The organism is uncultured Pontibacter sp. (genome assembly GCF_947492645.1).
In the GTDB taxonomy this organism is placed as follows: Bacteria; Bacteroidota; Bacteroidia; order Cytophagales; family Hymenobacteraceae; genus Pontibacter.
Window position 1 is genome coordinate 403,701 of record NZ_CANLMZ010000001.1, and the last position, 57,671, is coordinate 461,371.

Consider the following 57,671-nt stretch of genomic DNA (forward strand, 5'->3'; position numbering starts at 1 on the left):
TCAGCGTTTGCTAATTTGTTTTCAAACTCGCGTACACCACCCATCATCAGATGATTGCTTTCGGCAACTAAACGCCCACGCATGCTATCAAGTATAGAACGTGGCTGCTCGTATATCTCTTTCAGCATGAAGTGCTCGTAACCGCCTTTTTCGATAGACTCAAGTTCCATCTCCAGGCGGTGCACATAAGGCGTCTGTATTACGTCTTCTTTAGTTCTAATCTCCAGCTCACCATCCTTAATTATTACCAGCTCATAATCATTAACATAGATTACGTCGCTTGTATACTCAATAATAGGAGTGGCATCAGAAGCTAAAAAGTACTCGCCTTTACCTACACCAACTACTAATGGGCTACCTTTACGGGCAGCTATAAGCTGGTTTTGATCATCTTTAGAAAGTACAACAATTGCATAAGCACCAACTACTTCATGCATAGCCAGGCGTACCGCCTCAGGCATAGAGCAGTTGTTGTTCACTCTAATGTCTTCTATTAAGTTGATGAAAACCTCAGAGTCTGTATCAGATTTAAATGTGTGGCCTTTTTCCTGTAGCAGGGTTTTAAGCGCGGCATAGTTCTCTATAATCCCGTTGTGGATGATCGCTATATTTCCAGAACTAGAATAATGGGGGTGTGCGTTTCTATCATTTGGCTCACCGTGTGTGGCCCAGCGTGTGTGGCCCATGCCAATATGGCCATGTGTATCCTGGTCGGCAATAAACGCCTCCAAATCTGCTACTTTGCCTTTTTTCTTGAAGATATTAAGGCTGCCGTTCATTAAAGCTACACCGGCACTATCGTAGCCGCGATATTCTAATCTTTTTAGTCCCTTAATTATAACGGGGCAAGCCTCTCTATGGCCTACGTATGCTACAATTCCACACATAATCTTTTTTCTATAAAAAAATAAAATAGGTACCCACAAAGGTACCTATTAATATCAAACTAAATGTAAAGTTCTCTAGTTCAGTTTTGAGTAGTATACTACTAACTGTACTTTATTATTGTCTGTGTTGCTGATGATTGCTCTATATGGCCTGTTTTCTGGTAAAATAGAGTAAGCACCGCTCTGGGTGGCAACTACTGTTGCAGGAGCAAGCAGCAAACCTGTATTCGGTTTCTTATCCAGTAACATTGCCTGGAAGTATGCGGTGATATTCAGAGCGTACCGGTTACGCTTGCTGTCATACACAAGAGCAGCCGGGAACGAATTTCCGTCTACCTGGCCGATGCCATTTTGCTGAACAGCTATCGCATTGCCGCTGGCATCCTTAAGTACTTGGTTGCTACTGTTTGTTTGGTATACTACAAGCTGTGGCGGCGCCGTAAATGCAGTTGTAGAAGCTGCTTTAACAGGAACAATCAGCTCAGCACGGTTAATGATAACAGCACCGGCAGCCTCCTTAAATTTCTGTAAGTAGGGCAGCGTTAATTTAGTAATAAGCTGCGTATTATTCTGAACAAAGCTTTCGTTACCAGTTTGTGAGGCAGGTATAAAATCGTTGCTTTGCTTTAAATCTGCTACAACTGTACCGGCGCGGCTCCCTTCAAAATTAGTGAAATAGCTAACTAAAGAACTTTGTGTAAAACGGAAAGTATGTTTCTTTTTATCAGCTCCGTTTCTGTAATGCATCACAATCTTCGAACTGTCTGCAGCTAAGTTAAGGGCAAGTAAATTACTAGGATCACCCTCTGAGGCAATTGCTAAACCCTTAAAGAAAGCCTCAAAGCTTTCCTGGCTCTTAAGCGGGTCTTTACCAGACTGCGCCACAAATTCGCTGATCAGGCTTTGCGGTAGCTTGATTTTTATAAGGCGTTTTGCGGCAGTAGAATCTACATCAAACTGCTTCTTCTTTTCTAAAAGCAAAGGTATAAGCGTGGTAGAGGCAAGGGGCGCCTGTTCTTTTGCCAGCGTTGTGTTTGTAAAGTATGAAGCCTTTTCCTGGAAGCCTTCCGTTAAACGGAAAACATTTACCGTAAGTGGCAGAGACTTGTTACCATAAATGTGGCTATAGTCCAGCGTTAATACCATAGAGTCAACCTGTGGGTTTTCACCAAAAGTTACACTCGTGCCTCCCAAAGCTACTTCGGTATAGGTTGTAGCCTTTAAAGTGCCTAGTACAGGGTCCGCTATGTAGCCTACTTGTGCAGGAGCAACTTTAAACGACAAAATAGAGTCGCTTAAAAGTACCGTACCTGTATTTATCGTGATTGTGTCTGTAAAATCTGTGCCTATCTGATTCTCATCCTGCAGGTCAATTCCAATGTCTGTAGGATCGTCGCAGGATGCAAGGGTGGCGATAGAAAAGAAGAATAATAGAAATCTCCTAACGGCTAAGTTCATTATACAGGTTATAGTAAGAGTCTAAAAGGGTGTCATCGGCGCTAACGGTGCTAATGCTTTTTGTCTGCATGTAGTCGTTGAACAGCGCGTTAATATTCTCGCTAAAGTTTTCGTTTGTCTTGATCACAGAGTCAGCGTACTCCATACCAATTTTAATGAAGCTATCCAGGTCTGCTGTCTTCAGGTGCTCCAACATGTTGTCGTCAATATCCAACATTTTCACTTTCTCCAGCAAGTCGCCATCAAACTTGTGCTTGTAATTGTGGTTATAAACCGTAAACATCGACTTAGAATCCTTAAAAATAGGATCTTTTTTGTAAGTTGACTTCAGGTACATTGGTATTAAGCCAGTCATCCAGTCGTTGCAATGTACAATGTCTGGTGCCCAACCAAGTTTCTTTACTGTCTCAAGCACGCCCTTGCAAAAGAAGATGGCACGCTCATCGTTATCCTGGTGGAATTTGTTGTTCTTGTCAACGAAAACGGATTTTCTGTGAAAATAGTCTTCGTTATCAATAAAATAAACCTGCAGTTTTGCATTAGGTATAGACGCCACTTTAATTACCAGCGGTTTCTCATCGTCTCCAACTGCGATATTGATACCAGAAAGGCGAACCACTTCGTGCAAACGGTTTTTACGCTCATTTATTAGGCCAAAACGCGGAACAAAAATTCGGATCTCCATCCCTCGCTCTTGCATTCCCTGTGGCAACGTCTGTAAAAACTCAGCTACTTTAGTGGTTTGTAAGAAGGGATTGATTTCGGTGGCGGCGTACAGAATTCGCAATTTTGACATGAATAGTAAGTTAAAAATTAATAAGCAACAGTAATGGGACGTGCAAAATTAGTATTTTTTATTCTAATTTTCAATTTTATGCGTTATAACTTACATTTGCCGGCCTTAAGCAAACACAAAAGCACACCAACTAAATGGAAGTTATAAAGCAGGTTAACATCATCCGCGAAAAAATGCAGGCTCTTAGGTGTAGCGGCAAACGCATTGGCTTTGTCGCCACCATGGGAGCATTGCACGAAGGGCACCTACAACTGCTTCGCGCTTCTGCCAAAGAAAACGACATAACGGTCTGCAGTATTTTTGTTAACCCCACCCAATTTAATAACCCGGAAGATTATAAACTGTACCCTCGGACATCAGAGCAGGACATAGCGCTGTTAAAAACAGTTAACTGCGATTATCTTTTTGAACCTGATGCCTCGGAGATATACACACAACAGACGCTGCTGCAGTTTAGTTTCGGAGCGCTGGAGGCGGTTATGGAAGGCGAGCACCGGCCCGGCCACTTTAACGGGGTGGCAACTATTGTAAGCAAACTGTTTCATTACATAACACCGCACCGCGCATACTTTGGTCAAAAAGATTTGCAGCAGGTGGCGGTGGTGCGGCAACTGGTGCAGGCGCTGAGCTTTGACCTGGAATTGATCTGCTTCCCTACAGTTCGTGAGCAGAACGGCCTGGCCATGTCGTCGCGGAACAAGCGCCTGACAGAGGAGCAGCGGCAGGTTGCCACAAACCTGTATAAAGTATTGCAACTGGCGGCAGGGAAGCTGCGAGAGAATTCTGTGCAAAGTATAAAACAAGAGGTCGCCGCATTCCTGCAGGATACAGGCCAAATAAAATTAGAGTATTTTGAGGTAGCACACCCCGATACGTTACAGCCCGTGCAAAACGTGCAGGAGGTAAAGGAGGTAAAGGAGGTGGCGCTATGCATTGCAGCCCACGTTGGCGAGGTGCGCCTGATAGACAATATGCTGGTGAATTTAAATGATGCCTGATTTGTTTGGCAAAAGTATAGGCTACACTACTTCATGTTTGGTAGTTAATCTGCAGGCAATTATCTAACTTTGCGCTTTATTACAAAATACACCATGTATATTGAGGTTTTAAAATCAAAAATCCACCGTTGTAAGGTAACACAGGCCGAACTGCATTATGTTGGCAGCATAACTATCGATGAAGACCTGATGGATGCGGCAAATGTTGTGGAAAATGAAAAAGTACAGATCGTAAATATCAATAACGGCGAGCGTTTTGAGACTTACGTGATCAAGGGCGAGCGCGGAACAGGTACGGTTTGCCTTAATGGCCCTGCGGCCCGCAAAGTACAGGTGGGCGATATTGTGATCGTTATATCATACTGCAGCATAAAATTTGAAGACGCAAAAAATCATACGCCGACACTTGTTTTCCCTGATCAGCATAACCGCCTGGTATAAATCCCGCGCATGAAAAAGCTGCTCTCCCTTCTGAAATACATACTACTTCTGGGCGTATCTGCATTGTTAATGTGGTATGCACTTAAAGAGCTTGATTTTCAGAAAATGTGGGACGAGCTAAAGAATACCAATTATTCCTGGATTGGCTTGTCGCTGATGATGGGTGTGGCTGCTTATGTAAGTCGTGCTTACCGCTGGCAGATGCAGATAAAGCCTACAGGCCACAATCCTTCGTTGTTGCGTACATACCGCGCCATGATGATTGGCTACCTGGCTAACCTGGTGCTGCCACGCATGGGCGAGGTGGTGCGGTGCACACTTTTAAAGCGATCTGATAATGTGCCTGTAAATACAGGTTTCGGAACGGTGATAGCCGAGCGTTTTATAGATATGGTTATGCTTTTAGCAGCTATCGGATTAACATTTCTGGTAGAGTTTAACCGTATCCGCGATTTCTTCCTAAATCTTTTCTCAGATAAGTATACCGGCCTGGAGCAGACCATGAATTCTCTGTATTGGGTATTCTGGGTAATGTTGGGCGCTGCTGTGGTAATGCTTTTTATAATCCTAAAATACCTTAGCCGCCTGCGGCAGAACACATACTTCCAGAAGGCAGTAAGCTTTGTAAAAGGTATGCTGCAAGGTGTTTTCAGTATAACTAAGCTTGATAACCAACCAGCCTTCTGGGGGCATACTATCTTTGTATGGCTAATGTATTATGCCATGAGTACGGTAGTGTTTTTCGCTATTCCGGCCACTAGTGAGCTAGGTTGGGGGGCTGGCCTTTCTGTGTTAGTGATAGGTAGTTTAGGAATGGCTGCGCCTGTACAGGGTGGGGTAGGAGTATACCATCTGCTCGTGCAGGCTACTTTACTATTATATGGCGTCCCTAAAGAGGCTGGAATGGCTTATGCTTTGTTGGCGCATACTTCGCAAACACTTTTAGTCGTTGTGATGGGAGTTATCAGCTTTATCTCTAGTATGGTGTACCGCCCTGAAACTTTAGCTGTAGAAGAAACCAGATCGATCCATGAACTCAAGTAACAAGATATATACGCTTCCGCAGCTGCAGGAACGTTTACAGGAATGGCGCGCACAAGGCCAGAAAATTGTTTTCACCAATGGTTGCTTCGACCTGCTGCATCTGGGCCATGTGGATTACCTTGAAAAAGCACGACAACTTGGCGATAAACTGGTACTTGGGCTTAATACTGATGCGTCAATTAGCCGTATAAAAGGGCCAACCCGTCCGCTTCAGGACGAAATGTCACGTGCGCGTATAATGGCATCGCTTTTGTTTATAGATGCAGTAGTGCTTTTTAACGATGAAACTCCGCTCGAATTAATCAAAGCTGTACAGCCAGATGTACTGGTGAAAGGCGACGATTATGCGGTGGAGCAGATTGTGGGGCACGAGGTAGTGCAAGCCAATGGCGGAAAGGTAGAAACAGTTCCGCTTGTTAAAGGTTATTCTACTACCAATATTGTAAACAAAATAGAAAAGCAGTTAAACTCTAAATAGAACACAAGTATAGCTATGGCTGGAATATATTTAATAGGTATTTTATTTATGCTGATAAGCTGGCTGGTTAGTGCCCGCTTAAAGAGCAAATTCAAAGAGTACTCTCAAACACCTTTAAGCTCGGGCCTGAGTGGCCGCGAAGTAGCCGAAATGATGCTCCGTGATAATGGAATCACAGATGTAAAAGTAATGTCGGTTGCAGGCCGTTTAACAGACCATTATAACCCTGCAGATAAAACGGTAAACCTAAGCGAGTATGTATATGAGGCACGAAGTGCTGCCGCTGCTGCAGTAGCAGCACACGAATGTGGTCACGCGGTGCAGCACGCACAGGCTTATACTTTCCTTAAGTTCCGTTCTGCTATGGTGCCTGCATTAAGTATAGCCTCCCGTTATATGCAATGGATTATACTTATCGGTATCCTGATGCTGCAGACCACGGCATTGCCACTTACAATAGGTGTTGTACTGTTCGCTTTAACCACAGTTTTTAGCTTTGTGACGCTGCCGGTAGAGTTTGATGCCAGTAAGCGTGCTTTAGCCTGGATAGACCAAAGAGGAATTGTTACAAGGCAAGAGCATGGCATGGCAAAAGATGCACTTAAGTGGGCGGCCTTAACGTATGTGGTTGCAGCGCTTGGTTCTTTAGCAACGCTATTGTATTACATATCACTATTAATGGGCCGACGCGACTAGATTGAATGCTCATGCAAAGCTATAATAGATACAAACGCCGCCTGTATGTAAGTACAGACGGCGTTTGTATTTAAGGATGTTGGTGTTTAGTAACCAGAGATATCAAAATCAAAGTATAATTATTCGGCTCGCATAACATAATTCCTGTTTCGCTTATATAATTGTACTATATTTTATAATTTTGTACCCGTAAAATATTATTTCAACAGATTCATTTATATATACAAGTATGAATTTTCAATTAACAGAAGAGCATCTGGCAGTACAGGCTGCTGCACGTGAATTTGCACAAACAGAGTTATTGCCTGGCGTTATAGAGCGCGACGAACTTCAGAAGTTTCCGGCTGAGCAGATCAAGAAAATGGGCGAGCTTGGCTTTATGGGGATGATGGTTGATCCGAAGTATAATGGCGGCGGTATGGACACTATCTCTTACGTGCTGGCCATGGAAGAGATCTCTAAAGTAGATGCTTCTGCTTCTGTTGTAATGTCTGTAAACAACTCGCTTGTATGCTGGGGCCTTGAGAAGTATGGTAACGAAGAGCAAAAACAGAAATACTTAACAAAATTAGCTACAGGCGAAATTATCGGTGCATTCTGCTTATCTGAGCCAGAGGCAGGTTCTGATGCCACTTCGCAGCGCACAACTGCCGAAGACAAAGGTGATTATTACCTGCTGAACGGTACAAAAAACTGGATCACCAACGGTAGTACAGCTTCTGTATACATCGTGATTGCACAAACAGATGTGGCCAAAGGTCACCGTGGCATTAATGCACTTATTGTAGAGCGTGGCATGGAAGGCTTTGAGATCGGACCTAAAGAAAATAAGTTGGGTATCCGTGGTTCTGACACACACTCGCTAATGTTTACCGATGTTAAGGTGCCAAAAGAGAACCGCATCGGAGAAGACGGCTTTGGCTTTAAATTTGCCATGTCTACGTTGGCGGGTGGCCGTATTGGTATTGCTTCGCAGGCATTGGGTATAGCTTCTGGCGCTTACGAGCTGGCAGTTAAATATTCTAAAGAGCGCAAGGCGTTTGGTGTGGAGATCGCAAAGCATCAGGCTATCCAGTTTAAGCTGGCTGATATGGCGACAAACATTGAGGCTGCTCGCTTGTTGTGCCTCCAGGCTGCACACGATAAAGACACGCATGCAGACTATGGCAAATCAGGTGCAATGGCGAAGCTTTTTGCATCAAAAGTAGCAATGGAAACAACTGTAGAGGCGGTACAAGTTCATGGCGGTTACGGTTTCGTGAAAGAATACCATGTAGAGCGTTTAATGCGTGATGCAAAAATTACACAAATTTACGAGGGTACTTCTGAGATACAGAAAATAGTAATTTCAAGAGAACTGCTTAAATAAATATAGCCTTAAAACATTGTTTCCATGCTGTTTAAGCTAAGAATAGGGTTTCCTGAATTAAAATTAAATTTTTAAATATAATTTGAATTTTATAAAGATTAATCTTAGCTTTAGGCCATAATTAAAGGGTTTATAGTATAAAAGTTAGTTGGTAACACACATGGAAGATTACAATAAAATTATTGAATCGCTTGGGGTGCGGTTCATTAAAGCTAAGAATCTGGTGTTGCAGCAACCATTTACGGTTCGCAACGCCTACGATGTAGGCAATAACTTAATCCTGCTTCATAAAGGTAGCATCTTCTTTGGGGATGAAGAGCAAATGGTTGAAGAGGGAGAGTTGTTGTTTATACCTGGTGGCCGCAGCACGAAAGTGACTTACGGTCCTGCAGGAGAAGGAAAGACAATCTCTAACGATGATCTGATCACCAATAAAGAGAAGTTCTTTAAAAACAACAACGATCTTGATTTGATCGGCGATGCAGAAGAGAGCCACAGCTTTGTGAGCTTTGAGGCAAAAGTTTTTGACTCGGTTAACTTCTTCGCATCTCTAGATTTGCCAGCGTTCCTTATCTCAAACAACAACAAGTTAGCTAACCTGGTTATCAAAGTTGTAGAAGAGAGCATGCAGGAGCTGCCAGGTAAAGAGCGTTTGATTAACATTTACACAGAGAACATTGTAGTAGAGATTGTTCGCCATATTCTGCGCAACAGAATGTTTGTGGAGCAGTTGGCTACAAACAGTACATACTTCAAGGACCCTCGCCTTATCGACCTGTTCAACTACATTAAGGAGAATCTGGGCGGCGACTTGTCCAACAAAGTGCTTTCAAACGTGGCAAACGTATCTGAGGATTATGTAGGCCAGTACTTTAAAATGCTGACGGGCATCAACCCACAGGATTACATTGAGTACCAGCGTATGGAGCGTGCGGTGTTCCTGCTTAGAACAACTAAGAAAAGCATCCGTGAGATTGGTAAAGAAGTTGGTTATAAAGATACCGCTTACTTCTGCCGTCGCTTTAAGATGATGTTTGGTATACCTGCCGGTAAAATGCGTCGTCGCGAATCAGCGATGAACATCTAAGGCAACGTTATACGAAGCGATAAGATTAGAAACCTCGGCCAAAAAGCCGGGGTTTTTTTCTATATGGTTACCTACCACAATTACGTCTGCACCTGCATCTAAAGCTGCTTTTGCTTTTTGACTGGTGTTGATACCACCTCCCACAATAACAGGCGCATCAACGGCCTCGCGTACAGCCGCTATCATCTCAGACGAAACAGGCTCTTTTGCTCCGCTGCCACCATCCAGGTACATATACTTTAAACCAAGCATCTCGCCGGCCATGGCGGTGCAAGCGGCTATCGCTGGTTTATCATGGGGGATGGGGGTGGTGCCGCTCATGTATGATGCAGTTGTTTGTCGGCCGGTATCCACGAGCATATAACCGGTAGGATAAATATTTAACTGGCTGGCTTTAAGTATGGGCGCTGAAATAACATGTTGCCCGATTAAAAACTCTGGGTTACGGCCAGAAATGAGGGATAGAAGCAGGATGCCGTCAGCTTGGTTATCAATGTGCAGGCTGCTGCTCGGGAAAAGTATAACTGGAATATCGCTGTTCTCTTTTATGAGTTGGATAATGGCAGCTTGGTTTTTGGATGTGATCAGGCTGCCTCCTACAAAAAAGAAATCAACCTGATGTGTTTCGCTTAAAGAGAGCAGATTCAGGCAGGAAGCCTCATTGAGGTTGTCTGGGTCTAGCAGTACGGCAAAGTGTTTCCTGCCTGATATATGCTTTTTTGGGCGAAGGTTTTTAAATGGCATCCTCTTTTGGAACAATAATCTCAGTTGTCTCTACTACAGTTACCTCTTCTACAGGTCTTGCTGCAATATCGTCATTTTCGGAGATACTATTCAGATGGTCGCTAACCTTTTTCGTGATGTACATCATTAGCAAAGCTGCTGCCTGAGAGGTAATAACCTTCACCACACTTGAGCTGAGCATGCCTTTCGATTCATTTTCAGCTTCATGAGTGTTATGCTGGGCATGTGGCATGCGCTCAGAAGATAAGGTATATTCATCTTCATGCTCATGCACAAGAGAGTTGTAATCGCTTACGCCTGCCATTACGGGAACGCCGGCAGCATCATGGGATCTTGTTTTCTTCTTTGGCTTTTTAGCTTTTTTTTTGCTGCTGCCCCCGATCATGCGCTTTAACAGATAGCCTGCCAGCAATACGCCGCCTGCCATGGCTACTTTTTTACCAATCTCCTGGCTTTGGGCCTTAATGTTGTCCACGTCTCCCATCAGCGCATTTCTGTACTCGTCTTTTTGCCGCTCCAAGAAATCCCGCTCGTTATCAAACAACGGGTTCGATAGTTCACTCATATGCTTTTCTCTCTTTTATCAGATTTATAAATCGTATTATTCAAAGATTTGTCAGCGATGTCGCTAAATACTTTTTTATCAAGGCCAACTATTAGCACTACCAATAATATTACGTAGAATAGTGCTACAATGCCAAAACCCCAGAAGGAGCTATCCAGAAGGTGGTTTAACAGCAGTCCTAAAAAAATACTAACGAATATTAAACACATAAACCCAACTAATCCAAGCAAAACAGCATGTATCGTATTTACTAGCGCAGCTTTTAGTTTTTCTTGTATTTCTAATCGTATGATATCTATACGGGTATCAATGTAACCCATAAGATTCTCCATAATATTAGTGCTTTTTTCGCGTGTACCGTTATCAGGAATAGTCATAGTTTTTATAGCTTTTTTTGTTGCTTTTACTGTATACGTGGGTAGGTGTAAAAATTTACGCTAAGTATGGCAGAATGTAAGTGTAGTACGGTATTTGGTGTATATTGTCTGTTTCTAGGTTAATTTAGCAACAATATTTTTTAAGATTCTGGTTTTTTGGATCGTAACTACTATAGCGTTTTAGGCATAAGCCCAACAGCCACTACACAGGAGGTAAAGGCTGCTTACAAGCGCCTTGCCATAAAATACCACCCGGATAAAAACCAGGGAAATGTGCTGGCAGAGGAAATGTTCAAGCAGATCAACACCGCTTATCAAACACTTGCTAACCCAAACAAGCGTGCACGCTACGACTTGCGCCTGCAGTACCAGCGGGAGCGACAGCGCGTGCTCCGGCAGCAGCCAGTTTACCAACAGGACCCACGATATTCTCAGACGCGACACCCGGCTGGGGTAAATGAAAGGCATTACCGCACTATAAAACGCGAAAATTACCGTTTCTCACGCAAAGACTGGTATATAACGATTGCTTTTGTGGCGGGCTTGTTCACTTTTAGTTTATTGCTAAAACTCGTAATGGATCATGTAACAGGCGAAGACAAGTATAAAACTGCTTTAACTTATATAGCAGACGGCAAGTATAGCAGCGCTCATCGGCTTTTGTCGGATGCTATACATTTTATGCCTGAAAATGCCGATGCCTACGAAGCCCGCGCAATGATAGAGCTGGATGTGTATGAAAATTACCCGGCTGCGCTTGATGATTTAAATAAAGTTCTGAAGCTGCGACAGAGCCCGTCAGCACAGATATATTTTATGCGGGGCCGTAGCTTTCAGCAAATGGAGCAATACCAGCAGGCAGAAACGGATTTGACGCAAGCCCTTAAGCTAAACAAGAACCTTTGGAGTGCCTACCTGGCGCGTGGCGAGATACGCCTTTTCTTTTTGGGCAAGTATGAAGAAGCAATTTCTGACCTGACAGTATACCTTAAAAATACCAGGCCAGGCAGTAAGGATTGGGTGGCTGCGTTAACTTACAGAGGGTTTGGATACTCTAAGCGAAAAGATTTTTATTCGGCGGAGCAGGATTACAGAATGGCATTTGATGTGGACAAGCAGAATGGCCGGATTTTATACTTGCTGGGCCGTAACGAAATAGAGCAGTTTAAATCTGACTCAGCGTGTGCTCACTTTCATCAGGCTTACCAATTAGGTTACTCCGCAGCGCTTTTTGAGTTAAGGACCAATTGCCCGGAATAATTTGATTGCTGCGATACAACGTAGCAGGATGTTTGCTAAACAAAAGACTTTATAATAGCCGTTGGCAACTAGTTACCAAGCTAAGATTGACCTGGTATCTGGTAAGGTTGTTAGGTCAGGGGCCAGATTTATACTTTGGCTAATGGGTAAAATGCTGCTTCCGGATTGCAGCTATAAAGAGCAAGCGAGAACTTAGCAAAGAAAATCAAGTATAGAAGAGAGCTTAGAACGGGTGGAAGCTAAAAACAAAAAACCCTTGCCATTTCTGACAAGGGTTTTCGTGGTGATGATTGGAATCGAACCAACGACACAAGGATTTTCAGTCCTTTGCTCTACCAACTGAGCTACATCACCAGCTCTTGTTGTGTCCCCCTTTTCCGTAAGGGTATGCAAAAGTAGCAACTAACTTTTAAGTAGCAAACAATCTTGAGAAAAATATTTTAAAAAATTACCTGTACATACGTTTTTCTCATTATTCTGCTATCTTTATATACTAAATAGTATGTATAACGAATAATTTGCCGTGATAGGAATAGAGAACATTATCTTTCTAATTGTAGCAGCCATAGGTATTGGCCTGTTTGTGTGGCAGATCAGCAAGATCCGCAAAAATGTATTGCTAGGCCGCGATGTCGATCTTGCCGATAACCCTTCGGAGCGAATCAATAAAACCTTGTTGGTAGCCTTTGGTCAGCAGAAGATGTTTAAGCGCATGCTGCCGGCTGTGCTGCACCTTTTCGTGTATGTTGGCTTTATCGTAATTAACATTGAGGTGTTGGAAATACTGATAGACGGCATATTTGGTACGCACCGTGTGTTAGGCTTTGTTGGCCCACTATACAGCGGCCTGATGGCACTTAACGAGATACTGGCAGCCCTGGTGATTATTGCCTGTGTTATGTTTTTATGGCGACGCAACGTAACAAAAGTGCCTCGCCTGGCTACAGGTGTAGAGATGCGCGCATGGCCTAAAATGGATGCAAATTTTATCCTGATTACGGAAATTGTGCTGATGCTGGCGCTGTTCGTGTTCAATATTGCAGATATGAAGCGTGTGCAACTGGCTGGCGAAGAAGTGGTGGGAGCATACCCAATCAGCAGCATGTTTGTTAATGTTTTTGGCGATAACCCGGAGCAACTATACATAATAGCCAAAGTAGGTTGGTGGTTCCACATACTGGGTATACTTGCCTTTATGAACTACCTGCCAAGCTCAAAGCACTTCCATATCATTATGGCTTTCCCGAACGTGTACTACTCTAAGCTGCTGCCAAAAGGTAAGTTCACAACCAATCCAGCCATTACCCACGAGATTAAAGCCATGTTAGACCCAAGCTACCAGCCGCCTGCCCCTGAGGTAGATGCCGAAGGTAACCCGGTACTACAGCGCTTTGGAGCTAAAGACGTGGAAGATTTGACCTGGAAGCAGTTGATGGATTCTTATACTTGCACGGAGTGCGGACGATGTACGTCTGTGTGTCCTGCAAATATTACAGGTAAACTGTTGTCGCCGCGCAAGATTGTAATGGATACCCGCGACAGGATGGAGGAGAAAGGAGAGCATCCAGCTATCTTCAGGCCTAATCATTACAAAGCTTTAGGCGAAGAAAGAGTAGAAACAACAGACGAGAAAACGTTGCTGCGTGGTTACATCACCCCAGAAGAACTTTGGGCTTGTACGTCGTGTAACGCTTGTGTGGAGTCTTGCCCGGTAAACATCGACCAGCTTTCCACAATCATGGACCTGCGCCGTTACCTGGTGCTGGAGGAGTCTGCTGCGCCGGCCTCGATCAATGCCATGTTCACAAACATCGAAAACAATGGTGCGCCGTGGGCATTCCCGGCATCGGATCGCTTTAACTGGGCCGATGAACTATATGTGCCTTCTAAAAACTAGACAAAAGAATTTTTAGACAAAGGACAAAAGTCATTGGATGTAGGAGTTGATTATTGATTCCTTTATCTTTTGTCAATTAGTCCTTTGTCGTTTACAAATAATCAGATGGAAGAGAATAAAAGATTAGTAAAAGTGCCTACCATGGCCCAGATGGCTGCTAATGGAGAAGAGCCTGAAGTATTATTTTGGGTAGGCTGTGCCGGCGCTTTCGATGACCGCTATAAAAGAGTAACACGTGCCTTTGTGCAGATACTGGAGCATGTAGGCGTAAAATATGCTGTACTTGGCACAGAAGAAAGCTGCACCGGCGATCCGGCCAAGCGTGCAGGTAACGAATTCCTGTTTCAGATGCAGGCGCTTACCAACATAGAGGTGCTTAATGCTTACAACGTTAAGAAAATAGTAACCGCATGCCCGCATTGCTTTAATACCATCAAAAACGAATACCCAGACCTTGGCGGCAACTACGAAGTAATTCACCACTCTACGTTTCTGCAGCAACTGATAAACGAGGGGCGTGTAAAAGTACAGGGTGGCGAAGCGTTCAAAGGCAAGCGCATCACTTTCCACGACTCTTGCTACCTGGGCCGTGCAAACGATATTTACGAAGCACCGCGCGAAGTACTGGCAGCCTTGGATGCCGACCTTGTGGAGATGAAGCGTAGCCGTGCCAATGGCCTTTGCTGTGGTGCCGGTGGAGCGCAAATGTTTAAAGAGCCTGAGCCAGGAACAAAAGACATCAACATTGAAAGAACAGAAGAGGCACTAGCCATATTAGGAGCAGGTAACGGAGTAATCGCCACAGCTTGTCCTTTCTGTATGGTGATGATGAATGACGGTGTAAAGAACAAGGAGCAGGAAGAAAGCGTAAAAGTTTTCGATATAGCCGAACTGATTGCTCAGGCTGAAGGACTAACAAAGTAAGTTATTGATTGCTGCACGTACGTTGCGCTAGAGATTATACTTTATAATGCAATTCACGAAAGGCAATCAACAGCTAACAATTAACAATTACCATGTATATTCCGTTTGACGAATTGCCGCCACATGCGCGCCTGTGGATTTACCAAGCCAGCAGGCCTTTTACAGAGGCAGAGCAGACTGAAATAAAACCGATTTTACAACGTTTTGCTACTGAGTGGAGCAGCCACGGGAAAGGCTTGCAGGCATCTGCGAGTTTGTTACACGATCGGTTTTTGGTGCTGGCCAACAATGAGACAGCAACAGCAGCTAGTGGCTGCTCCATCGATGCTTCTGTGCGCTTTGTACGGGAGTTGGAGGAGCAGTTCGGTGTTTCATTCTTTGACCGCTCTCAGCTTGCTTTCTTTAACCAGGGAGAGGTAGAAACAGTACCGATGGGCGAGTTAAAAAGTAAAGTAGCGGCCGGCGATATTAGTAAAGATACTTTATACTTTGATACGTTAGTAAATAACTACGGAGAGCTGCAGCAAGCATGGCCTAAGCCTGCCGGCAACAGTTGGCTCTCCCGGTATTTTTGATCAGGCAAAACCTAACCATACTTGTTCATGCATCAAATGCTACAACCCAAACCTCTGGCGGCACAGCTAAAATCAATTAGTTTGTTCCTGCTGTTTGTGATGCTTCTCAGCTCCTGCGGCTCGGGCAGGTACTTAAGCAGAGGCGATAAAAAGTTTGGGGAAGAGGAGTATGAACGTGCAATCGAGTATTACAAGCAAGGCTTGGGTAAAGCGAATAACCCTGGCGAGATAAATTATAAGATAGCAGAGGCTTACCGCCTGTCTAACCGCTTGGCGCAGGCAGAACCATACTATAAAGCAGCCTTGGATGGCAATTTCAAGAAGGAAGACGGCTTCTTTTACTACGGACTTGCGCTTAAAGCAAACGGCAATTACGAGGAGGCGCTTAACCAGTTCGAAGACTATCTTAGATTAGGGGCTAACCCGCAGCTGAAATCGAAGGCTGCCCGTGAGGTGGAAAACTTCAGTACGCTAAGCAGCATACTACGTAAAGCACCTCGCTACGAAATACAGAACCTGGAAGCCCTGAATACGGATGCCTCGGAGTTTGGGCCCTATGTGTTGAACGATGACCTGGTATTTTCATCTACGCGTGGCCCCGGTAAAGCATACATGGGCAACGGCGAAGGTTTTATAGATGTGTTTGCAACCACGCTTACCGACTCGGCTGCGGCCCTTGGTGGTGCAGTTAGAAAATTTGAAGGTATAAACCTGGAGGGGATGCACGATGCACTAGCCACCTTCTCGAACGAAGGCCGCACAATGGTTTTTGCACGCAGCAACGAGGGTACCAAGAAAGGCCGCCAAAACGTGGACCTTTACATCTCGCACTTCCGTTCCGGTGCCTGGAGCGAACCTGAACTGCTTAAAATTAACGACCCACGTGCCTGGGATTCTTCTCCGGCTTTCTCGCCTGACGGTAAAACGCTTTATTTCTCTTCTGATAGAAAAGGAGGCTTAGGAGGTAACGACATCTACAAATCAACAATAGATGGCAGCGGCCGCTTCTCTACACCAGAAAACTTAGGACCAAGTATAAACACGCCAGGCAACGAGACATTTGTTTCTGTTGGTCCGGATGGCACGCTGTACATTGCTTCTGATGGTTTGCCAGGTCTGGGTAATCTGGATTTGTTCCGCGTGGAAAACGGTGTTCCGGTAAACATGGGCCAACCGGTAAACTCTCCCGGCGATGACTTCGGTATTTTCCTGCAGAACGAAAACACAGGCTTCTTCTCTTCTAACCGCGATGGCGGCAAAGGCGGTGACGATTTATACTTTATTGGCAGAACCAAGCGCAAGCAAGTTAATTTCTTTGTGGATGGCTCTTTGTTTCAATTACGAGACGGTGCCCGCCAGCGTACCTTGGTAGCCGACCATACTGTTGTATTACAAGATGAGAAAGGTACTCGCCTGAGCGATATAAAAACGGATACGAAGGGGCAGTTTACCTTCGCTCTGGACACAGCCTCTACCTATTTCCTTATTGCTGAGAAACCCGGCTTCTTTACAGCCCGCCAGCGCATAACCACAGTAGGTAAAATGCCCTCTCAAGACCAGCTTACAGATGATGAGACAGAGGTTCGCTTAACAGCTACTTTAGTGCTTAACGAAATTGTAAAGGAGAAAGCCATTGTGCTTGAAAACATCTTCTACGACTTCGATAAAGCCAACATTAGGCCGGATGCAGCCGAAGAACTAGATAAACTGGTGCAGGTACTGAACGATAATCCAAGTATATCCATAGAGCTAAGCTCACACACAGACGTTAGAGGTAGCGATGTGTACAACCAGGACCTGTCGCAGCGCCGTGCCGAATCAGCGGTAGAGTACATTATATCCAAAGGTATAGACCGCTCGCGCATTACAGAAAAAGGTTACGGCGAGAGCAGATTAGTAGTTAAAAATGCTAAAACGGACGAAGAACACCAGCGCAACCGCCGTACAGAATTCAAAGTAGTGCGTATACAAGAGTAATCAGTGTAGCGCTACATAAAAAAGCCGCACAAGTTTATACTTGTGCGGCTTTTTTGATAAGAGTTGTAAGCTTGGCAAGATTACCTTCCGTACCGGGGCTGATTACCCCAATCCCTACTTAACCAAGGAGGGCAGTTAGACCAAGTATAGTAAAATCATACTTTTCTTTGCAGCCAATACTGCTTATCACGGCAGCTTTGTTAAATTTGTAAGCAAATCATCCCCAACTATGGAAGAAAATAGATATTTGCGCCGCGGCGTTTCTGCCTCCAAGGAAGACGTGCACAACGCCATTAAAAACCTCGATAAAGGATTATTTCCAAAAGCTTTCTGCAAAATTATTCCTGATATACTTACCGGCGACCCCGAATACTGTGCCCTGATGCATGCTGATGGAGCCGGCACCAAATCTGCGCTGGCCTACATGTACTGGAAAGAAACCGGTGATATGAGTGTATGGAAAGGCATTGCGCAGGATGCTGTGGTAATGAATACAGATGACCTGCTTTGCGTGGGAGCAACCGATAATATCCTACTTTCCTCTACCATTGGCCGTAATAAGAACCTGATACCAGGCGAGGTGATTGCAGCTATCATTAATGGTACAGAAGAAGTACTGCAAATGCTCCGCGACAACGGTGTGGGCATTTACAGCACAGGTGGCGAGACAGCCGACGTAGGTGACTTGGTTAGAACCATTATCGTTGATAGTACAGTAACTGCACGCATGCGCCGCGATGAGGTAATCTCTGACGATAACATACAACCTGGCGATGTGATTGTAGGCTTCTCTTCTTCAGGCCAGGCAAAGTATGAAACGGAATATAACGGCGGTATGGGCAGCAACGGCCTTACCTCTGCACGTCACGATGTGTTCCATAAATACCTGGCGGCCTCTTACCCTGAAAGTTATGACCCAGAGTTGCCTGCGGACCTTGTTTACGCTGGTAACTATCGGCTAACTGATATAGACAAGGAAACAGGTATGGAAGTGGGCAAGCTGGTGCTGTCGCCAACCCGTACCTACGCGCCAATTGCAATAGAAATACTGAAGCAGCACCGCCAGCACATACACGGCATGGTACATTGCAGCGGAGGTGCGCAAACTAAAGTGCTACACTTTACTGAAAAGGTGCACATCATTAAGGATAACCTGTTCCCGGTGCCGCCGCTGTTCCGCATCATACAAGAGCAAAGCCACACCGACTGGAAAGAGATGTACAAGGTATTTAACATGGGCCACCGCCTGGAAATTTATCTGCCAGAGCAGTACGCACAGAGCCTGATCGACATCTCGAAATCTTTTGGGGTGGATGCGCAGATCATTGGCCGTGTAGAGGCAAGCGAGCACAACGAACTTACCATCAAAAGCGACAAAGGCGAATTTTATTACGAAGGATAACCAAGTATAAACCTATATTTTAAGTAGCCACAGGTGCATAGCCTGTGGCTATTTTTTTATAGGGCCAACCAGCACTATGCATAGCTCCAAAATTTGGCACAATAATTGGCTTAGCGGAAGTATAAGGAAAAACCTATACTAACATGAAAAAGCTTCTACTTCCGTTCTTGTTTGTGCTGCTAGCTTTGCCGGTGTTTGCGCAAACTGCCGTGCTTACCTTTACCGCTGAGCGTGGCGAGGTGTTCCAAATAAAATTAGATGACAGAACCATAAACCACGCGGCTTCTAACTTTGTACAGATCGCGCCGCTAAGGCCCGGCAAGCATTATGTGGAGGTGAAAGTGAGAACACGCCAGGGAGTGTACCAAATGGGGCAGCGCATTGTAGTGCCAGCCGGAGTAGAAGCAAACTATGGTGTGCGCACCATGGGCAGAAGCGGCAAAGCGTACCTGCGCCTGATCAGCGAAGTGCCTTTAGCGCCACCTGTAGTAGTTAGGCCGTTGCCTCGCTACCCAGACCGCTACGACGATTACGACCGCTATGAGCCAACACCGCCACGTTACGATGATCGTTACAAAGGCGATTGCCGCAACCTGATGACTGGCCACGAAGTAGACCGCCTGATACAGACCATGCACAGCCGCGACTTCGAGAGCACCAAGCTAAGTATAGCCCGTGATGCCGTGCGCAACGGAAGTATACTTGCCGAAGACCTGAAGCGTGTACTGCAGCAATTCGATTATGAAAGCACTCGTGTAGAGTTTGCAAAGTATGCCTACGATTACGTCTGCGATAAAGAGCATTTCTACTACATCTACGACCTGTTCAAGTTTGATAGCAGCGTGCAGGAACTGGAGCGGCATACTGGCAGGAGGTAAATGATTGATAAGTACAAGAATGATCAACAAATATAACTTTCATGTCATCTCTCGCAGACGTTCGAAATGACATAAGCTTTAGTCCCATACTTCAATAGTGTAAAAAGCAGAAGCCGCTTCAGGGTATACTCCGAAGCGGCTTCTCTATTTTATCAGTACTAAAGTAGCTCATTCATTCAAATTATCTCAGCCTGTCTACAGACCTTACCAAATCCTCGTCGCGTTTGATAAAGCGATTAGCCAATGCATTCAGCAGCAAGCCTAGCATCGGGAAGTAAAAGCCAGCTTCGTAGGCGCCATTGTTGTCTGCTTTTACCAGTTCTGCACCCACATAAGCCGCATAATAAAACGAAGTGCCCAGCAGCGCAGCCAATACAAGCGTGTTCAGCAGGCCCAGTTTCATTTGGTTCAGGCGGTTTTTAAACTGGAAAATCTCATACAAAGCAATAGCAGCAGCGGCAATAGCCAACATGCCAATAGCGATGGCGCTTTTTACAGGAGTGCCCTCAGCGGCATTTGCCGGCATGTAAGAGTTTATATTCCAGGCAGTAAGCACCACCTCTTCGCCGGTTGTAGCATCAGTCTTAGACCAAAGCGGTAAAAATAGCATGGCTAGCATCGATAGTGCCAGCAGCAACAGAAATACGGATTGAATTCTTTGTATCATAAAGGGGTTAATTTAACTTGCATTGAGATACAAAATTAGACAAAGACCGGTAAAACCAAAACATAGATGAACACAGCATACATAGTTGATATACTTCGCACCCCAGTTGGCAAATTTGCAGGCACGCTTAGCAGCGTTCGTCCTGATGATATGGCGGCGCTGGTAATGAAAGAAATTGTAGCTCGCAACCCAAATCTGGATCCTGCTTTGATCGAAGATGTAGTGATGGGTGCGGCTAACCAGGCTGGCGAAGATAACCGAAACGTAGCGCGTATGGCATTGCTTTTGGCAGGCTTGCCTATGGAGATTGGTGGCGTTACTGTTAACCGCCTTTGCGCTTCTGGTTTGCAGGCTATCATGGATGCATCAAGAGCTATAACCTGCGGCGACGGAGAAGTATACCTGGCTGGTGGCGTGGAAAGTATGACACGTGCCCCGTTTGTAATGGCTAAGGCCGAAACAGCTTATTCGCGCACTCCTGAAATTTATGATACTACTATTGGCTGGCGCTTCACAAATCCGGCCTTATCTAAGCTGCATTACCCGTTTGGCATGGGCGAGACAGCCGAGAATGTGGCAGAGCGTTACGGTATTTCACGTGAAACCCAGGACGAGTTCGCTTATCAGTCGCAGGTAAAGTATAAAGCAGCTGCAGAGGCAGGTAAGTTTAAAGATGAGATTGTGCCGGTGCACATTCCGCAACGCAAGGGCGATGCCATAGTTTTTGACACAGACGAACATCCACGCTTGTCTTCAATACAAAAACTGGGAGAGTTAAAGCCGGCCTTCCGGAAAGACGGCACCGTAACAGCTGGTAACTCATCGGGCATCAACGACGGTGCAGCCGTTTCTATCATTGTAAGTGAAGAGATACTGAAGCGCTACAACCTAAAGCCAATGGCCCGTGTGGTTTCAGCGGCTGTAGCAGGCGTAGACCCGGCACACATGGGTATGGGCCCGGTACCGGCCACACAAAAGGCCTTAAAGCGTGCAGGTATAAGTATAAACGATATCGGCTTAGCCGAAATAAACGAAGCTTTTGCAGCGCAGGCTGTGCCATGTGTGCAGCAGCTGGGCATTAACCCGGATATTGTAAACGTAAACGGAGGCTCCATTGCTATCGGCCACCCACTTGGGGCCAGCGGCACACGTATCTCTGCAACTTTGCTTCACGAAATGAAGCGCCGCAGCGATGTAAAGTATGGCCTGGCTACTATGTGTGTAGGAGTAGGGCAGGGGGCAGCTATCATTTACGAGAAACTTTAGAAGCTTTTCATATACTCCCCAAAGCAGAAGGCTTGTGCACTATCCGCACAGGCCTTCTGCTTTTTTAAGGGCACAACTAATCTCTGTTTAAGGGAGTGTTGTTGAACTAACAGTAGCCAAAAAAGCTTTTCAAGGTAAGCAAGGTTGTTTTGAAGCTACCTGCTCCTATATAAGATAAGAAACGTGAGAGAAAGAGAGATAAAGAATACTTTTACCGGGGTAAACCTGATACCAAGCAATGAGGAAGAGAGACTACAAAAACTAAAAGAATACGAGATACTGGATACGCCGCAAGAGGGCGCTTTTAATCACCTGGCAGCAATGGCGATACATATGTTTAAAGTGCCAATCGCCCTGATATCGTTTGTAGATGCAGACCGCGTATGGTTCAAGGCTAATGTGGGCATGGAGGGTGTTGAGAATGTGCCTCGTGGAGAGAGCTTATGTTCTTTAGCGATTCTAAACGACGATCTGGTAATTTTTCAGGATGCCATGAATGAGCCATGTTTGCTGGCCAACCCGCTTGTGTCGGGCAACTTTGGATTACGCTTTTACGCAGGTGCACCGTTAACTACCTCAGATGGTTTAAACATAGGAACGTTTTGCCTGGTAGATAAACAACCCCGAGAGTTTACAGAAGACGATCAGAAAATGTTGGTGCAGCTTGCCGCCATTGTGATGGGCGAAATAGAAAGTCGCTACCTGAGGCGCAAAACCTCTGTAAAAAGTCAGTAACCGAAAAGCAGAGTATAAGTTAGAGAAATGACAGACCCGCCAGCACCATGTGCTGGCGGGTTTTATTTTATATATTTGCCATATGCGGTATTTTTTAGAGATAGCCTATGATGGAGGGCGTTTTCATGGGTGGCAGGTGCAGCCAAATGCGCTGTCGGTGCAGGAGGTGTTGGAAGATAGCCTAAGCAAGATATTACGTGAGAAAATAAGTACCACCGGCAGCGGCCGAACCGATACCGGTGTGCACGCCAGCCAGCAGTTCGTACACTTCGACACAGCACAGCAACTAGACCTAAAGCACATCGTGTACCGCCTCAACCGTATACTTCCGGATGACATCTCAGCCATAAAATTATACTTGGTGACAGATGAGGCGCATGCCCGCTACGATGCCTTTGCCCGTACGTACCACTACCATGTTACATTGCATAAAAACCCATTTAAGCGCCACTTTGCGTGGTACCATAGCAAGCCGTTGGATGTGCCTAAGATGAACGAAGCAGCTGCTATACTTTTAAAGTATGAGGATTTTACTACATTTAGTAAAGTAAAAGGCGATACCAAACATTACCGTTGCAACATGTACAAAGCGCATTGGCAACAGGAAGGGGAGGAACTGGTGTTCACAATCAGAGCTAACCGTTTTTTACGTGGGATGGTGCGCCTGGTAGTGGGAGCTTTGGTAGATGTAGGGCGTGGAAAGTTAACAGCAGAGGCCTTTGAGCAGGTAATCGCCAGCCAGGACCGCAGCAAAGCCAGCGGGGCCGCACCGGCAGAAGGCTTATACTTAGCCAAAGTAGAGTATCCTGAGAATATTTTTGAAACATCACTCTAAAAGATAAAATCTATGCAACTGGAAGAAGACCATCTGGGGCCGCATTTAAATGGTAAACACCTGCGGCCAGAAAGCTTAATGATGAGTTACGGGTATAACCCCGAATGGTCGGAAATGGCCGTAAAAGCACCAATTTACCAAACCTCTACATTCATTTTCAAAAACGCTGAAGAGGGTAAGGCATTTTTTGAGCTGGCTTATGGCTTACGCGAGAAAAACGCTGAAGAGCAATTGGGCCTTATTTACAGCCGCCTTAACAACCCCGACCTGGAAATACTGGAGAACCGCCTCCGCCTCTGGGATGGTGCCGAAGACGCAGCTGTTTTTGCCAGCGGCATGGCCGCCATCAGTACAACCTTGCTGGCCCTGCTAAAGCCCGGCGACGTTATACTGCACAGCGAACCCATTTACGGCGGTTCTGATTATTACATCAAAAACATCCTTCCAAAGTTTGGCATCCAAAGTATAGGCTTTCAGGCAAGTGCCACCGCCCAAGAGGTTTCTCAATTACTGGATGAGTCTGGGGTAGCCGATAAACTGGCGATGGTTTACGTAGAAACACCAGCTAACCCAACCAACCACCTGGTAGATATCGAAGCCTGCGCACTATTGGCTAAAAAGCATTCTACTGCTGATAAGAAGGTGGTAGTAGCAGTAGATAACACGTTTCTGGGGCCTGTTTTTTCGCACCCGTTAAAGCACGGCGCTGATTTAGTTTTATACTCAGCTACAAAATACATTGGCGGCCACTCAGATTTAATAGCAGGAGCCTGTGCAGGTTCTGCAGCGTTGATGAAGGCTGTAAAAGGCATGCGTACATTTGCCGGCTCTATGGCTAGCCCCTGGACAGGTTGGATGCTGATGCGAAGCCTTGAAACGCTTAAAATTAGAATGGAAGCGCAAAGCAGAGGTGCAGAAACTGTAGCAGCATACTTAAAGCAGCACCCGAAAGTGGAGAAGATCTACTATCTGGGCGATCTAGAGGGTAACCCACAGCAACAGGCTATCTACGAAAAGCAATGCACCGCAGCAGGCTCTATGATAGCGTTTGATATCAAAGGAGGCGAGAAAGAAGCTTTTACTTTCCTTAACAACCTGAAGCTGATAAAGCTGGCAGTAAGTTTAGGTGGCACAGAGTCGCTTGCCGAACACCCGGCCTCTATGACACACTCAGACATCTGTCTTGCCGACCGTGCTAAAATGGGCATAGGTGAGGGCATGGTAAGAATATCTGTTGGCGTAGAGCATCCCGGGGACATTATCTCTGACATTGAACAAGCTTTAGCCAAAGTAGAGATAGCCGTAGAAGCAGAGGTATAAAGTATAAAATTTGAAGTACGGGAAAGGCTGGAGCTGTTATGGTTTCAGCCTTTATGTTTTTGAGCACACCAAAGCCAGAAGTGAAAGTGTAGGCAAATAAAACTGATGAACACCAGCAGCTAGATAAGCAGAAGTAAGGTATAAATCAGCGCCAACAGTAGCTCTAAAGTATAAATCACTTTTACCCACATCATAAATCCTAAAAAACCTCCTCCGAAACCATTAACTTTGCAACCGGTTAAAAGTAAAGGCACGTACAGAAGAAACTGTGCGTTCACTCATTAACCTTAAAGGCTGAAGACTCACTTTGGAAGATAAACCCAAAAATACCGGTAAAGTATTCGACTCGGATATACTGAAGCGGCTGTTCACGTTTGTGAAGCCCTATATCGGTATTTTCTACTTTATCGTTTTCCTTACATTTGCCTCGGCTATACTGGCTGCGGTGCGGCCCTTCCTGATACAGTATACTGTAGATAATGAAATTCTGCAGAACGACTGGGAGGGACTGAACAAAATGTTCGTGATACTGGCGGTGCTGTTGGTAGTGCATGCTATTGTGCAGTACCTGCATACTTATTTTGCAGGGTGGCTGGGGCAGCACGTAGTGCGCGATATACGCATTAAACTCTACCGCCACGTACTGGACCTGCGCCTCAAATTCTTCGACCGCACACCAATTGGCACACTTGTAACCCGCAATGTATCTGACGTGGAAACGCTGTCGGATGTGTTAAGCGAGGGCCTGGCTGCCATGATAGGCGATATTCTGCAGTTGGTGTTTATCGTTGGCTTTATGTTCTACATTGATTGGGAACTTACGCTGGTAAGCTTGTCCACCTTCCCGATCATGCTCATCAGTACCTACATCTTTAAAGAGAAAATAAAAGATACTTTCCAAGAGGTGCGTACGGCTGTGGCAAGGCTAAACTCTTTTGTGCAGGAGCATATCACCGGCATGAGCATCGTGCAAATCTTCAACAACGAAGACCGCGAGATGGACAAGTTCAAGGAGATTAACAAAGAGCATACCCGCGCCAACATCCGATCTGTTTTATACTACTCAGTATACTTTCCGGTGGCAGAGATTATCGGTGCGGCTGGTTTAGGTTTGCTGGTGTGGTACGGTGCCCATGGCGTGATTGAGGACGAAACATCGCTGGGTACACTAATGGCTTTTATACTTTACATCCAGATGTTCTTCCGGCCAATACGCATGATCGCCGACCGTTTTAACACGCTGCAGCTGGGTGTTGTAAGCACAGAGCGTTTGATGAAGCTGTTGGATAGCAAAGAAATGATTCCGGATAACGGCAATTATGCTCCTGAGAAGATTAAAGGTAACATCCGGTTTGAGAACGTATGGTTTGCCTACAACGACGAGGAGTGGGTGCTGCGCGATATTTCGTTTGATGTAAAAGCCGGCGAAACCATTGCATTTGTGGGCGCGACAGGTGCAGGAAAAACATCTATCATCAACCTGCTAAACCGTTTTTACGAGATAAACAAAGGACATATCATCATTGATGGCCACGACCTGCAGGAGTATGACCTGAGCGTGCTGCGCCATCATATTGGTGTTGTGCTGCAGGATGTGTTTCTGTTTTCCGGCACCATTGCCGATAACATCAGCCTGGGCAACAAAGCCATCACAGAAGAGCAGATGTGGCAAGCCGCTGACTTAGTGGGAGCCCGAAAATTTATAGAACGGCTGCCCGGTGGCCTGCACTACAAGGTAATGGAACGTGGGGCAACTCTATCGGTAGGGCAGCGCCAGCTCATATCCTTTGTAAGAGCCATGGTTTACAACCCGGAGGTCATCATCCTTGATGAGGCCACCTCCAGCGTGGACTCCGAAACCGAAGAACTGATACAGTACGCGATAGATAAACTGATGCACGGGCGTACCTCTATTGTAATTGCCCACCGCCTCAGCACCATCCAAAAAGCAGATAAAATAATTGTGCTGGACAGGGGAGAGCTGAAGGAAATGGGCAACCACGAAGAACTGCTGCAGCAGAACGGTTATTACGCGCAGCTGCACCAGATGCAATACAAGAACATGATTGATTTATGAGAAAACTCTTCTACGTGTTGGCCGGCCTGGCCATTATTCTGTTAGTGCTTTATACTTACATGGGCGGTTTTACGAAGCCAGATGTGACACTTGCTACCTCCAAAACCATTTATGTGGCGGGGCAGCCTTTCGAAGGATCAGTAAAAGACGAAACTTTGGGCAATGCTTTTCAGAGGGCAGCAAAGCTGGTAGAAAGTAAAGAACTAGAAGGTGTGCTGGGTAATATTTATTATAACGACCCTGACAAAAGCGGCGACAGCCTAAAAGCTTTTGTAGGCGTAATAGTGCCTAATGCCGATGTGAAACTGCCCGAAGGCTATACTATGCGCACAGTAGAGGGAGGTAAAAAAGTTGTAAGAGCCGAGGTGAATGCCAGCATCATGTTATCGCCTAAAAAGCTTTATGGTGCCGTGTATGATTATGCCGAAGAAGAGAAGCTGAAACTGGAGGACTTCTACGTGGAGTGGTTTCCGGAGCAGGATAGAGGTATAGTAGAAATACCGGTAAAGCAGTAGGCATTTAGTTTATACTTGCAAGTATAAATTTAAGCTTTAACTTTGGTTCCGGGGCTGCACTACTCACCTGCCCTTATACAACAGCAGACAACCTTGGGTAAAAAAGCAGAGGCGAAAAAAGAGCTGATACTGGAAGCAGCAAAATCGGTGTTTGGCAGGCTGGGTTACAGCAAAGCTACCCTCGATGACATTGCACATGCCATTGGCCTGAAAAAGCCTACGCTTTACTATTACTACAAAAGCAAAGAGGTTCTGTTTATTGAGGCATTCTCTCAGGAGTGGAAAGATAGTCTGTCGCATTTAAAGCGCATCGCCGAAGAAGAGCGAAACCCGCACGAGCGTATGCTGCTGTACATCCGTTCCTCGCTGCGTTATTACCAGGAAATTGTAACGCAGCACACCATTTCTATCAGAGTTCTTATCGAAACGCGAACGCTCTTCCAGGAGCTTTTTAGAGAGTCGCGGGCAAAGGAGGCAAATTACTATGCTGCCGTAATTAAAGAGGGTATAGCCAACGGTACTTACATACCCTGCGAAGCCGAACGGGTAGGGTACTCCATTATGGTGGTAAAAGACCTTATTCAGTTTGAAGAATTCCAGCGCGCCGAATTTCACAAATTGGATTCCATTGACTTCGCAAAGATTGAGCGCGATGTGCTGTTTACGGTAAGCCTTATACTTAACGGCATTACTCACTAACGGGGCTGCTCTTGCTTAAAGTATAAAACAAAACGCCCCGACCACACACATGTATAGCAGGAGCGTTATATGACTTATAGTTAAGCCAGTTTCTTGAATTTATACTTACAGGCAGCTTTAATGCGTAGCTCTGTATTGGTCAAGTTTGGCCCTTAATGCCTCTACATTTGGATGATGCCCTTTAGCAACTTCTGCGGCATCCAGTTCTATCAGCATATCCTTCATCTGCTTTAGGTATGCGGCCTTGTCTTTTTTAAGGCAACCTTTCTGGTGATCGGGGCAGGTACCGTCGGCATTCATAGGTTTAAACATGCTACCCTCGCCATAAATTAGCCACTGCGGGTTCAGGTCTTTAAAATTTTTAACGATTGCAACCAAGTCGTCGAGTAGGTAGTTCTGGCCCGAGATGATATTGGAAAGGGTGGTTTCGTCGCTGCCGGTCATGGATTTAAGCTGATCCATTTCCAACTCTTTAAGGTTTGTGTAAAACCTGAATCTTTTACCTATTTGTTGTAAGTCGATGGCCATAAACGCAGATTTTTAATTTGATTTAAATTGCTATACGTTGGTATAACAGAATCTGTACAAAAAAAATCCCGCAATCTTAAAATGCCTGTAAATGTAACGCTATCGGCAGCGAGAGGCAGCAAGTAAAAAGTAAGCTTACTCTAAATCCTCAGACTGCAGCTGGCGCTCGTACAATACTTTGTACAAACCATCCTGGCCAATAAGCTCTTCGTGCGTGCCATGCTGTACTATCTCTCCGTCATCGAGCACCAAAATTCTATCAGCCAGTTTTACAGATGATACCCTGTGAGAAATGATGATGGAAGTACGGTTGGCCATGATGCGGCGCAGGCTGTTAAGTATGGCATTCTCGGTTTTGGTATCAACTGCCGAAAGCGAATCGTCGAGGATAAGTATACTTGGCTCGCGCACCAAGGCACGGGCAATAGATACACGCTGCTTTTGTCCACCTGATAATGTAATGCCACGCTCACCTAATTTAGTCTCAAATTTTTCCGGGAAGCGCATAATGTTTTCAAACACATCGGCATCTTTAGTAGACTGCACCATTTGCTCCTCGGTTATACTTGGCAAGCCAAACCCAATGTTGTTGCTGATGCTATCGGAGAAGAGGAACACATCCTGCGGTACGTAACCTATTTGGCTGCGCAGGCTTTTCAGGTTATAGTCGCGCACGTCAACACCGTCTATTAAAATGCGGCCCCCGGTGGCATCGTACATGCGCGGCAGCAGGTTGGCAATGGTGCTTTTTCCTGAGCCGGTGTTACCGATAACTGCCAGCGTTTCGCCGTGGTTAATGTTGAAGGATACGTTCTTTAGCGCATGAATATTCGTGTCGGGGTAAACAAAGTCCACATTCTCGAAGCGGATGTCGCCTATAATCTCTTTGCTCACGTTTTCACGGGAAACAATATCATTTTTGGTGTGTAGAAACTCGTTAATGCGCGCCTGTGATGCGGCGGCACGCTGTACCAGGCTGGCTGTCCAGCCAAGAGAGGTTACCGGCCAGGTAAGCATGTTTACGTAAATGATAAACTCTGCAATGTTGCCGGTGGTTATACTTCCGTTAATCACCTCCTGGCCGCCTATGTAAATTGTGATGATCGTGCTCAGGCCAACCAGGAACAGCACCAGCGGGAAAAACAGCGAGTTAACGAAGTTTAGCTCCAGCGACTTGTCCTTGTAAGTATTGCTGGCATTGGTAAAGTTGTTATGAGAGTCATCTTCCCGCACAAAAGATTTTAAGACGCGAATACCTGAAAAAGCCTCCTGCACAAAAGTGGTTATACCCGAAAGGCTTTTCTGAATCTCGTCAGACTTGCGCTCTATAATATTGTTTACATAATAGATGCTGATAGCAAGTATAGGCAGCGGGATCAAGGTATACATGGTCAGTTTCACGTTAACTGAAAGCATGTAAGGGATAACCATCAGGAACAGCACCACCAGGTTAATGCCATACATGATAGCCGGACCTACGTACATGCGCACACGGCTTACATCTTCTGAGATGCGCGCCATTAGATCGCCGGTGTTGTTTTTGCGGTAAAAGCTCAGGGGCAGGCTTTGGTAGTGCTCGTAAATATCGTTCTTCAGGTCGTTCTCAATCAGGCGGCTCATCACAATAATGGTTTGGCGCACAAAAAACAGGAACACGCCCCGTAGCAGCGCCATTACCAAAATAACAACACCGTAAACCAGTATGCTTCTGGCAAATACATCGTAAATGGTACTTTGCTGGTCCAGGCCCTCGTAAAGCCCGTGCAGGTTAATGCCCTCTTTTATCAGGTTAAAAGCATGGCGCACCACCTGGGCAGGCAAAATCTGGAAGAAGTTAGAGATGATTGTAAACACAAGGCCCCACAGGAGCCTGTATTTATACTTCAGTAGATATTTATTTAAGTAGCGTAATGATTTCACAGCGAAAGTTTAAGCTCTAGGGCTTTTACGTAGAGAGTCAAAGTTCAAATTGAATTAATCAAAAAAAGAATTAATTTTGCAGCATGAAACGGGAAGGGGTAACCCGTCTCATTCACACAAAGATAGAAGAACCCTTAATCAATTACATAAATGGTCGAAATTAAAGAAGTAGAACTGAAAGACGAGTCAGTCTTTGGTCAAATTTCAGAGTACAATCACGAGAAGGTTGTTTTCTGCCATGACCACGAAACAGGCTTGAAAGCTATCATCGGCATCCACAACACAGTATTAGGCCCTGCATTGGGTGGTACGCGTATGTGGTCTTATGCTTCTGAGGCGGAAGCGTTGGATGATGTGTTGCGTCTTTCTAGAGGTATGACCTACAAGGCTGCTATTTCAGGCCTTAACCTGGGTGGCGGTAAAGCTGTTATTATTGGCGATGCCAAAAAAGATAAATCAGAGGCATTAATGCGCCGTTATGGCCGTTTCGTGAAGAACCTGAACGGTGCTTACATTACTGCCGAAGACGTAGGGACGACTACAAAGGATATGGAGTACATCAAGATGGAAACAGATCACGTAGCCGGCTTGCCTGAGTCTATGGGCGGTAGCGGAGATCCTTCTCCGGTAACTGCTTACGGTACCTACATGGGTATGAAAGCCGCTGCTAAGAAAGCTTATGGCTCTGACTCATTAGAAGGCAAGAAGATATCTGTACAAGGTGTTGGCCACGTTGGTGGTTACCTGGTAGAGCTGCTTGCAAAGGAAAATGCGCAGGTTTTCATTACCGATATTTATGAAGACCGCTTACGCGAGATCTCTAGCAAGTATGGCTCTAAGATAGTAAGCATGGATGAGATCTACGACCTGGATGTGGATATCTACGCTCCATGTGCGCTAGGCGGAACGATTAACGACGCAACTATTGAGCGTTTAAAGTGCCAGATTATTGCTGGTAGCGCAAACAACCAGCTGCGTAACGAAGATGTGCACGGACCTGCTCTGATAGAGAAAGGCATTATTTACGCACCAGACTTCCTGATTAACGCAGGTGGTTTGATCAATGTATACTCTGAGCTGCAGGGTTATAACCGCGAGAGTGCTTACGCACAGACAGAGCGTATCTACGGTTATACGTTGGATATTTTCGAGCTTGCTGAGAAAGAAGGCATCCACAACCAGGTTGCTGCAATGAAAATGGCTGAGAAGCGTATTCAGAGCATCGGCAAGGTTCACTCTACTTACTAAGCAACGATACAACATTAGTGATACCGTTGAAAACAAAAGTGCTGCACTAACCTGTGGCACTTTTGCTTTACACGGCTAAGATAAAAAAGGAACTATAAGCAGACTGCATTGCATTTAAGTTTATAGTATAAATTGCCGGGCAGGCAGTCTGGTTAAAGTATAAGGTGCCAAGGCACCAACCAATTAGAATAACATTAATCAAATACGCTCTTTAAAATAAGAATATGCTCAACCGCAGAACACTACGAATCAAGGCGATGCAAGCCATTTATGCCTATCAGCAGGCCGAAGGTTCAGATTATCTGCTGGCGCTGGACCAGATAAGCGAGGAGTTTGCCCCAGACCTGAACTCAATGGAAGTGCAGGACAAAAAACTGCTCGAAGGCAAAAAGCAAATCGCTCAACTACTTTTTAAAGAGTGGTACGAAACACACCAGCTTGAATCCGAAGAAACTGACCAGGAGATAACAAGTGCGGTGAACAGAGCTATTGCTTACTACAACAATCTCAAAAACAAAGACTACAAGTACTACGGCAACCAAATGCTAAGTGCAGTAGAGCGTATTTACGACCACTACGTTGGCACACTTCAGATACTGGAGATTATCAACAGCCTGATAGAGGAAGAAGAAGAGAAAAAAGCAAACCGCTATACTGCTGCCACCGGCCCTGATACAAAAGCTTTCCTTAACAACCGAGTAGCGCAGCGCCTGCTCCAGAACGAGTCTTACAAGCAAGCCATTATTCGCCGGAACATAAGCTGGGGCTCTGATATTAGTGAGATACGCTCGGTTTACAAGAACCTGCTGAAGCAAGACGAAGCGTTTTTAGCATACATAGCTTTGCCCGCTCCAACCCTGGAAGAGGACGGAGATATAGTGAAACATATTTTCAAAAACATTATCTTTAAAGAAAAAAACTTACAATCTTTGTTTGAAGAGCAGGATTTGAACTGGGTAGAAAACAAAGCAATTGTAAAAAGCCTGGTAAACAAAACCCTGAAGATGTTTAGCGAGGAGGCCGAAGAAGAACCAGTTCTTTTAAACCTGTCTGCCAACTGGGAAGACGATAAAGCATTTTTTGAAGAGCTATACTTCCAGACTATACAAGAAGATGAGAAGTATGAAGAAATGGTAGCAACCAGCGTTAAAAACTGGGATGTAGAACGTGTTGCCCTGCTGGATAAGATCATACTAAAGATGGCGCTTTGCGAAATGCACATCTTCCGAAGCATACCTGTAAAAGTTACCATCAACGAGTACATCGAAATCTCTAAGCTTTACAGCACGCCAAAAAGCAAGCAGTTTATTAACGGTGTATTGGATAAGATGGCGCAGGAGCTTGCAACCAAAGGCGAAATTCGTAAGTCAGGTCGTGGCTTGATAGATAATAAATAAGCTGTAGAAATTGGGCTGGCCGGCAGAGTGAAATCGCCGTAAAAGGAAAAAATTGTACCCGTTTATATAGATATAAAAACATGAGTAAGAAGACAAGCAACTTACTAGCCTTTGTGTCTGGCGCTGCCGTTGGTGCTGCAGCCGGCATTTTGTTCGCCCCTGAAAAAGGTAGAGAAACGCGTAGCTGGCTTAGCTACCGCCTGGAAAGATACCGCGACACCCTATCTGATTTATTGGAGCAGCTGATTGCAAGAGAAGACAGCCTGCCATCAAGCGCAAAGTTTGAGGGGCAACGGGTAATACAAGATGCAAAAGACAAAGCCGAGAAATTACTGGGCGATGTAGACTCATTGATAAACGAAATAAATAGCCGCAAAGAATTATAAACATGAGACAAGTTACCCTTATTCCTGGCGACGGGATAGGACCTGAGATCACAGAGGCTGTAAAAGCTATTTTTGATGCTGCCAACGTTCCTGTGCAGTGGGAAGAAGAGAACGCCGGACAGACAACATTTGATGCTATTGGCGAGCTGATACCAGCTACGCTGATTACTTCTCTTAACAAAAACCGCGTTGCTTTAAAAGGCCCGATAACCACACCGGTTGGCAAAGGCTTTAAAAGTATAAATGTGCAGCTGCGCCAGATGTTTGACTTATACTCGAACGTAAGGCCTGCAAAGACTACCAAAGGTATTCAAACACGCTTCGAGAATGTAAACTCCGTGTTGTTCCGCGAGAACACCGAAGGTTTGTACTCTGGTCTGGAAATGTTTGATGAGCGCCTGCAGATATCTGATTCTGTAGCCCGTTTAACACGTGTAGGATGCCGTAAAATTGTACGTGCCGCATTTGAGTACGCCAACAAGCACCAATGCAAAAAAGTGACGGCTGTTCATAAGGCAAATATCCTGAAAAGTGCCGGCGCTTTGTTCCTGGACGAGTTTAACACCATCGCAAAAGAATATCCGCACATACAGGCAGACGATAAAATCATCGACAACATGTGCATGCAGCTGGTAGCAAAGCCAGAGCAGTTTGACGTAATCGTAACAACAAACCTTTTCGGCGATATACTGTCTGACCTTTGCGCTGGCCTGGTAGGCGGCCTTGGAGTTGTGGCAGGTGCTAACATTGGTGATGAGATGGCCATTTTTGAAGCTGTGCATGGCTCAGCTCCGGATATTGCTGGCAAGGGAATTGCTAACCCTACAGCGTTGCTTCGTTCTGCTATCATGATGCTGCACCACCTTGACCTGAAGGATGAGGGGAATCGCATTGAGGCAGCACTAGAGGCAACACTTGCAAACCCTCAGGAGTGCACCGGAGATCTTGGAGGCAAAGCTTCAACAATGGAGTTTGCGCAAAATATTATTTCAAAACTCTAAATTCATAATTCCTTTTGATATGAAGAAGAACCTGATTTTAGCAGCAAGCTTTGCTGTGGCAATTTTTGCTGCAGGCTGCGATAGTAACACCGGCAACGACAACGTTACCGGAGCTGAAGCGACAGTAACAGAAACGCCTGCAACTGCACCAGTTGTAGAGAACCCGAATGTAGCCGGAGCTGAAGGTGTGGTTGCGCCAGAAAACGCACCAGTAATTTCTTTCGCTGAAACATCTTATGATTTCGGAACAGTAAAGCAGGGTGAAGTAGTAGAGCATACCTTTAAATTTACTAACACAGGTAAATCACCGCTTGTGATCGAAAGTGCTACCGCTACTTGTGGCTGTACTGTTCCAGATAAACCAGACAAGCCAATTGCTCCAGGTGAGACAGGGGAGATAAAGGTTAACTTTAACAGCACAGGCAAAGCTGGTATGCAGGCTCCTGTTATTACGGTACGCGCCAACACAGTTCCTAATATTACGCAAGTAACATTAAAGGGTACTGTAGAGGCCAATAACATCCCGACAGCAGGTGCTGACGGACCTGTAAAAAGAAACTAAGCTTAAGAGCTGACAAGAGAATACATAAACATGCAAACTATATTTCTACAAGCCGCACCAGACGGAGGCATGCTGCCTCAGTTACTGATGTTTGGCGCCATTATACTTGTTTTCTACTTTTTCATGATCAGGCCACAGCAAAAGAAAGTGCGTGACCAGAAGAAATTCCGTGAAGAACTAACGAAAGGCATGACGGTTATCACCATTGGTGGACTGCATGGCAAATTAGTTAGCGTAGAAGACGATACAGTAATAGTTGAAGTTGATAAAGGCATCAAGCTGACATTCGACAAAACTGCGATCTCGATGGACGCTACTGCCAAGGCTCAAAAAGTTTAGAAGCATTGCCAGTTGAGAAAGTCAAAAATATAGTTCTATGGTTTGCGAAGCCATTCAGGCCACAAACAAAGCAATACTGGAGAGTAGTATTGCTTTGCTTTGTGGCGGCTTCTACCTTTTGGCTGCTTAACGCACTAAATAAAAGCTACTCTACACAAACAACCTACCCCTTAAAGTTCGTTTACAACGAGCAGGAACTTGTTCCTGTAAAGGCGCTGCCAGAAGAGGTGACGATCAATGTTACCGGCAAAGGATGGAAGCTGCTGCGCAAATCGTTGCGCGTAGAAATACAGCCTGCTGAGATTTACATTCGCAGCCTGCCCCGTAACAATTACATACTTGGCTCAGCGTTGCGCCCAGCCCTTGTTAATGCCTTAGATGGCCTTGAGCTTAACTTTGTAGTTACAGATACTTTATACTTTAACTTTAATGCTAAAGTCTCCCGTACGGTAGCACTACAGCTAGACCCGGCCCAAAAAATTACCGGAGACCGTTATGCTGTCTTGGGCCCTGTGGTAATCAGCCCTGATTCTGTTACGTTTGTTGGGCCATCATCAATGGTAGATGAGTTGCCAAGCCCCTTACTGGTGCGCCTGCCCGATGGGCAGCAGTTAACAGAGGCTACTAAAATTAAAGTACCTATAAACTACGATAACAAGTCGCTGGTAAAAGCCAATGCCACTACTGCAGAAGTAACAGTAAATGTGCGGGGATTGGTGCAGGAAGAGCGCCAGATTGTACCCGAAATTGTAAATGCCCCTGCAGGTAAAGAAATATCGTTACGCCCACCCTATGTGCTGGTCCGCTACCAATTACTCGACGACTCAGCAGCCTACCTTAACAGAGATAATTTCAAAGCGATATTAGATTTTAAGCGCTATTCCCGAAGAGATTCTACTTTGGTGCCAGAACTGGTTCAGAAGCCGACAGGCGTACGAAATGTAACGTTATGGCCGGAGCGTGTAAAAGCAATTATAGAAGATTAAGATACTTATGCTAAAAATAGGTATAACCGGAGGCATAGGTGTTGGCAAAACTATCGTAAGCCGTGTGTTCGAATTGCTCGGTATTCCAGTTTATGATTCGGATGGAAGAGCAAAATGGGTAATGCACCACGATGAAGCTCTGAGAGCAGACTTGGTTGCAGCTTACGGAGAGCAGGCTTTTACGCTTGATGGCGATCTTGATAGAAAATACATAGCCTCCGTTGTTTTTAGTGATCCGGAGAAACTGCAGCGCCATAATAACCTGGTGCACCCGCACGTACGCAACGATTTTGCCGCATGGCTTCAGCAGCATGCAGACAAGCCCTACATAATCAAAGAAGCTGCTTTAATGTATGAATCCGGGGCTTGGAAACAGGTAGATAAGATGATTGCAGTATATGCCCCCCTGCAGGTGCGGGTAAACCGGTTGCTCCTGCGCGATGCTCACCGTACCGAGGCAGACATAAAGGCCATTATAGGCAAGCAACTAAGCGAAGAAGAAAAAATGCGCAGGGCCGATTACGTTATCACCAATGATGATCAACAAATGATTGTGCCGCAGGTACTGGCGCTACACCAGCACATACTAGAGCTATCCAAAGCTTACTAAATACTCCACTACTTTCCGTTATTATACTTTCTGCTCTGTTAAGCAGCGGCTATACTATTGCCTGGCCTTTAGCGTTCAGTAAATAGAAATAACCTAGGAATGAGGGGATTAGAGAGGAAGTAAAGGCAGGTTTAGAAAAGTATAGACATAAAAAAAGGACAACTTTTAAGTTGTCCTTTGGTGGGGCGTACTGGATTCGAACCAGTGACCCCCTGCTTGTAAGGCAGGTGCTCTGAACCAGCTGAGCTAACACCCCATTTTTATCTTTTTGAGACCTTTTGTCCCTGTTTGATGATGCAAATATGGGGGTTATTTTTGATACTGCAAAACATTTGAAAAAAAATTCTTAAAATTTTTTTTCAACCATGCGCCGCTATTGTGCGCGTGTTATTCGTGCAGTACCTTTAAGTTTTATAAGGTGCTAAAAATCTGAGCTTTTGCCTGGTGAAGAAACGAGTTGTTAAAAAAATGCTATTTTATACTACTGTTGCTTTTATAGCAACGGCAAGTATAGCATTCGGGTTAGTGTATGCTTATCAGGATAAAATAATTGAGTTGTTTGTGGCTGAGGCTAATAAGCACATCAATACAAAAGTAGAAGTGAGGCAGATTTCCCTGTCCCTGTTTGATAAATTTCCGCAGGTGGCAGTTACCCTGGATGAGGTTAACATACATGAAGGGTTGCCAGAGAGCGAAGAATCGCTGGCTCATGCTAAAAAACTATACTTTACATTCAGTATCTGGGACGTGCTGCGGGGTAAGTATAACATCAGGCAACTGTACATGGAGCAGGGAGAGATCTATGTAAAAGTAATGCCAGATGGCAGCGTCAATTACCTCGTTATTGCTCCTGACTCTACAAACACCGGAAATGAGGACTTTGCTTTTGACCTGGAGCAAATAAACCTACAGGAGGTTACGGTGCATTACATTGACCAGCAGTTAAAGCAATCTTACGAGGTAAGTGCCCACCAACTAGTAGCCGCCTTAGGCATAACCAACGAGTCTATTGCCATTGAAGCTAATGGCAATGCCACCATTCATACAATTATAGTAGGGACAGGCGAATATTTTAAAGGAAAAACCATAACCCTGGCTTCTGCTTTGGATATCAACAGGGCAGCACGTTCAATTCAGTTGCACCCGTCCACAGTAAAAATAGGTGCCGCCGCTTACGAGGTAGGAGGTGCAATTGGCTATGGCGGCCCCACCCAACTCGACCTTAAGCTTGAAGGCCAGAATACAGATGTGCAATCGTTATTGTCCTTGCTACCGCAAAGTATAGCCCAGGAGCTGAACCAATACAGAAGCGAAGGCGAAGTATACTTTAACGGTACTGTAAAAGGAGAGGTGTCTGGTAAAGAGAACCCTGCCATTGCGTTTAATTTTGGCGCACGCAATGCCTCGTTCTACCACCCTGAAGTAAAGCAGCGCATTGATAAAATTAATCTGAAGGGTAGCTTTTCTAACGGAAGCAAACACAACGCGTCTAGCTCAGTTTTGGAGTTGAAGGATCTGTCTGGGGTATTAAACGGACACCGCTTTACAGGTAATTTAAAGTATAGCAATTTCAATAACCCTTCTATTGCCTTTGATATCAAAGGGAAGCTGGATGTGGGTTATGTGCTGGGGCTGGCTAAAATAGAAGAAGTAAGAAGTGGAAGCGGTCTGGCAGATGTACGCATTGCCTTTGCAGGTAATTTAAATGAATTTAAAGCCCGCCCCGGCAACAGCACTTTGAGCACATCCGGAGATATTACCTTGCACAATGTGTCGCTGGCGCTACAGGAGTTGCCCCTGCCATTGCAGCACCTTAACGGGAATTTTATTTTCAAGCACAACGATGTAGCCGTTTCAGACTTTAAAGGCAAGCTAGGCGACTCTGACTTCGTGATAAACGGGATGTTTAAAAACGTAATGGCGTGGCTGCTGCTCGAAAAGCAGCGTTTGCTGGTAGAGGCAGATTTTAGCAGTAATCATATCAACTGCGATCAATTGCTCAGCGAACAGCTTAACACCCCTCAGGAGGCACGTAAAGGCGATCAGAACGATTATAAGTTCATGCTATCCCCAAACATCGCCTTTGACCTGAGCGCTTCTATCAGCAGCGTTAAATTCCGCCGGTTTAAGGCAAAGAATATAAAAGGAGAAGTAAAGCTTCGTAACCAAGTGGTATCGTCGCCTAATATCTCTTTTAATGCGGTGGGTGGTAGCTTTGCTGTACGAGGCAACTTAGATGCCCGCACACGGGAGCATATTAAAGTGAGCACCGCTACTAAGCTGCAAAACATGAGTGTGGACAGCCTGTTCTATGTGTTCGAAAACTTCCAGCAGCATTTTATCATGGATAGCCATTTGCGCGGACAGCTTACAGCAGATATTGTTTCTGATTTATACTTTGATAGCCAGCTAAATGCCAAGACAGACCTGCTGCAGGCCGAAATTGTTGCTACTGTGCGTAACGGCCAGCTCATCAACTTTGCGCCAATGCAAAAGATGTCTGCCTTCGTAAAACGTACTGAACTGGCTAACATGCGTTTTGCAGAGCTGCACAACAGCTTCTGGATACAGCAACGCACTATCTACATTCCAGAAATGGATATTCGGTCTAGCCTTTCGGCAGTACCTACAGTTTCGATATCAGGGCAGCACACATTTGACCAGCAGATGGACTACAAGATTAAACTGCCTCTCTTTAGTGGCCAACGGCCTGATAAAGATGCAGCGTTCGGGGTTGTAGCCTCAGACCCGGGGTCAGGCAATAGCAGTTTGTTCTTAACACTTAAAGGCAAGGAAAGCGATTTTAAAATTGCTTACGACGATGAGCGTGTGCGGCAGAAGATAAAGGCAGACCTGAAGCAGGAAGGGCAGGAACTTAAGGATTTGCTGCGAGGAAAGAAAACACAGGATAAAGAGAAAAAAGTAGAGTTGCAGGAAGGGGAGTATTTCGATTTTGACTAACGATTTTTATGCTTCAGTAGCTTTAGTAGAAGCCAGTACCAGATAGTATAAATAAAAAGCAGACCTTTTTTTGCCTTTATATACTAAAAGTTATATTTTACGTTTGCACGGTTTTAGCGTACGTTCACAAGAGAAACATGGCTATAAAACGGAAAAGTTATAGAAATGTAGCAACTATAGCTGCGAGGGCGCGTTAAACAAACCAAAACTACAAAAAAAATATAAGTGGTTTTTAGGATTTAAGGTTTATGATAATTAAAAGATTGCAATTAGTGCTTTAACGGAAAAGAAGGTAACTAATTGAATTTAAAGAAATAAGGGTGAAAAAAAAGCAGGAGCTTCTCCTGCTTTTTTGTTTATAGCTACTTTAGATCAGTATTAGTTCTATAGTATGGCGCAGCCTGTTGTGCTGAACTCTGATCAAGGCTTGCCGGCTTCTGCAAGTATAACGTTTGTGTTGGGTGTGCAAACACGCCGCCGTGCTTCTCAACTACTTCAACTATTTTGTAAGCCACCTCCTCCTTAATAGTCACATACTCTGCCCAGTCCATGGACTCCACAAAGTATAAAACCATTATACTTTTAGCGCTATCAGCAAGTGTCTGAAACCGCACAATGCCATCCTGGTTTGTGTTAGGATGGTTGTTGATAAACTGTTGTAAATCGGTTGTAATGGCTCTTATTTGTTCAGAGGTTGTGCTGTAGGTCAAGTTTATGTCAAAGTTCACTCTCCTGAAGGTGCGCAGCGTCAGGTTGTTTAGCGGCTTATCAATCATAAACTTATTCGGCAGCGTTAAAAACGATTTTTCGAGGGTACGAATACGGGTACTCCTAAAGCCTATCTTCTCAATAGTGCCTGTAATGCCGCCTACCTCAACCAAATCGCCAACTACAAATGGATGATCAAGGAAAATTGTAAATGATGCCAGGAGGTTTTCAAGGCTTTCTTTAGCTGCAAAGGCCAAAGCCAGGCCGCCCACTCCCAGGCCTGCCACCAAACCAGCAACATTCACATTAAACACAGCCCCAAGCATTACCAGAAAGGCAAATATCACGACCATTACCTTTGTGAAATCCACAAAGAACGGCACCAGTTGGTCGTCTAGTTTAGAAGCTGTTTTTTCAGCGCGATACCTGAAGATAAGGCCAATGAAATCAACAAAACGCATAAGCACCCATGCCAGCGCCACAATTACAAAAACCTGGTAAGTGCGGAACAGGAATGTTTTCAGGAAAGGATCGTCTTTCCTTAGCTCGCTGGGCTCTACAGGGTAATCTAGTACCTGGAATGCAAGGTATAAAAACACCAGAAAAAGCAGTACCTCAATAGGCTGCAGCAACAGGCGCCTAAATTCAGGTTGATAGTCTTCTGTAGAGACGCGCCTTACCAGTTTGTAAATAATGCTGGAAAGCAACTTGGACAGCACAGTTTTAAACACAAAGCCAAAAAGCATAATGCCTAGTGCCAACAGGTATTCAGAGACCGTATTGCCCAGAAACTCGTACGCCAGTAGCTCTCTCCAGTTTGTCATAAGCTATAGTTCTGATTTAAAGTAGTTGGCTAAGTGCAATCTCAAAGCTAGTCTTCGCGATTTCTGTTCTCTGGCTGTGCTTAGCATGCGTTTTTTCTAGTGCTGTGCGAATAGTTGCTGATATATCCGAGAATATTGCCTCGTCAGTTATTTCTACCTCGTTCTCCATCAAGTAAGCAAACACACGCGCCATGCCGCAGTTCGCTATAAAGTCAGGTATAACAGAAAGGTTGCGATCTGCAAATTCACCTGTTGGGCCAAAGAAAATCTCCGGGTCCTGGAACGGAACATTTGCTCCACTCGATATCACTTCCATGCCGCTGGCTATCATTTGCTCTACCTGCTCCCTGGTCACAAGCCTGGAGGCTGCTGCAGGTATAAATATTTCGGCAGGTGTAGACCAGATGCGGCTGTTTACTTCTTCATAAGACAGCAAATTCTCTGGATTAAGCGCATTGCCCTGGCGGCTAAGGAACAGCTCTGTTATCTCTTTAAACGTAAAGCCGTTTTCGTTGATGAGGCCGCCTGCTCTGTCTATTATTCCAACTACCCTGGCACCCTTAGAGGCTAAGTAATATGCTGCGGCTGCTCCTACGTTTCCCCAGCCTTGTATAATGGCACGCTTGCCTTCAAACTGGCCACCCCATATATCATAATAGTGACGCACAGCTTCGGCTACTCCAAAGCCTGTTATCATATCGGCCACAGTATACTTATGTGCTGTAGACGGAGAATAGTGGGTATCCTCGATTACTTTAATGACGCCTTGGCGTAACTGGCCGATCTTGTTTATCTTCTGCGGTTCTGTGGCGTTAAAATGCCCATTCACTACGCCCTCCTGTGGGTGCCACAAACCGTAGTCTTCTGTAATCGGAATTACTTCGTGTATCTCATCCACGTTCAGGTCGCCGCCGGTGCCATAGTAGTTCTTCAGCAGCGGAATAACAGCCTTGTACCAGCGTTCCAGCACGCCGCGCTTTCGCGGGTCGGCAGGGTCGAAGTTGATACCAGACTTTGCGCCTCCAATGGCCGGGCCAGAAACCGTGAATTTTACCTCCATAGTTTTGGCAAGCGACTCAACTTCACGTTTATCAAGCCCCTTGCGCATGCGTGTGCCTCCGCCAGCTGCGCCACCTCGCAGCGAGTTTATCACTACCCAGCCTTCAGCCTCTGTCTCGGCATCTTTCCATTCAAATACTATTTCAGGTCTTTTATTTTCAAATTTCTCTAGCAGGTCTTTCATACTACAAGTTGTCGTTTTATGGTGGGGCAAAGGTACAAAAAATGAGTTGAGGATATACAGCCAATGCGCCTGCAAAGGTGTAAGATAAGCTTATCATCAACGTTATTGTATTGCCATGCCTTAACAGGCACAAGTATAAGTGTACCCTTTATGTAAAGGGGCGCTCTTGGTAGCAGCAACAAAATCAGATCGTTTGCGTGTTGTTACCTAGCCGCCGCACCACTTGCGGTTAAATTGGGGCGCAGCATGGCGTAGTACAATAAGTGATGATTTGAGGTGACGTTTGTTTCGCGGAGAGAGCCAATATAAGTATGGCTATATGTTAATGTATTAGTATTTAGTATATCATATATCCAATTTTTATTTTTTTACGTAAATCAACAATGTGCAATGTCTGTGTTCTTGTTTAGTAACCACAGGTGCGTGCCGCACATGATAAGTAGCGATATACGAAATTGTTAATTTGTATTAACGGCACTAAGCAAAATACTATGAACACCGTATATATCTTATTGTGAATAAGATCGAAATGTATGTAGAAACTGTTAGGTATAATATTTAATTATGAAAAGTTTGTTATCAAGAGTTGAATCAAAGAAGATAGATAAGGCAGCTGCCATGTTAAAGGTGTTAGCGCACCCAAAAAGGCTGGCTATAGTTGATTTGTTGGGTAAAGAAGACAAAATGACTGTTACAGAGATATATAAACACCTGGACTTACCCCAGGCTATTGCTTCTCAGCACCTTATCACTTTAAAGGACAAGGGAGTTTTGTCCTCTTTTAAAGTGGGTACCAAAATATACTACTCACTAGCCATCCCTAAACTAATTGATGTTATAGATTGCCTGGAAGAATGTTGTATCGACATCTAAAAGTGGTGCAGTCAGAAGTGGCTGACCACGCAATTTATGAAAGTAGATAAGCCTAAGATCCTCGGAATTACTTCTGTTTAGAAGCTTGCGAAGATCTTAGGCTTATTTATTCACTAAGAAAAATATACTGTTTACTTAATTTTAGTGATTTACTTCTTCAGACTGTTTTTCAAGATCGAAAAGGTCATTAAGTAAATCTATCAGCGTTTCAGCTTCTCCTCTTTTACAGGCAGCTTTCAGTTGTAGTACCGGAAGCTTAATGATCTTCTGCATCATCGATTTCGTGATGCTATCGAGGCGCTTTGTTTCCTCAGGGCTCATCTTCTTCAGGTAGCGCGCCATCTCTTCCTGGCGGATAGCCTCTAGCGCATTCTTTAGCCGGTTAATTGTAGGTGATACAATCATCTCTTTAGACCAGTCGTTAAACTGTACTATGGACTCTTCGATGATCTCCTTAACCTTTGGTACAGAGTTTATGCGGCGTTGTAAAGCTTCTGAAGCTTTGTTCTGAATAGTGTCGATGTTGTAAACCAACACACCCGGTATACTTTCCAGGTCGGCTTCTACGCTGCGTGGTACGGCAAGGTCTATAAAGAACTTAAACGTGAGCACGTCTAGTCGCTTTACCATTTCTTTTGTAAAGAAAGGGGTTTCCCGCGCCACCGATGATATAATTACATCGGCCTCTTTCAGGCCCTGCACAATATTCTCAAAAGGAATCACTTCCAGACCGCACTCCTCGGCTAAGGCCAAGGCTTTGGCTGATGTACGGTTGGTGATTTTAATATTTTTGTAGCCAGCATCTTTTAAATTGCGGCACACATCGGCCCCAATCTCTCCAAGGCCAACCACAAGTATACTTGGTTCAATAATATCGGCCGTGAGTTCTTCTATCAGCTCTATGGCTGCATAAGAAGTAGAGGCAGCCCCATCGCGGAAAGAAGTCTCCTGAACAACGCGTTTATTGGTAAAGAAAATAGTGTGCATCAGGCGGTGCAGAAACGGCCCGGCCGTGTCGTTGTCGGCAGACCATTGGTAAGCCAGCTTCACCTGATTCGATATCTGCATATCACCTACTACCTGAGACTCAAGCCCCATCGATACATCAAACAGGTGCTGAACTGCATCGTTGTGCTCGTTTAGTACGGTGAAATAATCAAGATATTTAGAGATATTATCAATGCCTTTGGTGATTCCGAGCAGCTTCACAATTTCGGTGCTGTAGTCGGTGTCGGCGTTGTAGTATACTTCGGTGCGGTTACAGGTAGAAAGGACCAGCACATCAGAAGCCTGAATAAAGCTTTTCAGCGTCTGGAGAAACTGCCTGCATGAAGTCTCGTCTAAGGCGATCAGTTCCCTGATATCCAGCGGTGCTTTTTTGTAAGACAGGCTGATCGCTTTAAAGTTCTGAAGCATAATAACGTGTGTTCTACTAAAGTGCAAATTTACGTTTCAATTTTTTAAAATGAAACTTACTTGCCCTTAATGTTTAATTTATACTAATTTCAAATAATTTACGTGTAAACTGCATGATACCCATTTACTCTCAGAAGAACAGAATAAAGCTTGTTGTTGTTATTGTAGCCCTTATAATAGGTGCTGCTACAATAACTTATACTAACGTACTAGTCAGCAAATTGTCTGAAAGAGAGCAAGAGTTAGTTCATCTTTATGCCAAAGGGCTTCGGTACATGATCAATGCCCCAAGCGATGACAACATCGTTTTTATAGAGGAGGAAATCCTCTCTTCCAATAATACGGTGCCGGTTATACTTACAGATGAACATGAAAATATCCTCGATTCAAAGAACATAGATTTACCCAAAAACATTTCAGAGGAACGCAAAACAGAGCTGCTGCAGCACGAAATAGAAAAGATGCGGGCACAACATGCGCCTATCATAGTGCCATGGGCCGAAGGATCTGAAAATTATGTGTTTTATAAAGACTCAGCCTTGTTGTCGCAGTTGCGCTACTATCCTTATGTGCAGCTTATAGTAATTGCCTGTTTTGCGTTGATGGCATACTTTGCCTTTAGCTACTCACGCCGTGCAGAGCAAAACAGGGTATGGGTTGGCTTGGCAAAGGAAACCGCCCACCAACTGGGTACGCCGCTTTCGTCGCTGATGGCCTGGTATGAGTATATTAAAGCTAGCCCTAAATTTGAGAACGAACCCATTGTAGAAGAGCTTGGCAAAGATGTGCGGCGTTTAGAGATCATTACGGAGCGTTTTTCCAATGTGGGATCCGTGCCGCTGCTCCGCGACGAAAACATACTTCTGGTAACTCAAAACGCTATCAATTATTTGCAAAACCGCATTTCGCGTAAAGTTGAGTTTAGCATACAATCCACTTTCTCCCCGGAAATCACAGCCAAAGTTAACGTGTCGCTTTACGACTGGGTGATTGAGAACATCTGCAAAAACGCTGTGGACGCCATGGAAGGCCGCGGTAAGATAACGATAAACATGGTGCTGCTGGGCAAAAGCAGTATCGCTGTAGATATAACTGATACGGGTAAAGGAATTCCCAAAAGTAAAATAGCTTCTGTTTTTCTGCCAGGTTATACTACAAAAAGGCGTGGGTGGGGCCTTGGCTTAGCCCTGGCAAAACGCATCATCGATAATTACCATAGGGGCAAGCTGTTTGTAAAGTGGTCAGAGGTAGGCAAGGGTACAACCTTCCGGATAGTGCTTAACAGGTAAGTTGTTGTTTAGAAGAGCGCAATAGGTAGCAGATCAAACCATGTATTTATACTTTGTGTGTAGTCTTTTGTTGGAAAAATGATTGAGGTTGTAAAGTATACTTTAGCGTATAAAGCCGTTTGGGATGCTTTTGTGGCAGGGGCTAAAAACGCCACTTTTCTTTTTTGCCGCGATTACATGGAATACCATGCCGATAGATTTGTGGACCACTCGCTGCTGTTTTACAGCAAAAACGAACTTATTGCGATGTTGCCTGCCTGTGAGCAAGGCGCCGCTATTAGCTCACATAGCGGGTTAACCTACGGAGGGGTTATCTCTTGCCCAAGTATGAAAACGGAGCGAATGCTACAGGTTTTCCAGGCAATGATAGCTTATTGCCAACAACATGGCTTTACAAGTATAAGGTATAAAACGGTTCCGCACATTTATCATCAGGTACCAGCCGAGGAAGACTTGTATGCGCTTTTTAAAAGCGGTGGCAGGCTTTACCGGCGCGATGTTTTATCGGTTATAGAACAGGCAAACCCTGTGAAGTATAGCAAAACCAGAAGGTGGGAGGTTAAGAAAGCGCATGAGCAGGGGTGGAGCCTTGGCCGATCTCAGAAATTTGAAGCCTTTATGCAATTAGAGGCGCAACTCTTAAAAGAAAAGTATGATACCAGCCCTGTTCATACTTGGCAGGAAATGTTATACCTGGTAAAGCTGTTCCCGGACAATATCAAGTTATATACCGCTGAAAAATCCGGAGAGTTAAGTGCAGGAGTTATTATTTATGAGACTGCTAAAGTAGCACATTGCCAGTACATTGCATCAACAGAGGAGGGACGCAGACAAGGTGCCATACCTGCGCTACTAAACTACCTGATAACTCATGCCTATGCCTCTAAAAAGTTTTTCGACTTCGGCACTTCTTCAGATACACTATATGAGAGCGGGCTAAACGGCACTTTGCTGGCAAACAAGGAAAGCTACGGAGCCCGAGCAGTAGTACACGATTTTTATACTTTGGATATTTAAAAGCAGAGGGTTTTGCTAAGTATAATAGGACCCTCTGCTTTAGTAAAAGTGAAATGCAGTATTTTATGCAGTTTGGTGATGTACCGTTTCTGATTCTGTGCCGGTCAGGTTCTTCTTTCCGATTAACCTGATGATGCCCCAAAGTATGGCAACACCTATAATATACACCAGCATCCAGTGCACGCCCCAACTGGAAAGATTTGTGCAGACAAGGTTTGCGACCAAGGCTACTGTAATGGCATAAGGCAGCTGTGTTTTTACGTGGTCTATGTGGTTGCAGCCAGAGGCAAGAGAACTAAGTATGGTCGTGTCTGAGATGGGCGAGCAATGGTCCCCGAATACCGCACCGGCCAGCACAACCGAAATTACATTGTACATAATAGGCATAGTTTCTTCCACGCTCAGCCCCTGGCCCTGGCTTACATACCAGGCTGCCGGCATCATGAGCGGGTAAAGTATAGCCATGGTACCCCAGCTAGACCCGGTAGAGAATGCAATAATAGCAGCCAGGAAGAAGGTTATCTCCGGCAAAAAATAAGGTGATATGTTTCCTGAGAAAAGCGATGTAAGGTATTCGGCAGTATAAAGGTCTTTTGTGACCGCGGCCAACGACCACGCCAGCACCAGTATAAGTATGGCTGGCAACATTGTCTTAAAACCTACCAGCAAAGACTCCATTGTTTCGGAAAGGCTCATGATGCGCTGCCCAATGGTAAGTATAACTGCTGTAAGCACGCCACTAAGCGATGCCCAGATAAGCGCTGTGTAAGAGTTGGAATCGCCGATAGTGATGGACAGCTTCCGCATAAATCCAAGGCCAGCATCAGCCCACACTTCCGGGTTATAACCAGTATACAGCAAGCCAGCAAGAGTGCCTAAGATAACAACGGCTACAGGCAGCAAAGCATTGATGGAGCGGGTGCGGGATTCATCAATTGGCTCGAACTCGCTCATTTCCTGCTGCTGCTTTTCCTGGCCTTTGCGGTCCAGGCTTGCAGCAGTTACTGCTCCTGTTTCTCTGGCCCTGGTCTCAGCGTGATGCATGCTTCCGAAATCACGGTTCATCAATATCAGCATCAGCATAAAAACCAGCGTAAGCACGGGGTAGTAAGCATACTCCAGCGAGTGGAAAAAGAGGGAGTAAGCGCCTTCCTGTATACCAAGCAGAATGGCAGCATCTTTTATATAGCCTAGTTCCGCCCCGATCCAGGTTGTTACAAAGGCAATGGCCGCTACAGGCGCGGCGGTGCTATCAACTAAATAAGCAAGTTTCTCACGCGATATACGGTGCTTATCAGTTACGGGGCGCATGGTATTGCCTACAATAAGCGTATTGGCATAATCATCAAAGAAAATTGCGATGCCTAAAAACCAGGTAACCAACTGCGAACTCTTAGCTGACTTAGCATACCTTGATAGTACATTTACGACACCTGCCATGCCCCCGTTTTTAGATATAACCGCTACCATCCCTCCAATTAACATCGAGAATATAACAACAGACACATGGTCGCTATCGGTAAGCGCCTGCATCAGGTACGTATCGCCAACGGCTAGCAAACCCGTAAACATAGATTTCAGCGATAGGCCATACACTACAAAGCCTCCTATCCAGATACCCGCAAAAAGAGCCAGCAGCACTTCTCTAAAAATAAGGGCCAGCACAATCGCTATGAGTGGGGGAAGTATAGAAAGCCACATCGGGATTTCAGTCATTCCCTGAGTTGCATCATCGCCGGTGCGGTACAGGCGCGCAATAGTGTGGGTGCCAAGGTTAGCGGAAACCTGCACTAATTTAGATTGCTTGGCTAATGAGAATTTGGCTTCTCCCTCGGTAAAGCTTACCTCCTGCAGGTTTCCATTAATTCTTAACGATAACGGCCCGCTGTACTTTACAAGGTTTCCTGTTTCGTTTGTGGTGCTGAGGGTAAAGGCGGTATCGTTAACTGCTTGCAGCTTAAGTTCTTCGATGGCAGCTTTGCCGTTTGGTATTTCCTGTGCTTGGAGGTGAAAAGAGAACAGGAGTAAAAATATAAGGCTAATGAGCGTTTTAGTAAGCTTCATTTATGGGCGAATTCTGATTTTACAACCCTTTAAATAACAACTTTTTTTTGACTTTTTGAAAAATCAGAGACAGTATATTAAATACATGCCATATTAACTTTAGGGAAGTGTTGTACTAATGAAGAGCTAAACTGCTAGATTCTGCTTGCAAAGCGCAAAACGTGTACCTACATAAGGTTAAATAAAGTTCTAGAATATAAGATTCTATATATGTAGTATTTACCTGCGCTTATTGCTATATATTAAATTCATATTATAATTTCAATGTTTATACATGCTCCTGCTAAAGTATAATAGTGTATAGCTATACTATATCTACTAAAATGCATAGAAGCTAACCTTAAAATTAAGCTCTGCTGTAGCTTTCTGCTACAGAAAGTTATATGTCCTTCAACCTTTGTATTTATATAATATTGGAAAGGTGTAATTATTAATTAGTTTGGTTATATATAATTTTTATTTTGTATTTTATAAAGTTTTATGTGCTTTATGTGTAGCTGGGCTTTTGCCTAATAGTATTTTGAAGATGTGCTTAAATAGATGAGGTTTAAAGTGTGTAAATCGTATTGAAAATCGCTTTTATTTAAATATATTAACTATAAGTTAGATAAAAACCCATAAAATGCTGTTAGAAGCAGATTTTGAGGTGCTAAAACTTATTTGAAAGATAATATTTGTTATGCATGCAGAACATTAGGTTGTTTGTCTGCATGCATAATAAATATATACATAATGCAAAAATCTCTTATAGTAATAGCTATAAGAGAAAGAATACATATTAACTACAAACTATTTAGCTGTAGCCTTAAATATCACGAAATAATTATAAGCCGCTTATGAGTATTTTTACCCTTATTAAAAACGTATTTCTAACTAAACGTTGTATTGCTCTTACGGCAATTGCTTTAGTTTGGTTGTGCAGTGCAGAAGTTTTTGCTCAGACTAGAACTGCTACATGGGACGGATCTAGTGATAACAGCTGGCATAATGCAGCCAATTGGTCAAATAACCGGGTACCAGATGCAAATACTGCAGTTACGATCAATGGCTACACAGGTACTACTCCTAGACAAATTCAAATTTTAAGTGGTGCGTCATGCTATAGTTTGACAATTGGAGGAAACGTAGCGCTGTTAAGTTTAAGCCAGCTTACAGTTTCCAGGGATGTAACTATAAACGCTAGTGGCAGGTTTGAAAATGCAGGATTGAATGTTAGCTTAATGGGGGATTGGAATAATAATGGAAGCTATGATGAAAGGCGCTCACAAAATTCTAATGGCTATTATTATCCAATTGTGAGGTTTACCGGTAGCCAACAAGTATTAAAGGGCGCATCTGCGAGTGAGTTTAGTGATTTAAGAATTTTATCAGGTAGTAAGGTAACATTAGAAAGCAATGTTACCATTAGCAGAATAATTTCAACAAGAGCTACAAATGTTCAAGTTGAAGGAACTTTGAACGCGGGCGCTAAAAAAATGACATTTGTAAATGCTGATAACTTTTCGGTAGGAGTAAATGGCGTTCTGCAGGTTATGGCATTTGATTTTTATGACAACTACTCCAGTTTCCCTGCTCAAGAAAAAGGTGCTACAATAGAATACGCCAGGTCAGGAGATCAGAACATCGTTGCTACCATACATGATAACTTGTTGATTAGCGGTAGTGGCATTAAATCTCTTACTGGTAACACAACGAACTACGCAGACTATAATGGAGCCGGTGTGGTTGTAAAATCAGGGACAACACTAGATTTAAAAACATATACATTAACAAGAAGCCAAGGCACAACTTCGGGAGGAGAACTTATCGTTGAAAGTGGTGCGAAGCTTTTAATTGGCAATGCTAACACTACTAGTAGTACAAGTAACCCGAGTAATTTCCCTGCAGGTTCACCAGGTTATAGAACTGTTAACCTAAACTCACTTAGTACTGTAGATTATTATGGAGGCAATCAGACAGTTTCAAATCAGGTTTACGGTAATTTGCACCTTACTGGATCAGGCATAAAGATACTGCCTAATAGCTTAATGAACGTTGCCGGTAACTTTGAAGGTAATGGAACGGCGTCTTTTACAGCTAGAGGACCAATAAGTATCTCTAAAAATGTATTGCTAGATGGTACAGCAGTATTTAATGGCGCATCTTTTACCCATACAGTAGGGGGGGATTGGACTAACAATGCTAGTTTTTCTAGTTCTACAAGTACAGTTCAAATGAATGGATCAGGTAAGAACATAGCTGGCTCGGCTGCTAACAATGAGTTTAATAACCTGATTATTAATGGTAATACAAGAATACTTGCTAACAACCTCAATATAGAAGGGAATCTCTCAACAACTGGGGCTAATACTCTAACGCAGATAAATGGTGGTACTGTAACAATGGCTGGAGCTGCTAAGACAATTACAAGTGCTACAGCAGACGCTATTAAATTTCAGAAGCTGGTAGTAAATGGTACTATCAATACAGGCTCCACTTTCACTATCAACGAAGATATTAATGTTACCGGAAGTCTAAATGCAAGTGCTGGTACTGTTTCTTTTACTGATGCTGTTGATGCATTAAATAATACGGATTCAGGTGATAATGACATAACTTCCTCAGGAACGCTGTCCTTCTATGGTATCCGGTTTATGGGCAAAATTGGTTCAGCAAGTTCTTTTGATATCAAATCTGATGTGAGTGGTGCTGGTAAATTTACGGCAACTAATGGTAAAGTTAGGTTTACAGGTGTATCGACTTTCAACGGAGCTCATGACTTCTATGATGTAGAAGTTGCAGGTGCAGGTAAACAGCTAATTATGGCAGGTAGTGCTGATTTAGGTGTGGGGAGAAATTTTACGACTACATCTGGAGGAGCATTTAATGCTACTGCTAACAAACCTAACAAAGTTACTTATAAAGGAACAGTTGCACAGACTGTACTGGCTGCAACTTATCATGATATAGTATTCAGTAATGGAGGGAACAACGCTAAAACAGCTGCAGGTGCACTTACAGTTAATGGTGATATTACAATTAGTGCAGGGGCTACTCTTAGCGCACAAACGCACAACCACCAAATTTATGGAAGCTGGATAAACTCAGGAACATTTACTAATGACAATGGAACTGTAAGCTTTAGAGGTAATACAGACGCAACAATTACGGGTTCTACCACATTTTATAACCTAAACATCAATAAAGCTACTGCTGCTAGTACAGTAACACTTAAGAATGTGATTACTGCTGATAACAACCTTAATATAAACAATGGTATTTTGGTTACAGGAAATAGCAAAGTAAGAGCATTAAAAGATAAAGTGGGAGATGGGTGGATTTTAGGCACTATAACTAGGAAACATGCTTTTAACATTAACACAGAATATGCTTTTAATGCTGAATATAATACAATAAGTTTCTCAGCTGCATCAGGCATTGATTCCGTAACAGTAACTACGACAACTGGTACAGTACAAGGTTTTGCTGGGTCTGCTGCTATAAACAGAACATATCACGTTACTGTGCATAATGGGATTTACGATGGTGCTTTAAAGCTGCAGTACACGCATGCAGACTTGAATGGTAACACGGAAGCAAACTTGCAGCCATGGTACTCAGCTACGGGCACAGGTAATTGGACTGCCTGGACAAGAGACGGTGAAGATGCTAATCAGAATTGGGTAAGAAAAGCGAGTCTTACAAGTATGAATGGGTATTACACTCTTTATGCAAACTCAGGAATTGTTCGCTGGAAAGGTACAACAGACACTCAGTGGAATTTAGCTAGCAACTGGGTAGAGGCTCCAAACGGAGTTGAAAATACAGTACAGCGTGTTCCAAGCTTAGAAGATGTTGTTGAACTTGGAGCTGCGCCCTATATAAACCAGCCAACTATTGCAACCGCTGTTGATATAAAAGGCTTACAGTTTAAAGGAACTACGCAAACTACTCTTACACTTGCACCAGGAGGATCTCTATCAGTTCAAGGTAATCTTACCGCAATTGGAGCAGCTGCGTCAACACCAGTTTTGCATGAAATAAGAACCAATGCTCAGACGCTTACAGTTGGCGGTAATATGATTCTTAATGACGGGGGGGAAGGTAACAACATTAGCTTGGTTAATACTACTGGTGTAATAACTGTTACAGGATCTTTAGACCATAAAGGAGCAGGCGTAATAACATTAGGCACCGGAACATTTAAATTAAGCGGCGACTTTTTAAATGCTGCTTATACGCGTTTCTCAAACGCACTAAACACATCGCCAAGATCGCATGGTGAATTTATTTATGAAGGAGGCAATTCTCAGGTAATTGGTGAAGTGTTGTATCACAACTTAACTATAAATAAGTCAGCAGGTGTTGCTACTTTAACAGCAGCTCAAACTGGCGGTATAACCGGAAATCTCAAAATTCAGGGCGGCACACTATCCATACCAGGAGGAACTTATACTGTAGGTGGAAATATCTTACAAACTGGAGGTACATTTAGTATAGGAGCATCTACACTAAATATAGCTAATGACTGGACTAAAACGGGGGGAGATTTTGAAGCCGGCACGAGTACTGTTGGCTTTATAGGCTCTGCAGCACAAACAATACCTGCTGTTACATTCCATAACCTTACAATAGCCAGACCTGATATAACAACACCTATAACACTTGCTGGCGATGTTTTAGTTAACGCCACTCTTGATGTGCAAAGCGGTTTAGTTAATTTAGGCTTAGACAGACTGGACAGAAGTGCTGTAGGTGGAACATTTAGCTTAAGAGGAACTTCTGTACTTCAGTTGGATGGTTCTAACTTCCCTGCTAATTTTAATAACGATAATTTAGATATTACCAGTAAAGTAGTTTACAAAGGAACAGGTTTACAAAATATAGAGTCAGTAATATATGGTAATCTGGAACTTCTCAATGGAGGAACAGTAGCTAAGAAATTGATAGCTGCCACCCAAGTTAAAGGTGACTTAACAATCAACGAAGGAGCTACTCTTGATGCGAATAGCGAGGCGCTTACGCTTAGCGGACACTTTGCTAATAATGGAAGCTTTATTCCTGGATCTTATAATGCCGATGGAAAAACTGCTCCTACCGGAACTGTGATATTAGCTTCAACCAGTGGTATAGAGAAGACATTATCAGGGAAACATATTTATGTAAATGACTTGCTTGTAGAGAAGGGGGCTCATTATAAGTTCTTAACTGACCTTACCATTCAAGGTGGTATAGACATAGTTGGAGCTGGCAATGTTTTCACAGATACAACAAAGACCACCTTCGACCTTGTAAATAACTCATACTTAAATGCTGCCTCTGCAGTAGTTAGTATAGCTGGAAACTTCAAAAACCAAGGCATCTTGAGGAGTAGTGGATCAGCAACATTCTTGGGTACAAGAGAACAGAATATACAACTGCTGGCGCCTATACTTCCTGGTGATACAGGGGCACCAACAGTAGTGTTTACTGGTGAGGTACCGCCTGTTTTAAACTCTAATACCCCTCCCCAATTTGCGAATGTTACCATTTCTAATATTGGTGGAGTTACCACAAGCGTGAATTGGACAGTACTGGGGTCATTTGTTGTGATGCCCGGGGCTAAATTTCATGGTGGTAGCTTTACACATAATTTTGCCACCGCTTTTACAAATTTAGGCACAGTTACAAGTTCTGGTATTCTCAATTTTGAGCCACTACACCTAGATCAGAAAAGCGATGGCATACTTATGACTTCATTCCCATTCAACATGGGAACAGATTCTACTTCACTACTGAGTACAGGTACAGTAAGGTTTGGAGGTGACAGGCTGATTTTATTAGCAGGGGCTATACCAAGTAAGTTTAATAATTTGATTGTTGCCAATACACATCCTTATGGCATTCAGACGATGCTGTATGGTATTAGCCTTACACAGCTTTCAGAAAAGGTGCCAGCTATTACAGGTACCACATGGAGATTCGATGGAGATTTTAGAATAGAGCAAGGAGCCTTGTTTGTTGCAGGCCCCGGAACACGTTATATTGTGGGTGGCGACATGACAAACAATGGTGTGTTCAATTCTCCCAATGCTGATTTGGTTCTTTTATCTACAAGAGTAGACAAAGTGACTAATGAGATAATCCCTTCTACGGTAAGTGGAGTTGGCGGATTCTCAGTTAGAAATCTTACAGTTGAAGGCGGTGCTAAGGCTAACCTTGAAAGCAATATAACTTTAACAGGTAATTTTAATCATCTAGGGGCTGAACTAAAAGCATCAAACATTGAAATAAACTTTACAGGTACAGCACCGGCAACAGTTAATGCAACTAGTGGCATAATTGGTTTAGGTAACTTAAGAGTATCTAAAACGGGTACAGGCGACCTTACACTTAATACTAATGTAGAAGGTTTAAGGGGGGTACATGTAGAGAGCGGTACTTTAGATGCTACTAATAAAGACCTTATCATGTATGGTGCTACTTCAGGACCTGCTACCGCAACACCTACAGATGAAGCCGGAAATGCTGAGGCAGATCCTGGAATAGGAGAAGATAATGCCATCATGGGAGTTGCAGATAACGCTACTCTAAGAATTGGTGGAGCAAAATCGCTTCCAACTTTTAACCTTTATGCACTTGAACCGGCCAGTACAGTAACTTACTACGGCAGCAACCAGATTATAAAAGACGTGCAGTATGGTAACCTTGATCTGGCAGGTACAAACAGCACAAAAACCTTTACTGCTGGTGCAACAAAAATTGCAGGCAACTTTACAAAAGCATCTGATCTTGCTAACGTAGTTTCCCCTGGTAGTATAGAGTATAATGGTGCAAACGCTCAGGAGGTAGCTGCGATCAACTACACCAACCTTGCATTCAGTAATACAGGTGCTAAAACTTTTGCTACTGGTAAAGCTGGCATCTCTGGTACTGCAACAAAGGAAAGCACAGCTGTTGTAAATGCTGCTAACACAAATGTTACAGTAGATTACAATGGAGCAAGCTCACAGATCGTACTGCCTATAAACTACTATAACCTTGACTTAAGCAATGGTGGCGTAAAATCTTTTACAGGTACTACAGGTATCGCTAAAGATTTTACTATTACAGGTGCTTCGGCAGACTTAGTTACGGCTGCATCAACAATCAACTTTAATGGCAGTACAGCCCAAAAAGTTGCTGGTGCTGCTTACTATGATGTATTGGTTTCAGGAGGAGGCAGCAAAGAGTTTGCAGCTAATGCGCAGGTGGCAAACCGAATGGAATTTGTAAATGGTAAAATAGATACGAAAGCTAATAAGGTTATACTGGCTAACACAGCATCTTTTGTAAACGAGAGCAACACAAATTACTTAACTGGCACCGTTGAAACTACCCGTAATGTAACAGGGGCAGAGTCTTTTGGTGGATTGGGTATGACTGTGACGCCAACGGAAGGCACACCTGGTAGTGTTAAGATAACAAGAGTAACTGGCCCTAATGCAGCTCTTGGTAATGGAGCCAACGTGAAGCGCTACTTCTTATTGGAGCCTTCTACTGCAAACTCTAGTAACCGCGTAGATGTGGCTATTTCATACTTTGACCATGAGTTAGAACCAGAGATGGTAGGTAAAGACGGAGAATTAGTGTTTTACTGGTCTAGTAACAATTCATCATCAGCATACTGGAAATCAATACTGCCAAGTGCAACACCAGCAGGCAAGCAAGTTCAGGGTACTAACCTGGGGCCGACCGGTTACTTTACCTTAGGCCGTACTATAACACCATTACCTGTAGAGCTTATTTCGTTTACAGCGGCTAGAAGCGGTTCTAACGCTGTCATTAACTGGGCTACAGCAATGGAACAGGATAATGACGGCTTTGGAGTAGAAGTATCTACAGATGGCCATACTTACCGCAAGATTGGTTTCGTGAAAAGCAAAGCCGTAAACACTTACTCGAAGCAAGCTTATACTTTTACTGATACAGAAGGTGGCAAGCAAGGTACACGTTATTACCGCCTGCGCCAGCTGGATACAAATGGTGAAGCTCAAGTATACGGACCTAGGGCAGTAGATTTTAACTTGGCAGGCAGCCCTGCAGTTGCTGCGTTCCCTAACCCATTCCAGAGTAGCTTGCAGCTTAGCATCAACACAACAGGCACAGGCAATGCACAAGCCATACTATACGATGCTGCTGGCAGAGTAGTGTATAAGGAGATTATGGCTGTTGAGGCTGGACTAAGCGAGAAGCTGTTAAACACAAACTTCCAGAGTTTGAAGACAGGTTTGTACTTACTTGTTTTTGAAATGAATGGTGAGAAGCAAAGTATAAAAGTGATAAAAAACTAATACGCTTACTTATCACAGTAAAAAGGGGCATCTACTGCAGA

At 44.3% G+C, this 57,671-nt stretch carries 47 protein-coding genes and 2 tRNA genes (1 of these 49 only partly in view); 34 read left to right on the forward strand and 15 right to left on the reverse strand.

What is annotated here, in order from left to right; genetic code table 11:
* From glmS to Q1A23_RS01700, 3 genes are all read right to left on the reverse strand, one after another.
* A protein-coding gene (gene glmS, locus Q1A23_RS01690; RefSeq protein ID WP_299818562.1) for a glutamine--fructose-6-phosphate transaminase (isomerizing) crosses the window boundary here: on the reverse strand, positions 1 to 887 show its 5' end (the start). Its footprint begins 949 nt before the window's first position; only the first 887 of its 1,836 coding nucleotides appear in the window; the start codon lies at positions 885 to 887; the stop codon falls past the left edge of the window.
* A 75-nt stretch (positions 888 to 962) separates the two neighbouring features.
* Positions 963 to 2,345: a DUF4270 family protein gene (locus tag Q1A23_RS01695; protein WP_299818564.1), complete on the reverse strand. Its 1,383-nt coding sequence runs from the start codon at positions 2,343 to 2,345 to the stop codon at positions 963 to 965.
* Entirely contained in the window at positions 2,329 to 3,141 is an 813-nt protein-coding gene (locus Q1A23_RS01700) for a glycogen/starch synthase (protein WP_299818567.1), read from the reverse strand. The genes Q1A23_RS01695 and Q1A23_RS01700 overlap by 17 nt, the downstream gene beginning before the upstream one ends.
* Before the next feature lie 134 nt (positions 3,142 to 3,275).
* Between Q1A23_RS01700 and panC the strand changes: the two genes are divergently transcribed.
* The 7 genes from panC (at position 3,276) to Q1A23_RS01735 (ending at position 9,254) form a co-directional block, all read left to right on the forward strand.
* On the forward strand, positions 3,276 to 4,139 hold the full coding sequence (panC, locus tag Q1A23_RS01705; protein ID WP_299818570.1) for a pantoate--beta-alanine ligase: 864 nt from the start codon (positions 3,276 to 3,278) through the stop codon (positions 4,137 to 4,139).
* Positions 4,140 to 4,232: 93 nt separating this feature from the next.
* The gene (gene panD / locus Q1A23_RS01710) at positions 4,233 to 4,580 is read left to right on the forward strand and encodes an aspartate 1-decarboxylase (protein ID WP_187068220.1); all 348 of its coding nucleotides are present in this window, start codon (positions 4,233 to 4,235) and stop codon (positions 4,578 to 4,580) included.
* A 9-nt stretch (positions 4,581 to 4,589) separates the two neighbouring features.
* A complete protein-coding gene (locus Q1A23_RS01715; RefSeq protein ID WP_299818584.1) occupies positions 4,590 to 5,624 on the forward strand; it encodes a lysylphosphatidylglycerol synthase transmembrane domain-containing protein in 1,035 nt (344 codons plus the stop codon).
* On the forward strand, positions 5,611 to 6,102 hold the full coding sequence (rfaE2, locus tag Q1A23_RS01720) for a D-glycero-beta-D-manno-heptose 1-phosphate adenylyltransferase (RefSeq protein WP_299818587.1): 492 nt from the start codon (positions 5,611 to 5,613) through the stop codon (positions 6,100 to 6,102). The genes Q1A23_RS01715 and rfaE2 overlap by 14 nt, the downstream gene beginning before the upstream one ends.
* Before the next feature lie 15 nt (positions 6,103 to 6,117).
* Positions 6,118 to 6,798 (forward strand): zinc metallopeptidase, encoded by a 681-nt coding sequence (locus Q1A23_RS01725; RefSeq protein ID WP_299818589.1) that lies wholly within the window; start codon positions 6,118 to 6,120, stop codon positions 6,796 to 6,798.
* A 229-nt stretch (positions 6,799 to 7,027) separates the two neighbouring features.
* Complete coding sequence (locus Q1A23_RS01730; RefSeq protein ID WP_299818592.1) at positions 7,028 to 8,167, forward strand: acyl-CoA dehydrogenase; 1,140 nt, start codon at positions 7,028 to 7,030, stop codon at positions 8,165 to 8,167.
* A gap of 160 nt (positions 8,168 to 8,327) precedes the next feature.
* A complete protein-coding gene (locus Q1A23_RS01735; RefSeq protein WP_187068224.1) occupies positions 8,328 to 9,254 on the forward strand; it encodes a helix-turn-helix domain-containing protein in 927 nt (308 codons plus the stop codon).
* Here the strand turns inward: Q1A23_RS01735 and Q1A23_RS01740 are convergent.
* Genes Q1A23_RS01740 through Q1A23_RS01750 form a run of 3 tightly spaced genes read right to left on the reverse strand, consistent with a single transcriptional unit; the run spans position 9,237 to position 10,940 of the window.
* Positions 9,237 to 9,998: a geranylgeranylglyceryl/heptaprenylglyceryl phosphate synthase gene (locus Q1A23_RS01740; protein WP_299818595.1), complete on the reverse strand. Its 762-nt coding sequence runs from the start codon at positions 9,996 to 9,998 to the stop codon at positions 9,237 to 9,239. The genes Q1A23_RS01735 and Q1A23_RS01740 overlap by 18 nt on opposite strands.
* The gene (locus Q1A23_RS01745) at positions 9,988 to 10,563 is read right to left on the reverse strand and encodes a hypothetical protein (RefSeq protein WP_299818598.1); all 576 of its coding nucleotides are present in this window, start codon (positions 10,561 to 10,563) and stop codon (positions 9,988 to 9,990) included. The genes Q1A23_RS01740 and Q1A23_RS01745 overlap by 11 nt, the downstream gene beginning before the upstream one ends.
* Entirely contained in the window at positions 10,560 to 10,940 is a 381-nt protein-coding gene (locus Q1A23_RS01750; protein WP_299818601.1) for a phage holin family protein, read from the reverse strand. Before Q1A23_RS01750 ends, Q1A23_RS01745 begins: the two co-directional genes overlap by 4 nt.
* A gap of 156 nt (positions 10,941 to 11,096) precedes the next feature.
* Here Q1A23_RS01750 and Q1A23_RS01755 point away from each other — a divergent pair, with 156 nt between their 5' ends.
* The gene (locus Q1A23_RS01755; RefSeq protein WP_299818604.1) at positions 11,097 to 12,200 is read left to right on the forward strand and encodes a DnaJ domain-containing protein; all 1,104 of its coding nucleotides are present in this window, start codon (positions 11,097 to 11,099) and stop codon (positions 12,198 to 12,200) included.
* Between the two features lie 281 nt (positions 12,201 to 12,481).
* Here Q1A23_RS01755 and Q1A23_RS01760 read toward each other — a convergent pair.
* Positions 12,482 to 12,554 (reverse strand) — tRNA-Phe (locus tag Q1A23_RS01760).
* Positions 12,555 to 12,723: 169 nt separating this feature from the next.
* Here Q1A23_RS01760 and Q1A23_RS01765 point away from each other — a divergent pair.
* The 6 genes from Q1A23_RS01765 to Q1A23_RS01790 all read left to right on the forward strand — a co-directional run bounded on the left by Q1A23_RS01765 (position 12,724) and on the right by Q1A23_RS01790 (position 19,853).
* Complete coding sequence (locus tag Q1A23_RS01765) at positions 12,724 to 14,097, forward strand: 4Fe-4S dicluster domain-containing protein (protein WP_299818607.1); 1,374 nt, start codon at positions 12,724 to 12,726, stop codon at positions 14,095 to 14,097.
* Positions 14,098 to 14,202: 105 nt separating this feature from the next.
* Complete coding sequence (locus Q1A23_RS01770; RefSeq protein ID WP_299818610.1) at positions 14,203 to 15,021, forward strand: (Fe-S)-binding protein; 819 nt, start codon at positions 14,203 to 14,205, stop codon at positions 15,019 to 15,021.
* Between the two features lie 92 nt (positions 15,022 to 15,113).
* Entirely contained in the window at positions 15,114 to 15,596 is a 483-nt protein-coding gene (locus tag Q1A23_RS01775; protein WP_299818613.1) for a hypothetical protein, read from the forward strand.
* A 27-nt stretch (positions 15,597 to 15,623) separates the two neighbouring features.
* Positions 15,624 to 17,573, forward strand: coding sequence for an OmpA family protein (locus tag Q1A23_RS01780; protein WP_299818615.1), 1,950 nt, complete (start codon positions 15,624 to 15,626; stop codon positions 17,571 to 17,573).
* A gap of 229 nt (positions 17,574 to 17,802) precedes the next feature.
* Entirely contained in the window at positions 17,803 to 18,975 is a 1,173-nt protein-coding gene (locus tag Q1A23_RS01785) for an AIR synthase related protein (protein WP_299818618.1), read from the forward strand.
* A 143-nt stretch (positions 18,976 to 19,118) separates the two neighbouring features.
* On the forward strand, positions 19,119 to 19,853 hold the full coding sequence (locus Q1A23_RS01790) for a DUF4476 domain-containing protein (protein WP_299818621.1): 735 nt from the start codon (positions 19,119 to 19,121) through the stop codon (positions 19,851 to 19,853).
* Between the two features lie 181 nt (positions 19,854 to 20,034).
* Here Q1A23_RS01790 and Q1A23_RS01795 read toward each other — a convergent pair whose 3' ends face one another.
* Positions 20,035 to 20,520 carry a DUF4293 domain-containing protein gene (locus Q1A23_RS01795; RefSeq protein WP_299818624.1) on the reverse strand — a complete coding sequence of 162 codons (486 nt, stop codon included), beginning with the start codon at positions 20,518 to 20,520 and terminating at the stop codon, positions 20,035 to 20,037.
* 66 nt (positions 20,521 to 20,586) lie between these two features.
* Here Q1A23_RS01795 and Q1A23_RS01800 point away from each other — a divergent pair, with 66 nt between their 5' ends.
* From Q1A23_RS01800 to Q1A23_RS01830, 7 genes are all read left to right on the forward strand, one after another.
* Complete coding sequence (locus tag Q1A23_RS01800) at positions 20,587 to 21,786, forward strand: acetyl-CoA C-acyltransferase (RefSeq protein WP_299818627.1); 1,200 nt, start codon at positions 20,587 to 20,589, stop codon at positions 21,784 to 21,786.
* A gap of 183 nt (positions 21,787 to 21,969) precedes the next feature.
* Positions 21,970 to 22,521, forward strand: coding sequence for a GAF domain-containing protein (locus tag Q1A23_RS01805; RefSeq protein ID WP_299818629.1), 552 nt, complete (start codon positions 21,970 to 21,972; stop codon positions 22,519 to 22,521).
* 82 nt (positions 22,522 to 22,603) lie between these two features.
* On the forward strand, positions 22,604 to 23,356 hold the full coding sequence (gene truA, locus Q1A23_RS01810) for a tRNA pseudouridine(38-40) synthase TruA (RefSeq protein WP_299818631.1): 753 nt from the start codon (positions 22,604 to 22,606) through the stop codon (positions 23,354 to 23,356).
* A 12-nt stretch (positions 23,357 to 23,368) separates the two neighbouring features.
* Positions 23,369 to 24,676 (forward strand): cystathionine gamma-synthase family protein, encoded by a 1,308-nt coding sequence (locus Q1A23_RS01815; RefSeq protein WP_299818634.1) that lies wholly within the window; start codon positions 23,369 to 23,371, stop codon positions 24,674 to 24,676.
* Positions 24,677 to 24,983: 307 nt separating this feature from the next.
* Positions 24,984 to 26,753: an ABC transporter ATP-binding protein gene (locus Q1A23_RS01820; RefSeq protein WP_299818637.1), complete on the forward strand. Its 1,770-nt coding sequence runs from the start codon at positions 24,984 to 24,986 to the stop codon at positions 26,751 to 26,753.
* Positions 26,750 to 27,268: a GyrI-like domain-containing protein gene (locus Q1A23_RS01825; RefSeq protein WP_299818640.1), complete on the forward strand. Its 519-nt coding sequence runs from the start codon at positions 26,750 to 26,752 to the stop codon at positions 27,266 to 27,268. Before Q1A23_RS01820 ends, Q1A23_RS01825 begins: the two co-directional genes overlap by 4 nt.
* Positions 27,269 to 27,361: 93 nt before the next feature.
* Positions 27,362 to 27,967 carry a TetR/AcrR family transcriptional regulator gene (locus tag Q1A23_RS01830; RefSeq protein WP_299818643.1) on the forward strand — a complete coding sequence of 202 codons (606 nt, stop codon included), beginning with the start codon at positions 27,362 to 27,364 and terminating at the stop codon, positions 27,965 to 27,967.
* A 117-nt stretch (positions 27,968 to 28,084) separates the two neighbouring features.
* Here Q1A23_RS01830 and Q1A23_RS01835 read toward each other — a convergent pair whose 3' ends face one another.
* Positions 28,085 to 28,495: a hypothetical protein gene (locus Q1A23_RS01835; RefSeq protein ID WP_299818646.1), complete on the reverse strand. Its 411-nt coding sequence runs from the start codon at positions 28,493 to 28,495 to the stop codon at positions 28,085 to 28,087.
* Between the two features lie 135 nt (positions 28,496 to 28,630).
* On the reverse strand, positions 28,631 to 30,415 hold the full coding sequence (locus tag Q1A23_RS01840; protein WP_299818649.1) for an ABC transporter ATP-binding protein: 1,785 nt from the start codon (positions 30,413 to 30,415) through the stop codon (positions 28,631 to 28,633).
* A 150-nt stretch (positions 30,416 to 30,565) separates the two neighbouring features.
* On the opposite strand from Q1A23_RS01840, the gene Q1A23_RS01845 reads away from it, so the two are divergent.
* From Q1A23_RS01845 to coaE, 8 genes are all read left to right on the forward strand, one after another.
* Positions 30,566 to 31,663, forward strand: coding sequence for a Glu/Leu/Phe/Val dehydrogenase (locus Q1A23_RS01845; protein ID WP_299818652.1), 1,098 nt, complete (start codon positions 30,566 to 30,568; stop codon positions 31,661 to 31,663).
* A gap of 224 nt (positions 31,664 to 31,887) precedes the next feature.
* Positions 31,888 to 33,060, forward strand: coding sequence for a transcription antitermination factor NusB (gene nusB / locus Q1A23_RS01850; protein ID WP_299818655.1), 1,173 nt, complete (start codon positions 31,888 to 31,890; stop codon positions 33,058 to 33,060).
* Between the two features lie 80 nt (positions 33,061 to 33,140).
* Positions 33,141 to 33,446 (forward strand): YtxH domain-containing protein, encoded by a 306-nt coding sequence (locus Q1A23_RS01855; RefSeq protein ID WP_299818658.1) that lies wholly within the window; start codon positions 33,141 to 33,143, stop codon positions 33,444 to 33,446.
* 2 nt (positions 33,447 to 33,448) lie between these two features.
* Positions 33,449 to 34,447, forward strand: coding sequence for an isocitrate/isopropylmalate family dehydrogenase (locus tag Q1A23_RS01860; protein ID WP_299818661.1), 999 nt, complete (start codon positions 33,449 to 33,451; stop codon positions 34,445 to 34,447).
* A gap of 19 nt (positions 34,448 to 34,466) precedes the next feature.
* Positions 34,467 to 35,009, forward strand: a complete 543-nt coding sequence (locus Q1A23_RS01865; RefSeq protein ID WP_299818664.1) for a DUF1573 domain-containing protein — start codon at positions 34,467 to 34,469, stop codon at positions 35,007 to 35,009.
* A gap of 30 nt (positions 35,010 to 35,039) precedes the next feature.
* On the forward strand, positions 35,040 to 35,348 hold the full coding sequence (gene yajC / locus Q1A23_RS01870) for a preprotein translocase subunit YajC (protein WP_299818667.1): 309 nt from the start codon (positions 35,040 to 35,042) through the stop codon (positions 35,346 to 35,348).
* A gap of 5 nt (positions 35,349 to 35,353) precedes the next feature.
* On the forward strand, positions 35,354 to 36,334 hold the full coding sequence (locus Q1A23_RS01875; protein WP_299818670.1) for a hypothetical protein: 981 nt from the start codon (positions 35,354 to 35,356) through the stop codon (positions 36,332 to 36,334).
* 7 nt (positions 36,335 to 36,341) lie between these two features.
* The gene (gene coaE, locus Q1A23_RS01880) at positions 36,342 to 36,944 is read left to right on the forward strand and encodes a dephospho-CoA kinase (RefSeq protein ID WP_299818673.1); all 603 of its coding nucleotides are present in this window, start codon (positions 36,342 to 36,344) and stop codon (positions 36,942 to 36,944) included.
* Positions 36,945 to 37,122: 178 nt separating this feature from the next.
* On the opposite strand, the gene Q1A23_RS01885 is transcribed toward coaE, so the two are convergent.
* Positions 37,123 to 37,200, reverse strand: a tRNA-Val gene (locus tag Q1A23_RS01885).
* 188 nt (positions 37,201 to 37,388) lie between these two features.
* Between Q1A23_RS01885 and Q1A23_RS01890 the strand changes: the two genes are divergently transcribed.
* Positions 37,389 to 39,905 carry an AsmA-like C-terminal region-containing protein gene (locus Q1A23_RS01890; RefSeq protein ID WP_299818676.1) on the forward strand — a complete coding sequence of 839 codons (2,517 nt, stop codon included), beginning with the start codon at positions 37,389 to 37,391 and terminating at the stop codon, positions 39,903 to 39,905.
* 362 nt (positions 39,906 to 40,267) lie between these two features.
* On the opposite strand, the gene Q1A23_RS01895 is transcribed toward Q1A23_RS01890, so the two are convergent.
* Positions 40,268 to 41,437 carry a mechanosensitive ion channel family protein gene (locus Q1A23_RS01895; RefSeq protein ID WP_299818679.1) on the reverse strand — a complete coding sequence of 390 codons (1,170 nt, stop codon included), beginning with the start codon at positions 41,435 to 41,437 and terminating at the stop codon, positions 40,268 to 40,270.
* 16 nt (positions 41,438 to 41,453) lie between these two features.
* Entirely contained in the window at positions 41,454 to 42,680 is a 1,227-nt protein-coding gene (locus Q1A23_RS01900) for a Glu/Leu/Phe/Val dehydrogenase dimerization domain-containing protein (RefSeq protein ID WP_299818682.1), read from the reverse strand.
* Positions 42,681 to 43,244: 564 nt separating this feature from the next.
* Here Q1A23_RS01900 and Q1A23_RS01905 point away from each other — a divergent pair.
* On the forward strand, positions 43,245 to 43,553 hold the full coding sequence (locus Q1A23_RS01905) for a metalloregulator ArsR/SmtB family transcription factor (RefSeq protein WP_187068257.1): 309 nt from the start codon (positions 43,245 to 43,247) through the stop codon (positions 43,551 to 43,553).
* Positions 43,554 to 43,694: 141 nt separating this feature from the next.
* On the opposite strand, the gene hemA is transcribed toward Q1A23_RS01905, so the two are convergent.
* Entirely contained in the window at positions 43,695 to 44,969 is a 1,275-nt protein-coding gene (hemA, locus tag Q1A23_RS01910; protein WP_299818686.1) for a glutamyl-tRNA reductase, read from the reverse strand.
* Between the two features lie 113 nt (positions 44,970 to 45,082).
* On the opposite strand from hemA, the gene Q1A23_RS01915 reads away from it, so the two are divergent.
* Together Q1A23_RS01915 and Q1A23_RS01920 are read left to right on the forward strand one after the other, a co-directional pair.
* Complete coding sequence (locus tag Q1A23_RS01915; RefSeq protein ID WP_299818689.1) at positions 45,083 to 46,258, forward strand: HAMP domain-containing sensor histidine kinase; 1,176 nt, start codon at positions 45,083 to 45,085, stop codon at positions 46,256 to 46,258.
* 78 nt (positions 46,259 to 46,336) lie between these two features.
* Positions 46,337 to 47,275 carry a GNAT family N-acetyltransferase gene (locus Q1A23_RS01920; protein ID WP_299818692.1) on the forward strand — a complete coding sequence of 313 codons (939 nt, stop codon included), beginning with the start codon at positions 46,337 to 46,339 and terminating at the stop codon, positions 47,273 to 47,275.
* A 63-nt stretch (positions 47,276 to 47,338) separates the two neighbouring features.
* Here Q1A23_RS01920 and Q1A23_RS01925 read toward each other — a convergent pair whose 3' ends face one another.
* Positions 47,339 to 49,339 carry a Na+/H+ antiporter NhaC family protein gene (locus Q1A23_RS01925; RefSeq protein WP_299818695.1) on the reverse strand — a complete coding sequence of 667 codons (2,001 nt, stop codon included), beginning with the start codon at positions 49,337 to 49,339 and terminating at the stop codon, positions 47,339 to 47,341.
* Between the two features lie 1,475 nt (positions 49,340 to 50,814).
* On the opposite strand from Q1A23_RS01925, the gene Q1A23_RS01930 reads away from it, so the two are divergent.
* Positions 50,815 to 57,630, forward strand: coding sequence for a T9SS type A sorting domain-containing protein (locus Q1A23_RS01930; RefSeq protein ID WP_299818698.1), 6,816 nt, complete (start codon positions 50,815 to 50,817; stop codon positions 57,628 to 57,630).
* Positions 57,631 to 57,671 lie beyond the last annotated feature (41 nt).

What these genes read in the sequence shown, in the direction of transcription:
- Q1A23_RS01695 (WP_299818564.1), bottom strand. Translation starts at nt 2,345, where the DNA reads ATGAACTTAGCCGTTAGGAGATTTCTATTATTCTTCTTTTCTATCGCC.
- Q1A23_RS01700 (WP_299818567.1), bottom strand. Translation starts at nt 3,141, where the DNA reads ATGTCAAAATTGCGAATTCTGTACGCCGCCACCGAAATCAATCCCTTC.
- panC (WP_299818570.1), top strand. Translation starts at nt 3,276, where the DNA reads ATGGAAGTTATAAAGCAGGTTAACATCATCCGCGAAAAAATGCAGGCT.
- panD (WP_187068220.1), top strand. Translation starts at nt 4,233, where the DNA reads ATGTATATTGAGGTTTTAAAATCAAAAATCCACCGTTGTAAGGTAACA.
- Q1A23_RS01715 (WP_299818584.1), top strand. Translation starts at nt 4,590, where the DNA reads ATGAAAAAGCTGCTCTCCCTTCTGAAATACATACTACTTCTGGGCGTA.
- rfaE2 (WP_299818587.1), top strand. Translation starts at nt 5,611, where the DNA reads ATGAACTCAAGTAACAAGATATATACGCTTCCGCAGCTGCAGGAACGT.
- Q1A23_RS01725 (WP_299818589.1), top strand. Translation starts at nt 6,118, where the DNA reads ATGGCTGGAATATATTTAATAGGTATTTTATTTATGCTGATAAGCTGG.
- Q1A23_RS01730 (WP_299818592.1), top strand. Translation starts at nt 7,028, where the DNA reads ATGAATTTTCAATTAACAGAAGAGCATCTGGCAGTACAGGCTGCTGCA.
- Q1A23_RS01735 (WP_187068224.1), top strand. Translation starts at nt 8,328, where the DNA reads ATGGAAGATTACAATAAAATTATTGAATCGCTTGGGGTGCGGTTCATT.
- Q1A23_RS01740 (WP_299818595.1), bottom strand. Translation starts at nt 9,998, where the DNA reads ATGCCATTTAAAAACCTTCGCCCAAAAAAGCATATATCAGGCAGGAAA.
- Q1A23_RS01745 (WP_299818598.1), bottom strand. Translation starts at nt 10,563, where the DNA reads ATGAGTGAACTATCGAACCCGTTGTTTGATAACGAGCGGGATTTCTTG.
- Q1A23_RS01750 (WP_299818601.1), bottom strand. Translation starts at nt 10,940, where the DNA reads ATGACTATTCCTGATAACGGTACACGCGAAAAAAGCACTAATATTATG.
- Q1A23_RS01770 (WP_299818610.1), top strand. Translation starts at nt 14,203, where the DNA reads ATGGAAGAGAATAAAAGATTAGTAAAAGTGCCTACCATGGCCCAGATG.
- Q1A23_RS01775 (WP_299818613.1), top strand. Translation starts at nt 15,114, where the DNA reads ATGTATATTCCGTTTGACGAATTGCCGCCACATGCGCGCCTGTGGATT.
- Q1A23_RS01780 (WP_299818615.1), top strand. Translation starts at nt 15,624, where the DNA reads ATGCATCAAATGCTACAACCCAAACCTCTGGCGGCACAGCTAAAATCA.
- Q1A23_RS01785 (WP_299818618.1), top strand. Translation starts at nt 17,803, where the DNA reads ATGGAAGAAAATAGATATTTGCGCCGCGGCGTTTCTGCCTCCAAGGAA.
- Q1A23_RS01790 (WP_299818621.1), top strand. Translation starts at nt 19,119, where the DNA reads ATGAAAAAGCTTCTACTTCCGTTCTTGTTTGTGCTGCTAGCTTTGCCG.
- Q1A23_RS01795 (WP_299818624.1), bottom strand. Translation starts at nt 20,520, where the DNA reads ATGATACAAAGAATTCAATCCGTATTTCTGTTGCTGCTGGCACTATCG.
- Q1A23_RS01800 (WP_299818627.1), top strand. Translation starts at nt 20,587, where the DNA reads ATGAACACAGCATACATAGTTGATATACTTCGCACCCCAGTTGGCAAA.
- truA (WP_299818631.1), top strand. Translation starts at nt 22,604, where the DNA reads ATGCGGTATTTTTTAGAGATAGCCTATGATGGAGGGCGTTTTCATGGG.
- Q1A23_RS01815 (WP_299818634.1), top strand. Translation starts at nt 23,369, where the DNA reads ATGCAACTGGAAGAAGACCATCTGGGGCCGCATTTAAATGGTAAACAC.
- Q1A23_RS01825 (WP_299818640.1), top strand. Translation starts at nt 26,750, where the DNA reads ATGAGAAAACTCTTCTACGTGTTGGCCGGCCTGGCCATTATTCTGTTA.
- Q1A23_RS01835 (WP_299818646.1), bottom strand. Translation starts at nt 28,495, where the DNA reads ATGGCCATCGACTTACAACAAATAGGTAAAAGATTCAGGTTTTACACA.
- Q1A23_RS01845 (WP_299818652.1), top strand. Translation starts at nt 30,566, where the DNA reads ATGGTCGAAATTAAAGAAGTAGAACTGAAAGACGAGTCAGTCTTTGGT.
- nusB (WP_299818655.1), top strand. Translation starts at nt 31,888, where the DNA reads ATGCTCAACCGCAGAACACTACGAATCAAGGCGATGCAAGCCATTTAT.
- Q1A23_RS01855 (WP_299818658.1), top strand. Translation starts at nt 33,141, where the DNA reads ATGAGTAAGAAGACAAGCAACTTACTAGCCTTTGTGTCTGGCGCTGCC.
- Q1A23_RS01860 (WP_299818661.1), top strand. Translation starts at nt 33,449, where the DNA reads ATGAGACAAGTTACCCTTATTCCTGGCGACGGGATAGGACCTGAGATC.
- Q1A23_RS01865 (WP_299818664.1), top strand. Translation starts at nt 34,467, where the DNA reads ATGAAGAAGAACCTGATTTTAGCAGCAAGCTTTGCTGTGGCAATTTTT.
- yajC (WP_299818667.1), top strand. Translation starts at nt 35,040, where the DNA reads ATGCAAACTATATTTCTACAAGCCGCACCAGACGGAGGCATGCTGCCT.
- coaE (WP_299818673.1), top strand. Translation starts at nt 36,342, where the DNA reads ATGCTAAAAATAGGTATAACCGGAGGCATAGGTGTTGGCAAAACTATC.
- Q1A23_RS01895 (WP_299818679.1), bottom strand. Translation starts at nt 41,437, where the DNA reads ATGACAAACTGGAGAGAGCTACTGGCGTACGAGTTTCTGGGCAATACG.
- Q1A23_RS01900 (WP_299818682.1), bottom strand. Translation starts at nt 42,680, where the DNA reads ATGAAAGACCTGCTAGAGAAATTTGAAAATAAAAGACCTGAAATAGTA.
- Q1A23_RS01905 (WP_187068257.1), top strand. Translation starts at nt 43,245, where the DNA reads ATGAAAAGTTTGTTATCAAGAGTTGAATCAAAGAAGATAGATAAGGCA.
- hemA (WP_299818686.1), bottom strand. Translation starts at nt 44,969, where the DNA reads ATGCTTCAGAACTTTAAAGCGATCAGCCTGTCTTACAAAAAAGCACCG.
- Q1A23_RS01915 (WP_299818689.1), top strand. Translation starts at nt 45,083, where the DNA reads ATGATACCCATTTACTCTCAGAAGAACAGAATAAAGCTTGTTGTTGTT.
- Q1A23_RS01920 (WP_299818692.1), top strand. Translation starts at nt 46,337, where the DNA reads ATGATTGAGGTTGTAAAGTATACTTTAGCGTATAAAGCCGTTTGGGAT.
- Q1A23_RS01925 (WP_299818695.1), bottom strand. Translation starts at nt 49,339, where the DNA reads ATGAAGCTTACTAAAACGCTCATTAGCCTTATATTTTTACTCCTGTTC.
- Q1A23_RS01930 (WP_299818698.1), top strand. Translation starts at nt 50,815, where the DNA reads ATGACATTTGTAAATGCTGATAACTTTTCGGTAGGAGTAAATGGCGTT.